The organism is Promicromonospora sp. NPDC050880, from assembly GCF_044456525.1.
Classification (GTDB): Bacteria; Actinomycetota; Actinomycetes; order Actinomycetales; family Cellulomonadaceae; genus Promicromonospora.
On the sequence record NZ_JBITFV010000019.1, the window covers coordinates 34,890 to 91,150 of the forward strand.

The following is a 56,261-nucleotide window of genomic DNA, read 5'->3' on the forward strand; positions in this document are numbered from 1 at the left end:
GGGGGGGGGGGGGGGGGGGGGGGGGGGCCCCCCCGGGGCGGGGGGGGGGGGCGGCGGCGGGGGGGGGGGCCGGGCGGCCGGGGGGGGGGGGGCCCCCCCCGCCCCCCCCGGCGCCGACGCGCGTCACGAACGGCCGGCGAGCGGCACGTCCGCCGCGAAGAGCTCCTGGAACCGCCGGGCGTCCCGCTCCAGGGTCCGACCCAGCACCCGGGACATCAGCGGGAACAGGAGCCACTGCCCGAAGCCGTGTGAGGAGTACCGCAGCGTGAGGCAGACCACCGACCGACCGCTGGCACCGGTGGTCAGGCGACGAGAGCCCTCCACGTCGAGCCCTTCGACGGCGACCCAGCGGAACATCCGTCCGCTCTCCGCCTCCGTGACGGCAGTGACGGTGGTGACGGTGCGCAGCGTCGAGCCCATGGCGCGCATCGTCTCGTAGGTGAGGACACCCTCGACCACCGTGCCGCGGTTCGACTGCCGCATCTCCATGACGCCGCCTCGCCACCGGGGGTCGTGGGTGCAGTCGGCGAGAACCGCCCAGACCTCCGCGGCCGGGGCGTCGACGGTGGCCTGTGCAGACAGGGTGACGGTGGGCATGGTGTACCTCGGTCTTTCGTCGGGATTGAGACGCCCGATCGTCGCCCACCCGGATCGACAGACCGTCGACGTCCGACGGACGCCCGGGTCGAATTTCGCCCTGTTCTTCCGTCGCTGCGCACCGACGAGCGCTCGTATGCTCGTGCCGGGTCTGCCTCCGGGGCAGCGGCTCGGAGGCAAGAAAGGTTCTCCCCCATGGCCGACGACATGACGTTCGCGCTGCTCGGCCCCGTTCGCATGTGGCGCGCCGGGACCGAGCTGCCGGCAGGCTCACCGCAGCAACGGGCTCTCGCGGCGATGCTCCTGCTGCACCAGGGCCGTGTCGTGAGCATCGACGAGATGGCCACCGCCCTGTGGCGCGACGAGCCACCGCGTGGCGCCTTCGGCACCCTGCGCACCTATGTCTCTCGTCTGCGCCGGCTGCTGGAGGGCACCACCGCCACGATCGACACGGTCGGCGGCGGCTACGCGCTGCGCACACCCGAGGACTCCGTGGACGTCACACGCTTCGAGGCCCTGCTGCGCCGCGGCCGGGAGCTCGGACGGACCACCGACCTCACCGGCGCCGCGACCGTCCTCACCCAGGCCCTCGACCTGTGGCAGGGCGACGGGCTCGACGGTGTTCCCGGCGCGTACGCGGCCCACCAGCGGGTCAGGCTCCAGGAGGAACGGCTGGCCGCCACGTCACTGCGCCTCGCCGCTCTGCTCGACAGCGGCGGCTCGGTGGTACCAGAGCTCGCCACGCTGGTCGAGGCGCACCCGTACCGCGAGGAGCTGCGCGCCCTGCTGATGCGCGCCCTGTACCGCGACGGCCGCCAGGCCGACGCCATCGACGCCTACCACACCGGGGCCCGCCTGCTCGGCGACGAGCTCGGCCTGGACCCCGGGCCGGCGCTGCGCGACATGCATCAGCGCATCCTCGTCTCGGACCCGACCCTCACCGTCACGCCGCGCACCGAGCCCGACACGGCCGTGCCGGACGGCTCGGTCCGGGTCGAGCAGACCCGCGTGCCCCAGCCCGCGCAGCTCCCCGCCGACCAGCGCGGTTTCGTCGGGAGGCTCCGCGAGCTCACGTGGGCCGACGCGCTCCTCGATGCGCGGACCGCACCGGCCACCGCCGTCATCTCCGGCATGGGCGGCGTGGGCAAGAGCACCCTGGCCGTCCACTGGGCACACCACAACGCGACCGCGTTCCCGGACGGCCAGCTCTACGTCGACCTGCGCGGCTTCGACCACGCCCAGCCACCCGTGAACCCGCACGACGCCTTGATCAGGCTCCTCGAGTCATTGGGCATCGCCGGCGAGCACGTCCCGGACAGCCTCGACGCCCGCTCCGCGCTCTACCGCTCCGTGCTCGCGGACCGCCGGATGCTGGTGCTCCTGGACAACGCGCGTGATGCCGACCAGGTGCGACCGTTGCTTCCCGGCACGGGAGACAGTCTCGCCCTGGTCACCAGCCGGCACCGGCTCTCGGCGCTGCGTGTCGCCGGCGCGGCGTCGATACACCTCGATGTCCTGCCCGACGACGACGCCGCGGCGCTGCTCACCCACCTCTCGGGCCCGGACCGGGCGGACGCCGACCCGGAGTCGCTCGAGCGGATCGTCCGCGCGACCGGCAGGCTGCCGCTGGCGCTGGCGGTCGTCGGAGCACGGCTCGCCGACTCCCCGGATACCCCGCTGCGCGTGATCGCCGACGAGCTGAGCAGCGCGCACACCGTCCTGGACTCGCTCGGCGATCCCGACCCGACCGTGGACGTCCGCGCGGTGCTCTCGTGGTCGTGCAGCGCCCTGGACGTGGGCGCCCGGCGTGCACTGCGTCAGCTGGCGGTGCTGCCAGAAGCGTCGTTCGACACACCGGCCGCCCGCTCGGCCGTCGCGGACCGGGACCTGGCATCGCTGGACACGCTGGTACGAGCAAGCCTGCTCGCGCGGACACGCCCCGGCTGGTATGCCTTCCACGACCTGGTGCGGACCTTCGCCGGGGAGCTCGCCGCCAACGAGCCCGAGGCGCGGCGGGAGACGGTCGCGCGGGTCATGGACCACTACCTCGGCTCGGCCCACCTGGCCACGATGGCCCTGGAACCCCGGCGGGTACCCCTCGACCTGCCCGTGCCCGCCACCGGGACGGAGATCGTCCGGCACGCCGACGCGACCGACGCGTTCGGCTGGCTCGCCGGACACCGACGCACGCTGCGCGCAGCCGTCGACGTCGCGATCGCGGAGCGGCTGGACGGTACGGCCTGGCAGCTCGCCTGGTGCCTGGCCGCGTACCTGCACCGCGCCGGGTACTGGTCGGACGCGGTCAGCCTGTGGCAGGTCGCGCTCGGCGCCGCGGAACGTGACGTGAGCGTGGTCGGTCGAGCGCGGACCCACCAGGGCCTGGGCGTTGCTATCGGCATGAGCCAGGGGATGAGCGCCGCGGGGCTCTACCCGTCCTTCACGGCTCCGGACGGGAAACAGGTTGCCGCCCGCGCCCACGTCACCGAGGCGGTCCGGCTGTTCCAGTCGCTCGGCATGCAGACCGCCGCCGCATGGGCGCTGCTGAGCCTGGCGTCCCAGCACGACCTGTCCACCGATCCGGACGCCGTCGCCGACGCCCTGGAACGAGCTCGCCAGCTCTCCGACGAACCGTCCCTGCAGACCGCCACTCTGAACAACCTAGCCGTGCTCCACGCACGACTCGGCGACGGGCCGCGCGCGGTCGCCATGGCGCGCGAGGTGCTCGACCTCGTCGAGGCGCTCGACGACACCTCGACCCGCGCCCACGCGACCGACACACTGGGCATGGCGCAGATGGCCGACGACGACCCCGGCGCCGCTGCCGCCTCGTTCCGCGAGGCCGCCCGCATCTTCGAGGAGACCGGCGACCCGATGAACCAGGGCGTCAGCCTCGCCAACCTGGGCGACGCGTACGCCGCCGCCGGTGACCCCGCCACGGCCCAGGCCGCGCGGGCCGAGGCCCTCACCGTCCTGGACGGCACCGGGCACCCGCTCGTGGACCGGCTGCAGGCACTGGTCGGCCCGAAGGCAGAGCTGGCCGAGCCACACCGCTGAGCCTGCCGACGGCCACGTCCGTCGGCCGCGCCCCGGGCCCGCATCCGCCAGTCACCGCGGAGGTGCCCGCCCGGCGATCAGCCGGACGGTCGCCGAACGACTTCTCATGCAAGGAGAACGCCACTCCACTCGCGGTAGTCGACCTAGATCGGGCAGAGCAGTACGTTTCCCCCATGAGCAGTGACAGCGACGCCCCGGCAACCGAGGGTGGCGAGAAGACCGAGCGGATGGACCGCCTGCGGGCTCTGTTGACCAAGCCCATCAAGATTCCCGAGTCGGCGTCCAACGACACCGACGACGCCGACTACGCCGCCGCCGTGGCAGCCGCCGCACCGCCCGAGAGGGAGCCCCAGGGGGAACGGACTCAGATGACATCGCAGACGCCGAAGGGCGGCAAGGGACCCAAGGCCCCCGTCGAGACCCCGCCGGCCGTCAAGGCCGCCGCCGAGGCGCTCGACCGCCTGACCGACGAGGAGAAGGAGGCCGTGGTCGACGGGGCCTCCGGCCGGCCGAACCGGTCGCGGCGCACGTGGGCGGACGCGTACCTCACCAAGCCGGACAAGCCCCTGACGCCCGAGGAGGTGCGCGCCGAGCTGACGGTCTCCCTCAAGGAGCAGGGCACGGAGCTGCGCGAGCTGATCGTCAAGGAGGTGACGGCCCGCCAGAAGGAGCAGGCGGAGACGCTCACCGCGGCGCAGACCAAGGCTCTGGACGAGACCGCCACGCGGACGCTCGAGCAGGCGCAGGAGCACGCGACGAGCGCCGCCGAGCGGGCTGCGGCCACTGCCGCCGAGGAGGCGACGCGCCTGCGTGAGCGGATCGACGCGCTGACGACGACCGCCGACACGCTGCGGACCGACCTCGACGCCGCGCGCGCCGCGGCGGCCACGGCCCAGAGCGCCGCGGACTCGGCCGCGTCCGCTGCGGCTGCGGCGGGTCAGACCGCGGACGCGGCGACGAAGAAGGCCGCGACAGCCACGACGTTCGCCTGGGTCGGTGTCGCGCTCGCCGTGGTGGCCGCCGTGCTTGCCGTGGTGCTCTGACCCGGTGCGCCCCTCAGCGCGGGTCGTCCAGGTCGGTGCCGGCGCGCAGCACGAAGCGCCGGTGCCGGCGTGCGGCGCGCCGGTGCCCCGAGTGGTACAGCGGCAACTCCCCGACCGGGGCGTAGGTGACGCGGGGGCCGGCGAACAGCTCGTCGAGAAGTGCGCCGAACGCCGCGTCGACGGGTGAGACGGTGCCTTGGCCGGGCTCGTGACCTGCCGATGATTCGCACATGTGTTCGAGTCTAGTCGCCGCCCTCCCTGGAGTCCACCTATGCGCTGGCCTTTCCCGGGCCGCCGTCGTTACCGTCGGCGCATGATCCTCAGCCATGACACCGCGGGCTCCGGGCCCGCGGTCCTGCTCCTGCACGCCGGCGTCGCCGACTCCCGGATGTGGGAGCCGCAGCGGGCCCCGCTCGCCCGGGAGCACCGGGTGATCCGGTGCGACCTGCGCGGTTACGGCGACACCCCGCTGACCAGCGAGCCGTTCGACAACGCGGGTGACGTCCGGGCCCTGCTCGACTCGCTCGGCGTCGACCGCCTGGCGGTCGTCGGCGCCTCCTCCGGCGGCAACGTCGCGCTCCAGGTGGCGTCGGCCTGGCCGGGGCTCGTGTCGGACCTCGTGCTCGTCAACTCCGCCTTCGCCCTGCCGGCCACGCGCTCGCTGCAGCGGTTCGCCCGCCGCGAGGACGCCCTCCTGGAGGCCGGCGACGTCGCCGGCGCCACCGAGCTCAACGTCGCCACCTGGCTGGGGCCCGAGGCGGACGACGACGCCCACGAGCTGCTGCGCACCATGCAGCGGCACGCGTTCGAGGTTCAGCTCGGCGCGGGCGACGACATCCACCAGGACCCCGGCCCCGAGATCGACCTGGGCGCCATCACGGCACGCACGCTGGTCGTGTCGGGCGGCCAGGACCTCGACCACTTCCGCACGGTGGCGAACCACCTGGCCGGGCACATCGAGGGTGCCCGGCACGTGCAGCTCGGCTGGGCCGGTCATCTGCCCAACCTGGAGCGCCCTGACGAGGTGACGACCCTCCTGGCGGACTTCCTGGCCGGCGGGCCGGGCGAGGACGGCGCACCGGAGCGCTAGGCCGTCACGTCGCGCGCGGCACGCAGGTAGCCGCGCGTGACCCGGTCCTGCACCCCGCGCGCGGCCCAGGGCAGGATCCTCGAACCCCAGAAGTCGTGCCGCGCCACCGCGTGGATCTCGAAGACGACGCCGTCGCCGTCGCGCCGCACGCGGAACCTCTCGACCCCCGTCTCGGGGTGGCGCGGCAGCGTCGCGTAGGTGAAGCCGGCCTCGTCAGGCCCGCGCACCACGTCGAGGACCCGGCACGGGGCCGCGAACCACAGCGGGCCCACCCGCACACCCTGCACCAGTGTGGCCCCCGGCTCCGCCCGGCCGGTAGGGGTGATGACGAGGCCCGCACCGCGGTGCACGCGCCAGGTGAACAGCGCGTCGGCGACGGCGGCGAGCTCGGTGCCGGGGCGCACCACCACCCGTTCCCGCAGCACCCGCGCCCGCGGCGGCGGGGCGTCCAGCCAGCCGGCCTCGGCCTTCGGGCGTTCGGTGACGGCGCGCGCGAGGACCCGCGCGAGGTCGGGCCGGGTGAGCTGCACACCGGTACCGTACCGGCCGGGGCCCGGCCGCCCGTAGTCCGGCCCCGTGCTCCAGCCTCGGGCACCGACCCGTGTGCCGACCCGTGTACGTTTCTCCCCCATGGCGACCGAACACGACCCGAGCGCGCCCGACGCCCCGAGCCCGTCCGGCGGAGTTCCCCGGCACGCCTCCGCCAGGGAGCGCAAGGCCCGCGGCATCAAGCCGTTCCTGTCGGACCTCAGGGCCGAGGTGCGCAGCCAGCTCACCCGTGCCGAGACTCCCGCCCCGGACCACCCGCAGGACCGCGCGGCCGACGCCGCCCCGGCCGCGCCGTTCCCCGCCTCGTCCCGGCAGCCCGCTCCCCCGGCCGACGCCGCCGCCCTCGCCGCTGCCGCGCTCGCGACCGCGGACCACGCGGGAGCCACGGCGGCGGCCGCCGGTGCGGAGGCCGCCGCCGCCCGGGACGAGGCCGCCACGGCGCGGGCGGCCGCGGACCGTGCCGAGTCGCACCTGGGGGTGGTGCAGGACGAGGTCGCGGCGGCCCACCGGGAGCTCGCCGCAGAGCTCGGCGCGCTGCGCGCGGGGCACGCGGCGCTGGGTGCGGAGCTCGGGGCGCTGCGGGCCGAGCTCGGCACGGTGCGGGAGCGCGCACGGCGGCACGTCCTGTTCGCCTGGGCGGGCGCGGGGGTCGCGGTCGTCGTCGCGGTGGTCGCGCTGGTCGTCAGGCTCTGACGGCTCCCGAGATCCTCGCGATCACCGCTGACGGGCGGGGCGGTGCTCCTCGAAACGCACCGGGAGCTCCCGGGGCACCGAGGACCACAGCGTCCCCGTCGCGGCCAGCGTCCGGGCCGGCACGGTGAGCGCCACGCCACCCAGGCGGCGCAGCGCCTCTGAGACGGCCACCTGCGCGATCACGGTCGCGGGCCGGCGCGCCGGGCAGGCGTGCGGTCCGGCGCCCCACGTGAGGTAGGAGAGGTTCCCGGTCTCGAGCCAGATGTCGTCACCCGCGGCCCGCGACTCGGCGCTCGCGGCCAGGATGCCCGGCACGACCGCGTCCCCGGCGGCGATCCTGCGTCCGCCGAGCGTCGTGTCCGCCAGCGCGAACCGGGGTCCGGCGTTGGGCGCCGGTGGCGTCGAGCCGAGCACCTGGGTCAGGGTGTCGGACGCCGAGAGCAGCCCGCCCGAGCGTCCGTCGAACCGCCGGTCGGTGAGCCGCAGCCGCAGCGCGTGCGTGATCCACGCGACCTCGTACTGGCTGCCCAGGATGAGCGTCGCCGACACGGCGCTCTGCACGTCCACGTCGGTGGGCGCGCTCGGGTGCCGCAGCATGGCCGAGACCAGGTCGTCCGACGGCGCCGCACGACGGCTCTCGATCAGCTCCACGATGAGCGCCCGCTGCGCGTCCAGAGCCTCGCGGCCGGCCGCGCCCTGCGCCTGGAACACGCGCTGCGCGTGCCCGAGCATCGCGCGCGCCTGGTCGGCGTCCAGCCCGAACATCGTCGACATGACCAGCAGCGGCACGGCCCGCGCGTACTCGCTCACGAGGTCGGCCTCACCCTTGGCGAGCACGCGGTCCAGCGCGCGCCGGCACCACTGCTCGGTGATGCCGGCCAGGTGGTGCTCGTCCACGCTCTCGAACGCGTCGTCCACGAGGCGGCGCAGGTGGCGGTGGCGCACGCCGTCCACGTAGTAGATGCCGTCGCGGGGCGCGAGCACCCCGCCCACGCCGCTGCCCGGGGTGACCGTGCCGTCCTGCAGGAGGCCCCAGTTGCGCGAGTCGCGCGAGAACAGGCCCTCGTTGCGCAGCACCGTCACGAGCTCCCGGTGGCCCAGCACGAGCCACGCCGGCACGCCGGGCTCCAGCAGCACCGGCGCGACGTTGCCCCACCGGGCCCGCAGCCGCTCGTAGACCTGCGCGGGATCAGCGCTCGTGGTGGTCTCGATGAGCGGGGTCAGGTCCGTCAGGTCGACCAGGCGCTCCGACCGGGTGGTCGTCGTGACTGTCATGGCTCCCCGGGTTCCGGGCGCACCACAGGCGCGCACTGCGTTGTTTAGCCGGAATGTACCTCATGTCCGATGCAACGTCATACATCCCCCGGGCGGATGGTCACCCGTTCGCCATGCCACGGTCAATCCACGGCAACGCGCCGGGTGGAGTGTTCGGTCCGGCACGTCGCACGCAGCCATCTCGCACGCAGCCATCTCGCACATCCGGCATCGACATCCGGCATCGACATCCGGCACATCGACGGGACGAGGGACGACATGAACAGACCCGCACGAACAGCAGCACGCACCGCCGCGGCGGGCGTGACGGGCGTGGCGCTCGCGCTCGGCGCGGCGGCGGCGGGCACGGCCGCCGCCGCGACGCCGGGCACGAGTACCGCACCGGCCACGGTGACGGCGAGCGCAGCCGACGTCGCGCAGCGCTGGGCGCCGATCCACTACCAGGACGTGGACCAGACCGGGACCAACGCCCTGGGTGGCCGCTCGGACTACATCGCGGCCTACGACTTCGACGGCGACGTGGACGCGCGCAACAACTGGGAGAACACCGGCAGCCACCCGCTGGCGGCCACCGCGTACTACTCGGTGCTGGAGACGGGCACGCACTGGTTCGTCACCTACATGTTCTTCCACCCGCGGGACTGGTCCGACTCGATCTTCGACACGGAGCACGAGAACGACGCCGAGGGCGTGATGGTCGCGGTCCAGAAGGACGGCTCGGCGTACGGGGTGCTGCGCGGCGCCGTCACCGTGGCACACAGCGACTTCTACTCGTACACGCCGTCAGGCAGCACGTGGGGCGCCGGGGCAGAGACCGTCGACGGCACCCTCCAGATGGCGACCAGCCCGCACGACGGGCTGGCCCACCCGGTCACCGCGCAGGAGGCCAAGGGGCACGGCCTCAAGGCCCGGCCGGGCTACGACATCCGGGGCGACGGGGTCGTCTACTACCCGGCGGGTCGCGCCGAGGTGCCCGAGCACCCGGACGACCGGGACGTGTCCTACCGCCTGGTGGACGTGCACGCGGCGGGCGGGCTGTGGGCTCTGCGCGCCGACAGCCGGCTCTTCGCGAGCCACGGCACGTTCGCGGGCGACGCCTCGGGCAGCTGCGGCGACGGCGGGATCTCGTGCACGCAGAACTCCGCGAACGCGCCCTGGGGCTGGGACGACGGGAACGACGGCCCCGGCCGGGGCGCCCTGGCGACCGATCCGGCCAGCCTGGCGGCGAACTACTTCCGCGTGCCGGAGCCGCTGGACCGTACGTACGTGAGCTACCCGTTCTGACCATCCTCACCTTCATGTTGAGGTTGAAGGTTGGCCGAGGTTCACGCTGAGGTCGAGGGTGAGGGCGCCGCATGCCTACCGGGTGGTAGTTTCTGAACAGCTACCACCCGGTAGGTTTACGCCCGCACCAGCCCGGGCCCGTCCCGGCAGAGGGAGCGCCATGACCGACACACCCACCGTCCCTCCGACCGGCCGCGCGTTCGACGTCGAGCACGTGCTCGCCGAGCTCACGCTCGAGGAGAAGGCGTCGCTCCTGTCGGGCCTGGACTTCTGGACGACGCAGCCCGTCGACCGCCCGGAGGTGGCCGTACCCGGCGTCATGGTCACCGACGGCCCGCACGGGCTGCGCAAGCAGGCGGACTCCCCCGACCACCTCGGGCTCGGCACCTCGGTGCCCGCCACCTGCTTCCCCACCGCCGCGACGCTCGGCTCCACCTGGGACCCGGACCTGCTGCGCCGGATCGGCGTCGCGCTGGGCCGCGAGACGCGCGCGAACGACGTCGCCGTGCTGCTCGGCCCGGGGATCAACATCAAGCGCTCGCCCCTGAACGGGCGCAACTTCGAGTACCTCTCGGAGGACCCGGTGATCTCGGGCGAGCTGGGCGCCGCCCTGGTCGAGGGCGTCCAGTCCCAGGGGGTCGGCACGTCGCTGAAGCACTTCGCCGCCAACAACCAGGAGGCCGACCGCATGCGCGTCTCGGCCGACGTCGACGAGCGCACCCTGCGCGAGATCTACCTGCCCGGGTTCGAGCGCGTCGTCAAGCGGGCGCAGCCGTGGACCGTCATGTGCTCGTACAACAGGATCAACGGCGTCTACGCCTCGCAGAACCACTGGCTGCTGACCGAGGTGCTGCGCGACGAGTGGGGCTTCGAGGGGCTCGTGGTGTCCGACTGGGGTGCGGTGCGCGACCGGGTCGCGGCCGTCGCCGCCGGGCTCGACCTGGAGATGCCCGCCAGCGGCGGGCGCCGGGACGCCGAGGTGGTCGCCGCGGTGCGTGAGGGCCGCCTGGCGCAGGACGTGGTCGACGTCGCCGCACGGCGCGTGCTGCGGATGGTCGCCCAGGCCCTGCCCGCGCTGGACGCCCCGGGCACCTACGACGCGGACGCCCACCACGCCCTGGCCCGCGAGGCCGCCGCGGCAGGGACCGTGCTGCTGAAGAACGACGTCGTGCGCGGCCCGGGCGGCGCCCACGGCGCACCGCTGCTGCCGCTGGCCACGCCCGCCGACGTCGCCGTCGTGGGCGAGCTGGCCCGGACGCCGCGCTACCAGGGCGCCGGTTCCTCGCAGGTCAACCCGACCCGGCTGGACGACGCCCTGTCCGCGCTGCGGGCGGCGACCGGCACGGACGTGCCCTTCGCCGCCGGCTACACGGTCGACGGCGCCGACCTCGGCTCGGGGACCGACGAGGCCGCGCTGCGCGCGCAGGCCGTGGAGGTCGCGCGGGACGCCGGCACGGTGCTGGTGTTCCTCGGCCTGCCCGCGTCGTACGAGTCGGAGGGCTTCGACCGCACGCACCTCGACCTGCCCGCGGGGCAGGTCGCGCTGCTGGAGGCCGTGGCCGCCGTCAACCCGCGGGTCGTGGTGGTGCTCGCGAACGGCTCGGCCGTCGCGATGGCGCCCTGGCAGCACCTCGCGCCGGGGCTGGTCGAGGGCTGGCTCGGCGGCCAGGCGGGCGGCTCCGGCGTCGTCGACGTGCTGCTCGGCGCCGTGAACCCGGCCGGGCGCCTGGCCGAGACGCTGCCGCTGCGTCTGGCGGACACCCCGTCGTACGGCAACTTCCCGGGCGAGCTCGGGCACGTCCGCTACGGCGAGGGCGTCCTGGTGGGCTACCGCTGGTACGACACGCGGCAGGCCGACGTCGCCTACCCGTTCGGGCACGGGCTGTCCTACACGACGTTCGCGTACGACGGCGTGGCGGCCGAGGTGCTGCGGCCCGCCACGGCCGACGCCGACGCCGTCGTCCGCGTGCGGGCGCGGGTCACCAACACCGGCGGGCGCGCAGGGGCCGAGGTCGTGCAGGTGTACGTCGGCGACCCGGCCGCCCAGGTGCTGCGCCCGGAGCGCGAGCTCAAGGCGTTCGCCAAGGTCGACCTCGCCCCGGGCGAGTCCCGCGAGCTGGTCTTCGACCTCTCGGGGCGGGACCTGGCGTACTGGCACCCGGTGCTGCGCCGCTGGGTGGTCGAGGGCGGCGAGTTCGTGGTGTCGGTCGGCGCGTCCTCGCGCGACCTGCGCGGGGCGGTCACGGTGCAGGTCGACGGCGAGGACGTGCGCCTGCCCCTCGGGCCGCTGTCCACGGTGGCCGAGGCGATGACGCACCCCGTCGTCGGGCCGCGCGTCGAGGCGATGGTGCACGGCGGCGGCGTGGCCGAGGACATGCTCGGGATGATCGGCGACATGCCGCTGACCGTCGTGGCCGACTTCGGCATGGGCGGGTTCGACCAGCACGCGCTCGCTGCGCTCCTGGCGGAGGCCGACGGCTGAGCCGTGCTCGGGGCAGGATCCCGGAGCGGCCTCGGGCGCAGGGTCTCAGCGCAGGATCTCAGCGCAGGATCAGGTCCAGGTAGCCGCGCAGGTCGGCGGCCATGTCGACCCGCTCGGCGCCGGGCCGCTCCAGGGACAGCAGCCACTGGACCTGCAGCCCGTCCATGAGCGCCACCACGGTGCGCGCCGCCCGGTCCGGGTCCACCCCGGGAGCGAGGCCGCCGCGCGCGGCCCGCTCCCGCAGGTGCCGCGACTGCTCCTGGAGGACGCGGGCGTACCGCCGCTGGATGTACTCGTGGGCGGGGTGGTCGGGCGAGGTCGCCTCGGTGGCCAGGCCCGCGAACAGCTCGACGAGCGGGCGCCGCAACCGGTTGCGCTCGACCACGTGCAGCAGCGCCTCGAAGTAGTCGGTGCCGCGCTCGACGTCCTGGGCGAACAGCTCCTCGTCGACGGCGTCGCGGTACTCCAGCACCGCCTCCAGCAGCGCGACCTTGGTCGGGAAGTGGTGCAGCAGCCCGGGGTGGGAGATGCCCACGCGGGCCGCGATGTCCCGCAGGGACGCGCCGTGGAACCCGACGTCGGCGAACACGAGGATCGCGGTGCGGATGATCTCCTGCTGCGTGGCCCGGCCGCGGGCGTACCGGCCGCGGGCGGCGCCCGGCCCGCCCCCGGCGGCGTCGGCACTGGTCTGGGCGCTGACGGACATGCCACCAAACTACCCCGGCCGGTGCCGGCCGGGACGTCAGGCCAGGCGGGCCGACAGCGTCAGCTCCTGGCCGACGTCGAGCCGGACGTCCGCGAGGCGGACGCCCTCGGGCAGCTGCGCGCCCAGGTCGATGTCCTTGCTGGTGGCGGCCTCCACCCGGCCCCTCACGGTGCCCAGCAGGGCCGCCACCAGCGGGTTGCCGCTCGCCAGCTGCACGTCCCGTACCGCGAGCACCATGTCGGCGCTCACGCTGACGGACGCCGTCGCCTGCACCCGCGCGGAGAGGAACACGCCCTTCTTGACCGCCGCGTCGATGCGCACCGTCGCCGCGCGCGGCCCGGCCGAGACCAGGTCGACGTCGAGCGCGGTGAGGGTGACGCCCTGCTGCAGGAGCACGACCGCCAGGATGCCCCGGGCCGTGGCGACCAGGCCGTCCTTGTCGACCGAGACGCGGGCGTGCCCGGAGACGGGGTGCGCGCCCGAGGGTTCGACCGGCTGGGCACCGATGCGGCCGTCGGCACCCTCGACCCAGTCGAAGCGCAGCCCCTCGAGCTCCGCGGTGACGTCGACCGGCAGGTCGACCACGACGAGCCGGTGGGCATCCACCCGCACGCGGCGCAGGGTCGCCGGCTCGCGCCGGACCACGTCGGGCTGCCAGCGCGGGGCCCCTGGTCCGGCGGCGCCACCGGCCGCCTGCGGCGCGTCGAGCCGCACGACCACGCCCGTGAGGTCGATGTCCGCCGACGCGACGTCCGCACCGTCGAGCTCCGCCGTGATCGCCGCCCGCTCCAGCCCCACGACACGGCCGCCCAGCTCGGCCGCGAGCGCGGCACGGATGCGGGCAGCCAGGTCGGCACCGTCGGCCGGACGGGGTGCCGGGCCGAGCGGCACCAGGTCCGGCACGGGGACCGGCACAGGGGCTGACGCGGGGTCCGGCACCGGGTCGGGCGTCGTCGGCAGGGCAGAGGAGGGACGGGCGGCGTCGGTCATGGACGCGACACTATCCGCCGCCACCGACAGGCGCCGAGCCGCGCCGCCCGCCGCCCGGGCCCCGGCCTTCGCTCAGACCCTGTCTCCGCTCAGACCCGCCCGGCGTTGAGACGCCGCTGGAGGGCCATGACCGCCCGGGAGTCGCGGGAGATGACGCCGTCGGCCGGGGTGCCCAGGTAGGTCTGCAGAGCGCGGATGGTCTGCGGTCCGATCTTGCCGTCCCGCTGGCCCTCGGGCATGCCGACCCGGGCCTGGAGGGCGGCGATCACGCGGGAGCCCTGCGCGTCGGACACCCACCGCCAGCCGGTGGTCAGGCCCGGGTTCCGGTCCCGCCAGACGATGCTCTGGGAGGAGACGACGCCGTCCGCGGTGGTACCGAGCTCCTGCTGCAGGCGCCGGGTCGTGGCCGAGCCCCAGGCGCCGTCGACGACGAGACCGCCGGGCTCGCCCGGGCTGGGCGGGGTGGAGCCCTCGCCCGCGCGGATGTCGTCGAGGCGGGCGTAGACGTACCGGCCGGGGCAGGCCGTGGCCTTGACGTCGCGGTGCCCGTACAGCGGCGCACCCTGGGTCCACCAGCGGCCCTTGCCCTCGCCGTAGATGGCGGCCGCGGTGGAGATCTGCGCCGCCGTCGGGCGGCTGGTCTCGTAGTTGCCCGCGAGGCAGATGGAGCGTGCGGTGCTGTTCCGCCCGCCGGTGTGGGTGCCGCGGCGGTTCCAGCTCACCCCCTGGTAGGCCCGGCCGGACGGGAAGACGATCACGTTGTACGAGATGCCGGTGCCGAACCGCGACTGGCCCACGCTCTCCAGCGCGCGCATCTGCTCCGCCTCCGCGGCGACGCTCGCGTCCGGGGAGAGCTGGGCCGTGACGGAGTGGTGCACGAACACCTCGACGGCGGGGCCGGTCAGCGTCAGGTCGCCGTCGGGGTACCGGGCGCCCCACGAGGCGCGCGACGCGATGCTCACGGCGGCCAGGGGCGTCGCCGCCGGTTCCGGCCCGGGCGCGGCCTGCGGCGTCGCGGTCGGCTCGACGTCGTCGTCCGTCACGAGAATCTCCCCCGCGGGCTCGTCGTCCGTGCCGAGCACCTCCAGCACGGTCCCGTTGTCGTCCCTGATCTCGTAGAACTCAGACATGGCGCCCCCAAACTCCATATATGTCCTAGATGTCTGCCATCGGCCCATGTCTACCACCGGGTGAAGTGCAAGGCGACCCCCCACTTGTAGGGTTGCGGGCGTGATCCGCATCGACGCAGACTCCCCCGTCCCGCCGTTCGAGCAGGTGCGCACCGCGCTCGCCCAGCAGATGGCGGACCGGACGCTGCCCGTCGGCACCCGCCTGCCCACGGTCCGGGCGCTCGCGGCCGACCTCGGCATCGCGGTCAACACCGTGGCCCGTGCCTACCGGGAGCTGGAGGCGGCCGGGCTCGTCGAGACCCGGGGCCGGGCGGGCACCTTCGTCAGCGCCGCCGGGGACCAGCGGCTCGCCCTCGCCCAGGAGGCGGCCGGCCGGTACGCCGCCACGGTGCGGGCCCTCGGCATCGGCCGGGCGGAGGCGCTGGAGATCGCGTCGGCGGCGCTGGGGCAGCCGGGCTAGGCGAGCACGCGCACCGGGCTGCCCGCCGCCCACGCCGCGACGTCCTCGACGGCCTGCCGGTAGAACGTGGTGTAGGTGTCCTCGGTGACGTAGCCCAGGTGTGGTGTCAGCACCGTGCGCGGCGCGGACCGCAGCGGGTGGTCCGCGGGCAGCGGCTCCGTGTCGTACACGTCCAGGCCGGCGCCGCCGATCCGGCCGGCGTGCAACGCCTCCAGCAGCGCCTCGGTGTCGACCAGGGGGCCGCGCGAGGTGTTCACCAGGATCGCCGTCGGGCGCATGCGCGCGATCTGGGCGCGGCCCACGATCCCCGCGCTGCGCTCGCTGAGCTTGTAGTGCACCGTGACGACGTCGGCGGTGGCGAACAGCTCGTCCTTCGGCACCGCCCGCGCGCCCGCCGCGGCCGCGGCAGCCGGGTCCAGGTGGGCGCTCCAGGCGATCACGTCCATGCCGAACGCCACCCCGATGCGCGCGACCTGTGCCCCGAGCCGCCCCAGGCCGACGACGCCGAGCGTGCGCCCCGCCAGGTCCGTGCCGATCGTGTGCTGCCAGCCGCCCGCACGCAGGCGCGCATCCTCCTGTGGCACGTGGCGCGCGACGGCCAGGATCAGCGCCCAGGTCAGCTCCGGCGTGGCCGACGACGGCGACTCCGTACCGCACACCACCACGCCGCGGTCGCGGGCGGCGGCCAGGTCGATCGACGCGTTCGCCGGGCCCGTCGTGACCAGCAGCCGGAGATCGGGCAGCAGGTCCAGGACCGCGGCCGGGAACGGCGTCCGCTCGCGCATCGCGACGACGACGTCGCACCCGGCCAGGGCCGCCGCGAGCGCCTCCGGGCCGGCCAGGTGCTCGGTGAGGAACCGGACCTCGGCGTCGAGGGAGCCCCAGTCGGCGAGACGGTGTGCGACGTTCTGGTAGTCGTCGAGGACGGCGATGCGCATGCGACTCACCCTACGGCGACGTGTCGATCCGGCCGGGGTCCGCACGTCGTGGTCATGAAGGGCCGATGACTTCCGCGAGCGCGGGCCGTCGGTACCCCAGGAATGCTGTCGAGGCGAAGGAGAGCATCATGAGCACCACCCACGAGGACCACACCCACCACACCGGCGCCGCCCCCGAGTCCGCGGCCGCCGTCCCGCCGGTCGTCGACCGGGCCGCCTGGCAGGCCGCGCGCGACGAGCTGCTGGTCCGCGAGAAGGCGCACACCCGCGAGGGCGACGCGATCGCCGCCGCGCGACGCCGCCTGCCGATGACCGAGGTGGACGGGGGCGCCGTCGTCGTGGGACCGGACGGACCCACGACGCTGCTCGACCTGTTCGCGGGCCGCGAGGAGCTGGTCCTCTACAAGCACATGTGGCACCCGGGCGAGCCGTTCGAGAACCAGTGCGAGGGATGCACGCTCACGTACTGGGCGGTCCAGGACCCGGCCTACCTGACGGCCCGCGGGGTGTCGTTCGCGGTGCTCGCGAAGGCGCCCTGGCCCGAGCTCGCGCCGTTCGTCGAGTTCATGGGCTACCCGAGGCACTGGTACTCGGTGCTCGACACGGACGACGACGTGCTGTCCGGTGGTGATTTCGGCACGTGGCTGTGCTTCCTGCGGCGGGGCGGGCGGACGTTCCTCACCAACAGCGTCACCGGGCGCGGGGCCGAGGCGACGATGCCCGCGCTGGCGCTGCTCGACATGACGGTCCGCGGGCGCAAGGAGGCCTGGCAGGACTACCCCGAGGGGTGGCCGGCCGGGGGTCTGCCGGGCTGGTTCTGGCGCGCCGACGAGAACGGCGCGGGGAACAGCTGGTCCGGGGGGCGCCCGACGATCCAGTGGGGCCGTCCGGGCGCGACGCCGGTCGCGGCGGGCGGGGGGCATGTGCACTGAAGGGGTGCGGGGGGTGTGGGGGTTCGATGCCGGGGGGGCGCCATGGGCCCTTGCCCGGGCTGGTGCGTCGGATTTGGGCCGGTGGTGGGCCGGTGGGCTCGGTCCGGTTCAGCGCTGGGCCGGCGTGCTCGGTCCGGTGGTGGGCCGGCGGCACCGTGTTCGGTCTGCTGCTCAAACGGCACACCCCGGCCGGTCCGTTGCTGGGTCCGCGTGCCCCGGACTCGGTCCTCCGCTGAACCGGCATCCCCGAACTCGGTCCAGAGCTCGACCAGCACACCCCCACTCGGTCCATTGCTGAGCCCACCTACCCCGGATTCGGTCCAGTGCTCGACCGGCACACCCCGGTTCGGTCCCTTGCTTCGAGATCGGTCGATCGTTGGACCGATCTCGAGGCAAGCGACCGAACTTCGGATGCGGGGTACAGCGAACGACCGACCTCGGGACGGTCCGGGTCGGATCCCGCGCCCGAGCCGGTGCCCGCTCCTGCTCCTGCTCCTCCACCTGCACCTGCACCTGTGCCTGTGCCTGTGCCTGTGCCTGTGCCTGTGCCCGCACCTACGCCTGCGCCCGCGCCCGTGCCTGCACGCTGCCAGTCCCCAGCAGAGCGACCCGGCGCCGTATGCGGTCAGCGGATTCTCGCCGCGTGTCGCACCACGACGGTGCCGGTGCGGTCGCCCGCTCGGCATACTTGCGCCGATGACCATCGCGCCGCAGCACCCGGTCCACCACGTGGAGATCCGGCACACCACCGTTCCGCACACGCAGGCACCGCACACGCCGACTCGGCACACACCAGCCCCGCACACACCAGCCCCGCACCCGACCAGCGCCGCACCCGACCAGCGCCGACCCGGGCACCGTCCTGCGCCTGGCCTACCGCGAGGCCGGTGATCCGGCCGCGCCGCCGCTGCTCCTGCTGCATGCCCTCGGCGAGAGCTCGCTGTCGTGGGACCCCCTGCTGGACGACCTTGCGGCACTCGGCCACCGGGTGCTCGCGCCCGACGCACGCGGCCACGGGGACAGCGGCCGGCCCGGGCAGTACTCGTACGAGCTGATGACGGCGGACACGCTCGCGTTCTGCGCCGCACTCGGACTGAACCCCGCGCCCGGTCCGAACCCCGCGCCCAGGCCTGACCTCGCGCGCGGGCCGGACCCCCGCCCGGACTCCGCACCGGGCGGGCTCGCCGTGGTCGGGCACTCGATGGGTGCGGTGACGGCCAGCCTGGTCACCGCCGCCCTGGAACGCGCCACCGGCCCCGCGGCCGGCACGATCCCGGCTCCTTCCGCACCCGCCCGGGTGACGCGTCTCGTGCTGGAGGACGCCACCGTGCCCCGCCCGGGCGGTGCCCGGTTCGAGCCGTTCGACGAGCCCGGTCACCCGGTGCCGTTCGACTGGCCCCTCGTCAACGCGCTGCGTGCCCAGCGCAGCGACCCGGACCCGGCCTGGTGGGCGGACGCGCTGCGGATCCAGGCGCCGGTGCTCGTGGTCGCGGGCGGGCCGGACAGCAGTGTCGACCAGACGGACCTGGTCCGGTTCGCCGAGGAGGTCACCGACGGCCGGCTGGCAGAGATCCGCGTGGGACACATGGTGCACGACGAGGCCCCGGAGGAGTTCCTCGCGGTGGTGGGCGAGTTCCTGCGGCCCTGAGCGGCACCACCGTCGTCACCCCTGGATGCGCCCCAGGCTCGCGCGCACCCCGGGGTGCAGCATGACGGTCACGCCCACCAGCACGGACAGGATGTGCAGGGCGCGCACGGCCGGGAACAGCGGTGACGTGCCGGCGTCGAACACCGTGGACCAGGAGGCGCCGTCGGCCAGGGCGGCGGCCATCGGGACCAGCATCGAGGCCAGGCCCGCCCCACCGAGGCCGAGCAGGAGGGCCCACCACGCCCACCGGCGGCCCCGGGCGAGGTACCAGGCGCAGGTCAGCGCGGTGGCGAAGACGGCGCCGCGCACCGCGACCTGGACGAGGACGCCGCCGCCCAGGCCGGTGGTGCCGGCGATCGAGGTGACGGCCAGGATCGCCTCCGCGATCCCCGCCAGCACGGCGAGCACGAACGCGCCCGCCGCGACCGTGCGGAGCGAGCGGCCTGTGACCACAGCGTGCGACATGGTGGATTCCATGTGTCCATGCTGGTCAGAAGGCCGCCCGCCGACCAGGTGGCTGTCCTCCGTCCCGGCGGTGGGGTTCTCCCGACCCCGTCACGTGGGAGGATGCGAAGGACATGAGTTCCCGCCCCCTGCTCCCCCACCTGCGCCGGATGCTGCACGTGGGACCGTACGGCGGCGAGCTCCCCGTGGCCCTGCGGGCCGCAGCCTCCGTGGCGCTGCCGATGCTGGTGCTGTGGGCCACGGGGCATCTCGACTGGTCGCTGTACGCGACGTTCGGCGCGTTCACCAGCCTGTTCGGCCGCACGGTCCCTCTCCGTCGCCGCCTGGTCATGCAGGTTCAGGCGGCTGCCGTGCTGGTCGCGTCGGTGCTGGCCGGCACCCTGCTCGCGGTGCTCGGCGCGGCCGTGCCGAGCGCTGCCTGGCTGGTGGTGCCGGTCGCCGCGCTCTGGACGGTCGTGGTGGCGGTCCTGTCCCACCGGCTGCGCTGGCACCCACCCGGGCCGCTCTTCCCGATCTTCGCGCTCGGGGCCTGCTCCTCCGTGCCGGCCGAGCCCGGCACGCTGGTCGTGGCCCTGGCGGTCGCGGCCGCCGCCGCGGCCTTCGCGCTCGGGCTGACCGCCGTCTGCGCGCCGTTCGAGCGCGGCGGCGCGACCGCCGCCGCACCGGCGCCCGCAGCACCCTCCGCGCCCGCAGCACCCTCCGCGCCCACAGCGCCCACGGCCCCGCCCGGGTCGACGACGCCGCCTCCCGGACCGGCGTGGACCCTGCCGCACTACGTGGTGCGGTACGGCGTCGGTGTGGCCGTCGCCGGCGGGATCGCGACCGCCGTCGGGCACCCGTACTGGGCCATGGTGGCCGCCGTGGTGCCGATGGCCGCGCCCGACGCCGCCGGACGGCTGGTGCGCGCGGCCCAGCGGCTGGCGGGAACGCTGGTCGGGGTGCTGATCGCCTGGGCGTTGCTGGCGGCCGGACCGCCGCCGCTCGTGGTCATCGCCGTGGCCGCGCTGCTCCAGGCGGGCGCCGAGCTCTGGGTGGGCCGCAACTACGCCGTCGCGATGCTGTTCATCACGCCGCTGGCGCTGTCCATGACGCACCTGGCCCACCCCGTGCCGGTGGGTGGTCTCGTCGGCGAGCGCGCGCTGGACACGCTGATCGGCGTGGTGGTGGCCGTGGCGATCACCCTGCTCACCCACGAGCGCCGGCAGGACGCGGCGGACTGAGCGGGTCGGCGGCCGCCGGGTGCGAGACTTGCCCGCATGCGTGACGACGAGTGGGCCGGGCGCCGGGCCGAGGCGGTCCGGGTGCAGGCCGAGCGCCTCCAGGCCCGGCAGGACGCGGAGCACGAGCGGGCCGAGGCCATGCTGCGGCAGTTCACGGCCGCGGCACGGACCGCCGGGCTGCCGGCCGAGGCGCTGCTGGTGCGGGGGTACGGCGGCCGCGGCACGGCGCGCACGCCGCTGCGCGGCTGGTACCTGCGCGTGGACCGCAGCGCCGGCGTGAGCACCGACGGGGACTTCTATGTGCTCACCGCGCCCCTCGGCCTGCTCGACCGGGTGCGCGGCATGCGCCCCGCGCCGAGCCGTCCGCCGCTGACGCTCGGCGCGGGCGGCAAGGACGGCGAGTCCGTGCCGCTGGCCGACGCCCTGGAGCGGCTGCTGCCGGGGTGGCAGACGGCCTGAGCCCCCCCCCGGCCTCGGCCCGCCCAGTCTCGCCCAGGACGGACGCCGGTCGGCTGTTGGTCAGCATCTCTTCCCGTCGCCTGCCGAGCTCGGCCAGCCGCGCGCGCAGGCCGGCCGTTTGCCGACCGATGCTCAGGTCCGCACGCTCGACGGCGTCCAGCGCCTGGTGCACCCGTTCGGTCGCCCCGTCGATCCGGTCCATGAAGACCGCGCTGCTGTGATTCGTGTCGAACAGGAAGTCGAACGTCCCGACGAGCTCCTCGGCCAGCAGACCGTCGGCATCGAGCCCTCGGTCGTCGACCACCCGCGTGAGCACGCGGAGCGCCGCAGCCGCTCTCCGCATCAACCCGACGGCCTGGGCGAGCAGGTCGGCCTTGGGTCCCTCGGACAGGATGAGCGGTCTCCTCGTCGGCCACGACCGGGCCCTGCGTTCGTCCAGAGCCAGCTCCCTCGCCTCGTCGAGGTGCCGGAGCGCGGCCGACAGCGCCGCGCGGGCATGATGAGCGGCGTCGGCCGGCTCCCGCAGCCCGGCCAGCTCGCGGCGCAGCACCTCCGACTGCTTCGACAACCCCCGTAGGTCACCGGCGACGACCGCACCCACCTGGATCAACCAGGTCTCCTTCGCTGCCAGTGCGGCGGCGTACCAGGCGTCGACGTCGCCGAGACCATCGAGGCTCGCCTGCACCGCCGCGAGCTCGCGTTCGGCGCTGTCGACCGCGGCGTGCGCTGCCGTCACCCGATCTCCGGCGGCACGTTGCGCCGCCCGTCCGGCCGCGAGCCGCTCGGCGCGCTCGCCTTTCAGGATCGCCACGGCCAGCGCCGGTCCCGGGCGCACCAGGTTCTGGACCTCGACGGTCTGGTCGGCGAGCGATTCCGTCGCGCGTGCCAGCTCCGCCCGAGCCGCCGCGGCAACCGACCCCACGACGCCGAGCCGTTCATCGAGTCGCCGATGCTCGACGACCGCCGCCTGGGCAGCCGCCAGCTCGACGTGGAACTGCCGACCGTCGTCCGTCACGGGGACCAGCGTACGACCCGGCACCGGGCGGTCAGTCCCCGGACCGCCCCAGCCCTTCCCACCGCCGCCACCCGGCCAGACGCTCCTCGGTGAGCGGCAGCACGGCGTCGGCCGCGAGGTCGCCCACCAGGATCCGCAGCGGTGGCTCGTCGGCGTCCACGACGGCGAGCACCACGCGCGCGACCTCCTCCGGCGTCGACGAACCGGGCGGGTGCCAGGCCGCGGCGCGCAGCGCGTCGTAGGCGGGCAGGGGCGTGGCACGCACCGCGGACTCGTCGCGCCACGCGGTGTCCACGGGGCCCGGCTCGACGAGCGTCACGTGCACCCCGAACCCCTCGACCTCCTGGGCCAGCGACTCGGACAGCCCCTCCAGCGCCCACTTGGAGGCGCTGTATCCGCCGAGCCCGGGCCAGGCGGCCACGCCGCTGGAGCTCGACACCTGCACCACGTGGCCCGAGGCCTGCGCCCGCAGCACCGGCAGCGCGGCCTGGGTCACGTGCAGCACGCCGAGCAGGTTCACCTCGAGCTGGTCGCGCAGCTGCGCGGGCGTGATCTCCTCGACGTACCCGAACAGCCCGTAGCCGGCATTGTTCACCACCACGTCGAGGCGCCCGAACCGGTCCGTCGCGGCGCCCACCGCCGCGGCGGCCTGGTCGGCGTCGGTCACGTCCAGCCGCAGCGGCGCGACGGCGTCGCCGTGCTCCGCCACCAGGTCGTCCAGCACGCGCGGGTCCCGCGCCGCGGCCGCGACCCGGTCACCCCGGGCGAGGGCCGCCCTCGTGATCGCGCGGCCGAGCCCCCGTCCGGCTCCCGTCACGAACCAGACCCGCCGCGTCATGGGACGAGGACCACCTTGCCGCCCGCATGACCGTCGTCGACCAGCTCCTGCCCGCGGGCCGCCTCGGCCAGCGGCAGGACGGCGGCCACCGGGACGGACACCTGGCCGCGGGCCACGAGCCCCACCAGCTCCGCCAGGTCGGCGGACGACGGCTCGGACCGTTCGGAGAACTCGACGCCCAGCCCGTGCGCCGCGGGGTCCGTCAGCGTGAGCACCCGGTCGGTGCCGCCGCGCAGCTCGATGCTGTCCGGGAGCACGCCGGCGCCGGAGGTGTCCAGCACCGCGTCCACGACCGGCACGAGGGCCCGCACCCGGTCCACCAGGCCCGGCCCGTAGGTCGTGGGCGTCGCGCCGTAGGCCGCGACGCGCTCCTGGTTCGCCGCCGACGCCGTGCCCACCACCCGCACGCCCGCCGCCACGGCGAGCTGCGTCGCGAGCCCGCCGACGCCGCCGCTCGCGCCGTGCACCAGCAGCGTCTCGCCGGACCTCACACCGAGGATGCGCAGCGCGCGCCGGGCCGTCTCGCCGACCACCGGCAGGGCCGAGGCCTGGACCGGGTCGACGCCGTCGGGCACGGCCGCCCACCGGTCCAGGACGGCGAGCTCCGCGGCACCCCGGCTGGTCCACCCCGTGACCCGGTCGCCGACGGCGATCCCGGCGGCGCCGTCGCCCACCTGGTCGACCACCCCGGCCACCTCCAGGCCCGGCACGCCCGGGAGCGCCGTGGTGAACACGGACTCCATGGCGCCCGAGCGGACCTTGCCGTCGAACGCGTTCAGGGGCACGGCTTCGACCCGCACCCGCACCTGGCCCGGTCCGGCCGCAGGCTCCGGGACCTCGCCGACGTGCAGCATCTCGGGGCCGCCGAACCGGTCGAAGACCACTGCTCGCATGGGGTGTTCCTCTCGTCGCGCTCGTGCTGTCCGAGGCAGGCAACCTGCGGGTGCCCGCCCGTGTCCCCGTCCGGCGCCGCTACGTGGTCCGCGGTGCCCCGGTCGCCCACGCCTCGGACACCGGTGCCATGAGGTCCGGGTCGGACGGCTCGGCCGGCGGCGGCCCGTCGGGCGCGGGCCCGGGCACGGTGAGCGTCGCGATCGCCGTCGTGACCGGGATGGCCAGCACGAGGCCGATCGAGCCGACCAGGGTGCGCACCACCTCCTCGGCGATCTCGCCCGAGCTCAGCGCGGTGGCGGGTGACTGGTCCACCAGCCAGACCATCATGAGCAGCGGCAGCGCGGCGCCCACGTAGGCGAACGCGATCGTGTAGACGGTCGAGGCGATGTGGTCGCGCCCGATCCGCATGGCGCTGGCGAACAGCTCGGCCCGCGACGCGCCGGGCGCGACGGCCCGCAGCTCCCACACGGCGGAGGCCTGTGTGATGGTGACGTCGTTGAGCACGCCCATCCCGGCCAGCACGATGCCGCACAGCGCGATGCCGCGCAGGTCCGCGGCCGGCGCGCTGGACGGCAGGAACGAGGACGCCTCGTCGGTGGTGCCCGTGATCTGCGCGGCGCCAGACGCCCACGCCGCGATCCCCGCGGTCAGCGCGAGGCCCACCAGCGTGCCGAGCAGCGCGGTCGAGGTGCGCGCCGACAGCCCGTGGGCCAGGTACAGGGTGACGAACATGACCAGCGCGGAGGTCACCAGCGCCACGCCGAACGCGTTCTGCCCGGCCAGCAGCGCGGGCATCGTGAAGCCCAGCAGCACCACGAACGCGAGCCCGAGGCCCGCCATCGCGGCGAGCCCGCGCCAGCGGGCGACGAGCAGCACCACCAGCGCGTAGGCGATCGCGAGCAGCGCGATCGGCAGCTCCCGCTGGAAGTCGAGGAACACCAGGGGGTCGACGCCGGGCTGGGCCACCCCGGAGATGTCGACGGCGGTGATCCGGTCGCCCTCGGCGAGGGGAACGGACGGGCCCGGCGACTGGAGGTGCGAGTCCGAGCCGTCCGCCAGCTCGACGGGGATGCTCCCGGTGACCGGGTCCGCCGGACCGGACACCGTCACGTCCACGAACGAGGTGCCCTCGGCCTTGGCCGGCACCCGGTCGGGCACGTCGGCCGCGTCGGGCCAGAGCAGCCACAGGCCCGCCAGCGTCGCGAGCAGGGCTGAGACCAGGATCATGACCAGGAAGAACGTGGTCCGGGGCGTGGCAGGACCGGGCGTACCGTGCGAGGGAGCGTGCGCCATGCGGACATCCTGACCCAGGTCCGCGCCGGGGGCGCGGCGAGCCGCCGGGCGCCGTGCCCGGCGTCACGCCCCGGGACCGTCAGCGAACGTCACCTCCACCAGACGACAGCGGCGCACCCAGTCCTCCAGGTCCACGGGCTGGTCCAGATGGCCCGGGTTGGCGGGCTGGTTGAGGTCGGCGACGATGTGGGCCAGCACCCTCCGGCGCTCCGCCTCCTCGGTGACCGGCCGGGCCGTGGCGGGCAGGTCCGCCCGCACGCCGTGCTTGAGGTGGAACGTGAGGGCCGGTTCGGCGACCAGGTTCACGTACCAGCTCGGCCGGTCGACCGTGCCGCTGCACAGGTAGGTGCGCCCGGCCACGTGGTAGAAGAAGATCTCGATCCGCCGGGGCAGGCCGGTACGGCGCCCGGTGGTCGTGACGTCGACGATCCGCTGCCGGGTCGTGGCCGCGGGCGTGATCTCGATGGCGCGCCGCACCGCCTCGTCCATCAGGCCGCCTCCTCGTCGGGCGCGGGCGCGTACTTCAGGGCCGGGCCGAGCAGCAGGCCGCCGTCGACCACGAACTCCGAGCCGGTGGCGTACGCCGCGTCGTCCGACGCCACGAACAGCGTCAGCCGCGTGACGTCGCCGGGCTCGCCCACGCGCGGCACGGCGAACGGCTCGGGCGTGTAGGCGTCGGCGATCGGCGCCGCCCCGGGCGCAGCGGGCTCCGTGATGAACGCCGTGGCCACGGCGCCGGGGTGCACGGAGTTGACCCGGATGCCGTCGCGGCCCAGCTCCAGGGCCGCGGTGCGGGTCAGGCCGCGCAGCGCCCACTTGCTCGCCGTGTAGGCGGCGAAGTACGGCGTGGCGGTGTTGCCCATCGTCGAGGCGATGTTCACGATGGCGCCTCCGCCGCCCCGCCGCATCGACGGCGTCACGGCGCGGATGCCGAGGTACTGCCCCGTCAGGTTGACGTCCAGCAGGCGCCGCCAGTCGGCCGGCTCCGTGTGCTCGACCGTGGCGGCGGCCTGCGCCACGCCGGCGTTGTTGACGAGCACCGACACCGGGCCGAAGCGCTCCTCGGCGGCCGCCACGGCCGCGGCCCACTGCTCCTCGTCGCGCACGTCCAGCGTGACCGACAGGGCCCGCTCCCCCAGCTCCGCGGCCAGCCGCGCGCCCCGCTCGGGGTTCCGGTCGCCGATGACGACGGCGGCCCCCTCCCCGTGGAAGGCGCGCACGTGACTCACGCCCATGCCGCCACCCGCACCGGTGACCAGCACCGTCCTGTTCTCGAACCGCCGCACGGCACGTCCTCTCGTCAGGTTCCGAGTCGTTCGACTCGTAACTCGCTCGACGCTACGCCGGCGGGCGGTTGTGAGTCAAGCGACTCACCTCACCGCTTCGGGCATGATGGGTGCATGGCGACAGGGACGGGCGCGTACCACCAGCAGCTCGCGGAGCAGAAGCACGCCGCGATCATCGACGCCGCGACCCGCCTGTTCATGGCCCACGGCTACGCGGGGGCATCGCTGGCGCGGGTGGCGCAGGACGCGGACGTGTCCCGGGCCACCCTGTTCAAGCAGTTCCCCACCAAGGCCAGCCTGTTCGAGGCGGTCGTGACCCGGCAGTGGGGCGTGGCGGACCAGGACCGCGCCGCACCCGGGACCGGCGACCTCGCCCGCGGCCTGCGCGTGTACGGCCTGCGGTACGCCGCACTCATGTCGCAGCCCGAGATGGTGGGCCTCTACCGCATGGTGATCGCGGAGATGCCGCGCTTCCCGCAGATCGCGGACACCCAGTTCGAGACCGGCAAGATGCCGTTCTTCCGCCAGGTGCAGGACTACCTCCGGGCCGAGCACGACGCGGGCACCGCCCACGTGGACGACACGCTCCTGGCCGCGGCGAACTTCCTGGGCATGATCGGCAACTACGTGTTCTGGCCGCGCCTCCTGGTGACCGGCTGGAACCCGAGCCGGGCCCAGGTCGAGCACGCGGTGGAGGAGGCCGTGACGACGACGGCCGCCCGCTACGGCGTCCCCGCGGCGGGTCGCTAGGCGCTCAGCGCCGCAGGAGCACCTCGTGCAGCGCGGCCACCGCGCCGTCCTCCTCGACCGTGCCCACCACCCGGTCGGCCGCGGCCCGCACGGTCTCGGGCGCCTGCCCCATGGCGATGGACGTGCCCGCCCATGCGAGCATCTCCAGGTCGTTCTCGCCGTCGCCGACCGCGAAGGTCCGGCCCGGGGCCACCCCGAGCGCCTCGCGCACCTGCTCCAGCGCGGTGGCCTTGCTCACGTCCGGCGCCGTGACGTCCACCCAGTCGACACGGACGGGATGGGCCGTGACCCCGGCCGCCCGCAGCGCGGGCACCAGCCGCTGCGCCCACTGCCCGTGCACGACCAGCCGGGGCGTGGGCCGCGCCCACAGCCCCACGGGGTCGTCGACGACCTCCTCGTACCCGGCGAGCTGCCGGGCCGGGAACCGGTCGGTGACCCGGTACCCGGTGCCTACCACCTCGGCGGCGATCCGCAGGTCCGGGCGGGTCCGGGCCACCAGCCGGCACACGGCCTCCGCGTCCAGCGTCACGACCTCCGCCACGGTGAAGCCGTCCGGGTGCAGCCGGGCCCGGACCGCGCCGTTCGCCGCGACCACCCACCCGTCGCGGACGCCGAGCTGCCGGGCCACCTGTACCGCCCCGACCAGCGAGCGGCCCGTCGCGACCACCACGTGATGACCCGCCGCGCGCACCGCGGCGACCGCGTCGAGCACGGCCGCCCGGGGCGGCCGGCCCGGTCTGGCCAGCGTCCCGGTGACGTCGCAGGCGACGAGCGCGGGCATGGAGCCCGGCTCGCGGGACACTGCTGCAGTGGCCCCGGAGGCGGTCGCGGTCACGATATTCCCCTGGTGATAGGCGATATGCCCTATCTTTACCGATACTGGGACATTTTGGAACTTGCGTCCCAGGGCGCGGACCGGTGGCTACAGGTTGAACCCGCCCGACACCTCGATGTCCTGCGCAGTGACCCAGCGCGCGGCGTCGGAGAGGAGGAACGCGATGACGGCACCGACGTCGTCCGGCTCGCCCAGACGACCCAGCGCCGTGCGCTCCACGAGCGGCGGGATCACCTCCGGGTACTTCTCGAACGCGTCCCCGCCGAGCCGGGTGCGTGTCGGCCCGGGTGACACGGAGTTCACCCGGATGCCGCGACCGCTGAGCTCCTTGGCGAGGTACCGGCTCAGGACCACCACGGCGCCCTTCATCGACCCGTAGGCCGAGTACCCCTCCGAGAGCCCCGCCGTGCCCGCGGAGCTGCTCGCGGTGTTCACGATCGCGCCGCCGTCGGCGATCAACGGCAGCAAGGTCTGCGTCAGCAGGTAGGGCCCCTTGAACAGCACGCGGTAGGTGCGGTCGAGCAGTTCCTCGGACAGCTGCGCGAACGGGGTGCCGCCGCCGAATCCGGCATTGTTCACGAGGCCCGTGACCTGCCGCTCGCCCCAGGTGGCGGCCACGGCCTCCACGACGGCGGTGCGGAACGCGCCGAACGTCGCACTGTCCCCCACGTCCAGCGGGAGCGCCACGGCGGTACCGCCGGCCTCCTCGACGAGCCGCACGGTCTCCCGGGCGCCCTCCGCGTTCGAGTTGTAGGTGACGACGACGCCCGCACCGCCCTGCGCGGCACGGACCGCGGTCGCTCGCCCGATGCCGGAGCTGGCCCCGACGACGATGGTGATCTGCATGTGCTGCCCTCTCACGAGTTGTCCGATGCTGCCGGCCGAGGCCGGCTCCGAGCCCTCGGGGCGTCGCCCCGGCTCGTCCACCAGTCAAGGCGATCCCGGGGCCCGACGGCGACGGCGTTCCTCGCGCATCCTTGCCTGATCCTGCTCGACCCTCGGCTGCCCTCGGTTGGCCCTCGACTGGCTAGGATCCCGGTGTGCTCCACCCCGCGACCCCGGACGACATCGACGACCTCGCCGCTTTCCTGCGCGCCGCCGACCTCACCGTCGCGGCCCTCGCCGAGCCGGCCGTGCGGCTCTGGCTCGACCGCGACGACGCCGGGGCGGTGTGCGCCAGCACGGGCTTCGAGCTGGGCACGGACGGCGAGCACGCACTGGTACGCAGCGTCGCCGTCCGCCCCGACCTGCGCGGCACCGGCAGCGGGCTGCGCCTGGCCCGCTTCGCCCTGGACCGGGCCGCCGACGCCGGCGCCCGCCAGGCCTGGTTGTTCTCCCGCCGCTCGGGCGGCTTCTGGCAGCGGCTCGGCTTCGAGCGCACCACCACGGACGCCCTCGCGGCCGCCCTGCCCGACGCCCACCAGGTGCTCCTGTTCCGCAGCACGGGACAGCTCGACCGCGAGACCGCCTGGCACCGCCCGTTGCCCGTGCGTGCTAGGTTCGCCGCATGAGGTCTCCCGAAGCGTCCAGGTCAGGGCTGCCGGTACTCCGGTAGCCCGAGACGCCCCAGCAGAGACCGGCGAGGCCAGCCCTCGCCGCACCGCTCCTTCTTCCCGAGCGGACTCGCGCGCGCCCGAAGGGCCCGTAGTGCCGACCAGGCCTACCCGTTTCCTCATCCTTCGGAGTCTTCGTGCCATCACTGCTGTACGTGCTCGCTGTCGCGGTCTTCGCGCAGGGCACCTCGGAGTTCGTCCTCGCCGGGCTGGTCCCCGGCATCAGCGCCGACCTCGGCGTCCCCGTCGCCCAGGCCGGATACCTCACCTCGGGGTTCGCCGTCGGCATGGTCGTCGGCGCCCCGCTCACGGCCGCCGTCGGGCGCCGCCTGCCGCCCCGGTGGACCCTGACCGCCTGCCTGCTCGTCTTCGTCGGCGCCCACGTCGCGGGCGCCCTGACCGAGAGCTTCGGCGTGCTGCTCGCCACCCGGTGCGTCGCCGCCGTGGCCAACGCCGGGTTCCTCGCCGTGGCGCTGTCGACCGTGCCCCGCGTCGTCCCGGCCGAGCGGCAGGCCAGGGCCCTGTCGGTGATCCTCGGCGGCACGACGCTCGCCCTGGTCGCCGGCGTCCCCGCGGGCGCGCTGCTCGGCGAGGTGTGGGGCTGGCGCTCGGCGCTGTGGGCCATCGCGGGGGTGTCGGCGGCGGCCCTGGTACCCGTCGCCGCCCGGACGCCGGGCCGGAGCGACCGCACGCCGCACGCCCGGCCGGACCTGCGGGCCGAGCTCCGTGCGCTGCGCTCCCCCGGTCTGCTCCGGGTCCTCGCGCTCGGCGTGCTGGTCAACGGCGCGACCTTCTGCGCCTTCACCTACCTCGCGGTGGTCGTCACGGACGGCGCCGGACTCGCCTCCGCGCTGGTACCCGCCGTGCTCGCCCTCTTCGGCCTCGGCGCCTTCGCCGGGATCGGGGTCGCCGGCCGGTTCGCCGGCACGCACGGCAGGCTGCTGCTCGGCGTGGCCGGACCCGCCCTGCTCGCGGGGTGGGTCACGTGGACGGCGCTCGCCGCGTCCCCGGTCGCGGCGTGGGTGCTCGCGCCGGTCCAGGGGGCGCTGTCCTTCGCCGTCGGCGGCACGCTCATCGCCCGCGGCATGGCGGCGGCCCACGACGCCCCCACGATGGGCGGCGCGTACTCGACGGTCGCGCTGAACCTCGGGGCGCTCGTCGGCCCCGTGCTGGGCGGCGCCGCCATCGCACCGCTGGGCCTCGTGGGACCCCTGGCGGTGAGCGCGGCCCTGGCCGCCTGTGCGGTCGCGCTCGGCTCGGCGAAGCTCGGCTCCGCAACGCCCAGGGCCGCAGCCCAGCCCTCCGCCACCCCGGGACCCACCACCCTGAGCCCCGCCAGAGACCGCAACCACCCGCAGCCCTGACCACGACGCCCTCGCGGACCGACCATGCGTCTGCTGCCAGGATTCGCCCCGTCCTGGCAGCAGACGCATGGTCGGTCCGCTCTACAGGGAGGTCCACCGTCCCGCCGCCTCGCCCAGCCGGTCCACGACCGCGGCGCGGGCCGGGTCGGGCGGCGCGTCCCGCGCCACGGCCAGGTACAGCGTGTTCAGCGGCGCCGCCTGGGGTTCGTGCAGCAGCACCACGCGTCCCGCCTCCAGGGCCGGCGCGGCCAGGTAGCGCGGCAGCACCGAGACCCCCGCCCCGGCGGCCACCGCGGCGAGCACGGCCCGCAGGTCGGGCACGACGAGCGACGTCGCGTTCGGTGGCCGGCGACCGAACTCGCTGCGCCAGTACCGCCGCACGATCGGGAGGTCCTCCGCATAGACGACCAGCGGCAGGTGAGCCAGGGCCGGCACCGGGTCCGCGGCGAGCCGCACCTGGTCCACGGTGTGGGCGAGCGACGCCGGCCCGACGAGCAGGAACTCCTCGTCCACCAGCGGCGTCGCCCGGACCGCCGCGCCCCGGGGCCGCACCGATGAGACGACCACGTCCAGACGCCCCTCGGCCAGAGCGGCCAGCAGGTCGTCGCCCAGGCCGAGCGTCGCCCGGACCTGGAGCCCCCGGGCCACGAGCGGCGCGAGGGCAGGGAGCACCCGCTCGGACATCAGCTCGGCCGCCCCGCCGATCCGGACGAGACCGCCGACGCCCGGCCCCTGGTCGCCGGTACCGAGCGCGGACCGCAGCCCGTCCACGTGCACGCCCACCCGGGCGGCGAGCGCCACGGCCCGCTCGGTGGGCCGGGCACCGCGGCCGGAGCGCACGAAGAGGGGGCCGCCGAGCCGTTCCTCCAGCCGGGCGACCTGGCCGGAGACGGCGGGCTGGCTCACGCCCAGCCGCTCGGCCGCCGCCGACAGCGAGCCGGTGCGGTAGACCTCCAGGAAGGTGGCCAGCAGGTCGAGTCCCGGCATCCGCACCACCTCCGCCGCTGACGTCGTCCGGCGTACGCCGGACGGGACCGGTCCCGTCTCGACCACAGGCTAGCCGCGGGTCAGCGTTCCGCGAGGGCGGCGAGGACCGCCTCGGCCGTGGCGGCGCTGGACTGTGGGTTCTGGCCGGTCACAAGGTTGCCGTCGCGCACGACGGTGCTCGACCAGGGCGCCCCGGTCCGCACCAGCGCGCCACGCTCGCGCAGGCGGGACTGCACGAGGTAGGGCGCACCGTCGCCGAGGCCGCCCTGCCGCTCCTCCTCGTCGGTGAACGCGGTGAGCTCCCGCCCGGCCCACGCGAAGGTGCCGTCCGGGGTCTGCGCGCTGAGCAGCGCGGCGACGCCGTGGCACAGCGCGGCGACGACCGCGCCGCGCTGGTCCGCGGTGCGCAGCAGGTGCCCGAGGCCGGCGTCGTAGGCCAGGTCGGCCATGGGGGCGTGGCCGCCGGGGACGTAGATCGCGTCGTAGTCGGCGGCGTGCACGTCCGCGAGCACGAGCGGGTGCGCGAGCCGGTCGGCGACGGCGTCGAGGTAGGCGCGGTGCCGGGCGGCGTCGGACGGGCCGACGCCGCCGCGCTCGTCGAGGCTGATCGCGTCGACGGTGGGCCGGACGCCACCGGGCGTGGCGATGTCGACGTGTGCGCCGGCGGCCGTCAGCACGCGGTGCGACGCCGCGACCTCCTCGGCCCAGTAGCCCGTGGGGTGGGTGGTGCCGTCGGCCAGACGCAGGGTGCTCGCGGCGGACAGGACCATCAGGATCTTCGGCATGGGTGGGTGACCTTCTGTGCGGGTGCGCCGGTGGTGGTGCCGGCGTACGGACGAGAACGTCAGCGTCCGCCGCGGGCTGCCCGTCCGGCACATCGTCGCCATCAGGTTCCTGATGGCGGCCGGCTTGCCGGGATCGCCGCCGTGCGCTAGACGGCCGCGACGCGATGACCAGCGCGAACGCCGCCGTCTTGAAGCGTGGACGGTTTTCCGACCACATCCCGGTCATGCTTACGATCCAGGTCAATCATCCAGAGCGGTCGAGAGTCCTGGCTCCACGACACCGCAGCAACCTACCTCCGAGGCGCCCATCTCGGGGCAAGGTGCTAACGCCAGGTCCGATGGAGCTGATACGCATGGCAGTCAAGAACCCGCACTTCCCGAACGCCACCGTCCTGGGCTACCCGCGCATCGGCCGACGCCGCGAGCTCAAGCGCGCGGTCGAGTCCTTCTGGGCCGGCCGCACCACCGCGGACGACCTGGAGGCCACCACGCACGACCTGCGGCTGGCCACCGTGCGGCACCTCGCCGACCTGGGCCTGGGCGCCGACGGCGCCGCCGTCCCCGGCTCGTTCTCGTCCTACGACCAGGTGCTCGACGCCGTCGCCCTGCTGGGCGCGGTACCCGAGCGGTTCGCGGGGCTCACCACGCCCGAGGGCCGCCTCCCGCTGGACGCCTACTTCACGGTGGCCCGCGGCGCGGGTGACGCGGCGCCGCTCGAGATGACCAAGTGGTTCGACACGAACTACCACTACCTGGTGCCCGAGATCGGCCCGGACACCCCGATCGGGTTCGTCGACGACCGCGTGGTGCGCGAGTTCACCGAGGCGGCGCACCCGGCAGACGGCGGTCCCGCGGTCGTCACCCGGCCCGTGCTCGTAGGGCCGGTGACGTTCCTCCTGCTCAGCAAGCCGGCTGACGGCGCCCCCGAGGGCTTCCGCCCGCTGGACCGGCTGGACGACGTCGTGGCCGCCTACGCCGGTGTGCTGCGCGCGCTGGCCGCGGCGGGGGCGCCCTGGGTGCAGCTCGACGAGCCGGCCCTGGTCACCGACCTGCTGGGCGTGCCCTTCGACGAGGTGGCCGACGCCGTGCGCCGCGCCTACACCCGCCTGGCCACGGACCTCTCCCCCGCGCCGGCGGCGGACGGCGCCACCGAGCGGCCCGCGATCCTGGTCACGGCGCCGTACGGCGACCTGCGTTCCGAGGCGGGCGACGGTCTGGCGCTGCTGGCCGGCACCGACGTCGAGGCCGTCGCGATCGACCTGGTCCGCGGCGCGGTGCCCACGGGCCCGGTGCCCGGGCTGGAGACGAAGACCCTGGTCGCGGGCGTGATCGACGGGCACAACATCTGGCGTGCCGACCTCGGCGCCCGCCTGGCCGTCCTGGAGGGCCTGAGGGCGCCGGGTACGGGTCCGGGCGCGGGTGCCCTGGCCGTGGGCACCTCCACGTCGCTGCTGCACGTGCCGCACGACGTCGCGGACGAGCCCCGCCTGGACGCCGGGCTGGCGTCGTGGCTCGCGTTCGCCGACCAGAAGGTCGCCGAGGTCGCGACCCTGGCGACGGCACTGACCGACGGACGCGCGGCCGTGGCCGACCAGTTCGCCGCCTCCACCGCCGCGGTGCGCACCCGCGCGGCGGCGCCCGGCGTCGTCGTCCCCGCGGTGCGGGCGCGGGCCGCCGCGCTGAGCGCGGCCGACGTCGAGCGCGCACCGTACGCGGAGCGCGCAGAGGCCCAGCAGGCCGCCCTCGGCCTGCCGCCGCTGCCGACCACCACCATCGGCTCGTTCCCGCAGACGGCCGAGATCCGCACCACGCGCGCCGCGTGGGTGCGCGGCGAGCTGTCCGACGCCGACTACACGGCCGCGATGCGCGCCGAGATCGCGAGCACGGTCGCGCTCCAGGAGGAGCTGGGACTGGACGTGCTGGTGCACGGTGAGCCCGAGCGCAACGACATGGTGCAGTACTTCGCCGAGCAGCTCGACGGCTTCGCGACCACGGTGCACGGCTGGGTGCAGTCCTACGGTTCGCGCTGCGTGCGGCCGCCGATCCTGTGGGGCGACGTGTCCCGGCCCGCGCCGCTGACGGTCGAGTGGACGGCGTACGCGGCCTCGCTCACCGACAAGCCGGTCAAGGGCATGCTCACGGGACCGGTCACGATCCTCGCCTGGTCCTTCGTGCGCGACGACCTGCCGCTGGGCGACACCGCCGACCAGGTCGCCCTCGCCCTGCGCGACGAGGTGACCGACCTGGAGGCGGCGGGCATCGGCGTCGTGCAGGTGGACGAGCCCGCGCTGCGCGAGCTGCTGCCGCTGCGCACGGCCGCACATCCTGCGTATCTCGACTGGTCGGTGCGCTCGTTCCGGCTGGCGACCGCCGGGGCCGCGCCCGCCACGCAGGTGCACACGCACCTGTGCTACTCGGAGTTCGGGCAGGTGATCGGGGCGATCGACGGCCTCGACGCCGACGTCACGTCCGTGGAGGCCGCCCGGTCCCGCATGGAGATCGTGCCGGAGCTGGCGGACGCCGGCTACGCGCGCGGCATCGGCCCGGGCGTGTACGACATCCACAGCCCGCGCGTGCCGTCGGTGCAGGAGGTGACCGACCTGGTGGAGCTCGCCGCCAAGTCGATCGACCCGCGCCTGGTGTGGGTCAACCCGGACTGCGGCCTCAAGACCCGCGCCTGGCCGGAGACGAAGCAGTCCCTCGCGAACCTGGTCACGGCCGCGAACACGGTCCGCGCCACCCTCTGAGGCCCGAGGTAGACCCCTGGCGAGACAGGACGGCCGCCACCTTCGCGCTGCTGCCGTTCTGTCTCGCCCGGGGTCTCCACCGCTACCGTTCTGTCTCGGCGACGTGGGGTCAGCCCACGCGCCACTTCTGGGCCGCCGTGCCGTTGCAGGTCCAGATCTGGAGCGGGGTACCGTCCGCACTGTTGCTGTTCGGTACGTCCACGCACTTGTTCGCCAGGATCGAGACCAGGTCCCCGGCACCGCTCAGCGTGAACTGCTGGGCCGGGTTGCCGCTGCAGTTGGCGAGCTGAACGGCCGTGCCGTCGGCCGTGTTGCCCCAGGCCACGTCCATGCACAGCCCGCCGGCGCGCAGCGTGCCGTCCGCGTGGAACGTCCACCGCTGCGCCGCCGTGCCGTTGCAGGTCCACAGCTGGAGCCGCTTGCCATCGGTGAACTCGGAGTTCGGCACGTCGATGCACTTGCCCGCCAGCCCCACCAGCGGCCGGCCCCCGCCACCGCCCGTGGTGGTGAGCTGCAGGCCGTAGTTGCTCAGGATCGGGTTGAGCGGCTGGTAGATGAACCGGCCGTTCGTGGAGCAGTCCCCGATGCGGCCCGAGGTGACGCCCTGCGCCTGGTTGCCCGAGATCACCGAGCCGCCGGAGTCCCCGCCCTCGGCGCACGCGGAACCCGTGGCCATGCCCGGGATGTCGCCGTCACCGTAGTTGATGGTGACGTTCTTCTCCTGGATGACGCCGCAGCGCCAGCCCGTCGTCCGGCCGGACCGGCACACCGACGCGCCGATCCCCTGCTCGGCCGAGCCCGCCACGGCGACCGTGCCGCCCGCGTAGTTGTTCACCGCGGCCGTCGGCGTCCAGCCGCTGGTGGTGCCCACCCACGCCCAGTCGTGCCCCGGGAAGGTCGAGCCACGGTAGGTGCCGAGCGCCGTGCCGTCGGGGGCGGTGACGGCGTTGCCGGTCTGCCCGCAGTGCCCCGCGGTCACGAACCCGCCCGACACCGCGAACCCGATCGAGCACAGCGTGACCCAGCCGTCCCCCGTCGGCCGGTGGAACTCGTCGCCGCCCCGGATGTCGCGGGCCGTGCGCGGCGCCACCGTGGACTTCTCGACCCGCACCACCTCGGCCGGGACGCCCGCCTGGTCGATCATCTCCCGCGCGGCCGCGGCGTCGGCCGCCTCGACCACCACCTCGTTGGTCGTGGGGTCGGCGTACCAGGAGTGCACGGAGATGGGCGCACCCACCTCGTCCAGGGCCTCCTTCCACGCGGTGAGCGCGTCCAGGCCGTGCTCGACGACGACGGCGTCCGCGCCGGCGCGCTCGGCCACCCTCGCCGCCGCCGCGCTCGTGACGGCGACCCGCGGCGCGTCGGCGCCCCGGGGCAGCCAGGTGCCCGCGTAGTCCTCGCCGAGCGTCGCCGCCAGGTGCGCCTCGACGATCGCCGCCTCGGCATCCAGCGCCAGGCGGGCCGGGATCTCGGCCCTGGTCAGACCCAGGTCGCGCTCCATCGCGCGGACCTGGGCGTCGGGGAGATCGGCGACGTCGAGGCCGGCAACGTCTCGGACGGCGGTGCCGGGGGCGGTGCTGCGGGTGCTGGTGGTGCCAGGAACGGTGCTGCGGGCACCGGTGGCGCTGGTGCTGGCGGTGCTGATGTCGGCGGTGCTGGTGCTGGCGGTGCTGATGTCGGCGGTGCTGGTGCTGGCGGTGCTGACGTCGGTGGTGCTGGCGGTGCTGGTGGTGCTGGTGGTGCTGGTGGTGCTGGTCGTGCTGGTGCTGGTGGTGCTGCTGGTGCCGGCGCCGGTCGCGGTGGGCGACGCCGCCCCCGCCGTGGACGCGCCGGTGAGTGCCGTGCCGACCACGAGCGCGACGGCCGACAGCGCTATCAGGGACCGGGACGTTCTCAGGGTTCGTGACATGGTGTGCTCCTCGTCAGGCCTGGGAAACCTCGTGTGCCTGGGAGCGTATTGACGCGGCACCACGGCCAGAACTGCTGGACCACCACCGTGTGGAAAACACCTAAACCTGCGCGTACTACCCCTTATCTCACAGACGCCCGTCCACGCTTTTCACCCGGTCCCCGGGGGCGGGGGGCGGGGGCGGGGGGGCGGGGGGCGCTGGTCCCGCGGGCTCGGTCCCTTGCACACCGCCACGAGACGAGTTCGGTCCCTTGCCTCGAGATCGGCCCGATGATGGACCGATCTCGAGGCAAGGGACCGAACTCGCCGAGGCGGGGCAGGCAAGAGACCGAACTCATGGCAGCAGGAGACCGAACCCACGGCAGCACGAGACCCAACCCCACAGCAGCCCGGCACACAACGGACCGAACCCACGGCAGCACGAGACCCAACCCCACAGCAGCCCGGCACACAACGGACCGAACTCACGGCAGCACGAGACCCAACCCCACAGCAGCCCGGCACACAACGGACCGAACTCACGGCAGCACGAGACCCAACCCACAGCAGCCCAGCACACAACGGACCGAACTCACGGCAGCACGAGACCCAACCCACAGCAGCCCAGCACACAACGGACCGAACTCACGGCAACGGACCGAACTTGCCAGGGCAGAGCACGCAAAGGACCGACTCAAGACAGCACGAAACCGGACCTGTGACCGCCGCACACGTCGGGGACCAAACCCGCGGCAGCCCGGCACGCAAAAGAACCGATCTCAAGGCAACGGACCGAACTCGCCGGGGCAGAGCACGGACCGAACTCCCCCACCACCCCGACCCGCCCGGCAGCCCCGGTCAGCGCGCCCGGCGCTCCCCGCTCCCCCGCGCGACCACCCGCGTGGGCAGCACCACCAGCTCGACCGGCCGCCCAGGATCCGCGGAGCGTGCCACCGCGAGCTCGGCGGCGCGCCGGCCCATCTCGACGGCGTCGTACGCCACGACGGTGATGCCCAGCAGGTCGGCCAGCTCGAAGTCGTCGAAGCCCACCACCGCGATCTCGTCGCCGCCCGCGCGCCCGCCCACCTCGTGCAGGGCCTGGAGCGTGCCCACCGTCGCGCGGTTGTTCGCCGCGAGGATGGCGGTGGGCGGCTCGGGGTCGGCCAGCAGCTCCGCCGCGAGGTCCCGGGCGGCCGACGCCGAGTGCGCGCCCGACCGCAGCCAGCGCTCGGCGTCGGGCACCCCGGCGTCCGCCATGACGGCGAGGAACTCGGCGCTGCGCTCCTGGTAGGTCCACAGGTGGGGCTCGTCGCCCACGAAACCGATACGGCGGTGGCCGTGGTCCAGCAGGTGCCGGGTGGCCGCGCGCACGCCGCCCCGGTTGTCGATCACCACGGTGTCCACGTCCATCCCGGCGGCCGGCCGGTCCACCACGACCACCGTGAGCCCGGCGGCGATCTCGCCGCGCAGGGCCGAGTGGTCGGCGCCTGCGGGCGTGACGATGAGGGCACCGACGCGCCGCTCCAGCAGCTCACCGGTCAGCGAGCTCTCGCGGGACGGGTCCTCGTCGGACGACGCCGTCAGGAGCTGCAGCCCGTGCTCGCGCAGCTCGCGCTCGATGCCGCTGGCCAGCGCGGAGTAGAACTCGTTGGCCAGGTCGCCGGTGATGAAGCCGACCAGCCGGGAGAAGCCGCCGCGGGCGAGGTCGGCGGCCACGGCGTTGCGCCGGAAGCCGAGCGACGTGGCGGCGTCACGCACCCGTTCGCGGGTCGCCGCGGCCACGTTGGGCTCCCCGTTGAGCACGCGCGAGGCGGTCTTCAGGCTCACCCCGGCGGCCTCGGCCACCATCGCCAGCGTCGGACGACGGATCATGTCAGGCCTCCCGGCGCTTGCGCACCAGCATGTCGATGATGATGGCCAGCAGCAGCACCGCGCCGGTCACCATGTACCGGGCCGCCTGGTCCACGTTCATCAGGGTGAGGCCGTTGGCGATGGACTGGATGACGAGCACGCCCAGCACCGCGGACCACGCGCTGCCCCGGCCGCCGAACAGGCTCGTGCCGCCGATCACCGCGGCGGCGATGGCCACCAGGTAGGTGTCCGCCCCGCCGGTGCCCTGGTTGGCGGCGCCGAGCCGCCCCGCCGCGAGCACGCCGCCGAGCGCGGCGAGCGTGGAGCAGGCCACGAAGCACAGCACCACGGTGCGCTGCACGGGCACCCCGGCCAGCGTGGCGGCCCGCCGGTCGCCACCGACCGCGCGCACCGACCGGCCCCAGCGGGTGCGGCGCAGCAGCACGTCCGTCACCACGACCAGGGCCGCGAACAGCACCACCGAGAAGCCGACGCCGCGCGCCGCGCCCAGGTAGGCCACGATCGCCGACAGCACCACGGCGAGCACCCCGGTGCGCACCGCGACCTGTCCGACGCTCGCCGCCGGCAGCTCCGCGCGCCGTCGCCGCGCCCGCGCGGCCACCTGCACGGCCGCGTACGCGACGACGACCACGACCACGAGTGCCCAGGCCACGCCCGTGGGCAGGAAGCCCTGCTGCACCGACCGCACGAACCAGGACTCGAAGGGCAGGTTGATCGAGCCCAGCGGGCCGAGCACCCGCAGCTGCACCCCGGCCAGGAACAGCAGCCCGGCCAGCGTGAACACGAAGCTCGGCAGCCCGAGCCGCGCCGAGAGCATGCCGTAGCCGAGGCCGACCACCACGCCGCAGGCCAGCGCGGCCAGGATCGCGAGCGCGACCGGCCAGCCCAGGGTCACGGAGCCGACGGCGACCACGGCCGCGGCGAGCCCGCTGAGCGACCCGACGGACAGGTCGATCTGGCCCACCAGGAGCACCAGGACCACGCCGAGCGCGATGACCCCGACCGGGGCGCTCTGCAGGGTCAGGTTGACGACGTTCTCGGGGGCGAGGAACGCGGGGTTGACGGCGCCGAGCACGAGCCAGATGGCAGCCAGCGCCACCACGATCGGGAGCAGGCTGGTGCCACCACGGACCCGCTGCCAGACCGCGCCCGGCAGGCCCGCGCCCGGCGCGTCGGCGCTCATCGGCGCACCGCCCGTCCGGCGTCGGTGCGACCCGCGCCGCCCGCGTGCTTGGTGCCGGGCCGGACCGCCCCGGTCATCGCGGCGAGCAGGTCCTCGTAGGAGGCGTCGCCGTCGAACACGTCGTGCACGCGGCCCAGGCGCAGCACCACGATGCGGTCGGCGACGGCCTGCAGGTCCCCCGCCTGGTGACTCACCAGGACGACGGCGTGCCCGCGCTCGCGCAGCCGCACGATGAGGTTGAGCACCTCGGCAGTCTGACGGACGCCGAGCGACGCCGTCGGCTCGTCGAGCACGACCACCCGGGGCGAGCCGAGCAGGGCGCGGGCCACGGCCACGACCTGGCGCTGACCGCCCGACAGGGTGCGCACCGGGTCGCGCACCGACGGCACGCTGGCGGCGAGCTGGTCGAGCAGCCGCCAGGCCTCGCGCTCCATGGCGACCTCGTCCAGGAGCGGGCCGCGCACGGTCTCGTGCCCCAGGAACAGGTTCTCGACCACGTCGAGGTCGTCCACGAGCGCGAGCTCCTGGAACACCGCGGCGATCCCGAGGGTGCGGGCGACGGCCGGCGTGTCCAGCACCACCGGGCGGCCGTCCAGCAGCACGTCGCCGGCGTCCGGCCGGTGCGCGCCCGCGAGCACGCCCGCAAGGGTGGACTTGCCGGCCCCGTTGTCGCCGACGACGGCGAGCACCTCGTGCTCGCGCACGTCGACGTCGACGTCGACCAGGGCGCGCACGCCGCCGAACCGCTTGGAGACGCCGCGCAGGGACAGCACCGGATCGCTCATCGGGCACCCACCCCCGCGAGGGCCCCGGCGGCGTCGCCGGACCCGAGCAGGCCCGCGCGCTCGCACGCGGCCTCGTAGGCCGGGACGCAGATCTGGTCGACCGTGTAGACGTGCCCGTCCACGATGACGTGCTCGACGTCGGCCGCGCCCACCGCGCGGGGCGCGAGGAGCACGGTGGGCACGTCGTCGGTCACGGCCGTGGTGCGCGGGTCCTGGCCGCGCAGCACGCGCACGGCGAGCTCGGCGGCCGTGGCGGCCTGCTGGTCGGTGGCCTTGTAGACGGTCATGAACTGGTCCCCGGCGACGATCCGCTGCACCGCGGCGAGCTCGCCGTCCTGCCCGGTGGTGACGGGGACCGGGTCGAGGCCGGCCGCCTTGGCGGCGGCGATGGCGCCACCGGCGATGGCGTCGTTGGCGGCGAGGATGCCGTCGACCCGGCCGGGGTACTGGGTCAGCATCGCCTCGGTCCACTCCGTGGCCTTGTCGGGGCTCCAGTCGGGCGTGTAGTGCTCAGCGAGCACGTCGATGTCCTCTCCCTCGAGGGCGCGGCGGGCACCCGCGGCGAGCGCGAGCGCGTTGGGGTCGGTGGCCGAGCCGTGCGCGAGCAGCACCCCGGGCCGTCCGTCGTCGTCCTGACCGCCCTCCTGCCCGGCGTCCTGGTCGTCGTCGGCCCGGGCGGCGCGCTCGGTGACCGTGCCGGCCAGTGCCGAGCCCAGCAGGAAGCCGATGAACTCGTAGTCGTACGACACGTAGTAGTCCGCGCCGTCCACGAACCGATCGTAGGCGATCACCTGGGCACCCAGCCGCTTGGCCTGGGTGACGATCCCGACCGCGGCGACGGTGTCGACCGCGTCGAGCACGAGCACGTCGGCGCCCTGGGCGAGCATGGACTCGGCCTGCTCGAGCTGCGCGGCGGCGTCCTGCGCGGCGTTCGCGTACAGCACGGTGCAGCCCGGGCAGCGCCGGCCGGTGACGGAGACGAAGGTGGGGCGGTCGGACGCCTCGTACCGGGCGGTCTGGGCCTCGGGCAGCAGCAGCCCGATGGTCCCCTCGTGCTCGACGCCGGGCGCGGTGCCGGTGTCGCCCACCGCGCACCCGGCGCCGCCGGCTGCCACGACGAGCCCGACGGCGCCGGCCAGGACACGCCTGGCCCAGCCTCTCCGCCTGCCGGGGGTGGGTCGGGTCATGTCGTCACTCCTAGGGAGCCCTGGGCCCGGGCTCGGTCGAGGGCCGCGGCCAGCGCACCGCGGACGCCCGCGTCCGCGCCGAGGGCCGAGGGGATCACCTCGGCCGGGCCGCGCGAGGTGGCGACCACGCGCTGGCCGAGCGCGGTGCGCAGCGGTTCGAGCAGCACCTCGCCCGCCTCGGCGAGCTGGCCGCCGATGACCACGACGTCGGGGTCCACGAGGTTGCACAGGTTCGCCAGGGCGACGCCGAGGTGGCGCCCGGCGTCGAAGACCACGCGGTGGCAGCCGGGGTCGCCGGCGCGGGCGCGGGCCACGAGGTCCGCCAGCGTGAGGTGGCCCGCCTCGGGCGGCAGCAGGGACAGCAGGCGGGTGGCGCCCACCAGCATCTCGAGGCAGCCGCGGTTGCCGCACCGGCACACGGGGCCGTTCTCGTCGACGGACACGTGCCCGATCTCGCCGGCCACGCCCGACCGGCCGTGCACGGCCCGGCCGCCCAGCACCAGGCCGCCGCCCACGCCGTGCGACGCGCGGACGTAGGCGACGGAGTCGTAGCCGGCGCCCGCGCCGAACCGCGCCTCCGCGATGGCGGCCAGCGTCGAGTCGTTGTCGGTCGTGACCGGCACGCCGAGCTCGGCGCCGAGCATCTCGTCCACGCGGACGCCGTCCCAGCCGCGCATCATGCCGACGGTCACGACCTCGCCGGTGCGGATGTCGACCGGCGCGGGCACCCCCACGCCCACGGCGAGCAGCTCGGACGGGTCGGCGTCCACCGCCTGGAGCATCTCGCGGACGAGCATCGCCGTGCGCTGGATCCCGGCGTCGGCCCGGTGGTCGGGGGCGAGCGGCATGCGCTGCTCGGCCAGGACGCGCATCGAGGCGTCGGCCAGCGCGACGCTGAGGGACCGCTGCCCGAACCGGATGCCCACCACGAGGCCGAGGTTGCGGGCGAGCGTGACCTGGAGCGCGCGCCGTCCGTTGCGCACGGACTGCGCGGTGTGCAGCACGCCCGCGGCGGACAGCTCCTTGACGATGTTCGAGATGGTGGCCGGGGACAGCCCTGTGACGCCGGCCAGCTCGATCTGCGTGAGGGAGCCACGCTGCTGGACGGCGCTCACGATACGGGCTCGGTTGGCCTCACGCAGTGAGGTCTGCGAACCCGGGGTCACCCGATCCGCGCGCACAGCGCCCAGGGTAACCGCCTTCCGGTGAGAAATGACGGGTTTGGATACACGAACTGAACGTTCAGGTCACGATCGAGCGACGCTTGCGTTCATTTCTTGACACCAACGGCGCCCGGTCGTTCGATAGACGCGGGTTCACGGGCGTACAGGCGCGCCCGGCCGGCCCCAGGTACGACGTCGTCCCCCAGCGCACCGAGCCCACCGCGGCACATCGCGCCGGTGCCGCGGCGACGGGTCCCGGGTCGGTGCTCCAGCGACCGAGGAAGGTTGAGGGACCCCAGATGCGAGTGAACCGGAGGATGACCGCGACGGTGGCGACAGCCGCTGTCCTCGGTCTCACGCTGGCCGCGTGCGGCGGCGGCGACAGCTCGGGTGACGGCGGCGGCGGCGAAGGCGGCGGCGACCAGGTCGAGGTGTTCACCTGGTGGGCGGCCGGCTCGGAGAAGGCCGGCCTCGACGCCCTGGTCGGCGTCTTCGAGGAGCAGCACCCCGACATCGAGTTCGTCAACGGCGCGGTCGCCGGCGGCGCGGGCTCGGCGGCGAAGGACCTGCTGCAGACCCGCCTGCAGGCGCAGGACCCGCCGGACACGTTCCAGGCGCACGCCGGTGCCGAGCTGCAGGACTACATCGATGCCGCGCAGATCGAGGACGTCTCCGACCTGTACGACGAGTTCGGCCTGACCGACGCGTTCCCGGCCGACCTGGTCGACCGGCTCTCCTCGGAGGACGGCGCGATCTACTCGATCCCGTCGAACATCCACCGGGCGAACGTGCTCTGGGCCAACCCGACGGTGCTCGAGGAGAACGGCATCGACCCCGAGGCCACCTACGACGACCTCGACGCGTGGATCGCCGACCTCGACAAGCTCGACAAGGCAGGCGTCACGGCGCTGTCGGTCGGCACCACGTGGACGCAGGTCAACCTGCTGGAGACCGTGCTGCTCGCCGACCTGGGCCCCGAGGGCTACAGCGGCCTGTGGGACGGCACGACCGACTGGGCGGGCTCCGACGTCACCGCGGCACTCGAGGACTTCGAGACGCTCATGAGCTACACCAACGACGACCGGGACGGCCTCGACTGGCCCGAGGCGACCCAGATGGTGATCGACGGCAGCGCCGCGTTCAACGTCATGGGCGACTGGGCGGTCGCCGCGTTCGAGGAGCAGGACAAGGCCCTCGGCACGGACTTCACCGCGGCCCCGGTGCCGGGCACCGACGGCGTGTTCGACTTCCTCGCCGACTCGTTCACCCTGCCCGTGGGCGCCCCGCACCCCGACGGCGCCAAGGCGTGGCTGGAGACGGTGGGCTCCCTGGACGGCCAGGTCGCGTTCAACAAGGCCAAGGGGTCCATCCCGGCCCGGACCGACGCCGACCCGGCCGACTTCTCCGAGTACCAGCAGACCGCCATCGAGTCGTTCGCCAACGACACGATCGTCTCCTCGCTGGCGCACGGCGCCGCGGCCCCGGTCGCGACGCTCAACGCGATCTCGGACGCCACCAGCAAGTTCACCACGGGCGCGTCCGACCTCGCCGGCTACCAGTCCGAGCTGGCCGGCGCAGTCCAGGGCTGACCCGCCCGGGGAGCATGCTCCCGGCCGGACCACCCACCGCGCGCCGTCGGGTCCGTCCCGACGGCGCGCGGCCGCGCCCGCCCACCACAGCCACCCACCAGCCGCCGGCCACCAGCCATGGCACCCGAGGTACCCACATGCTCAAGAAACTGCGGCGAGTCGGACCACCGCTCCTCCTGCTCGCCCCGTCCCTGATCCTCGTCGGCGTGTTCGTCTACGGGCTGATCGTCGCCAACTTCTCCACGTCCTTCACGGACAGCCACACGGCCGCGCAGGCCACCGGGCAGGAGCCCGCCGCCTTCGTCTGGTTCACGAACTACCTCGACCTGCTCGCCAGCGAGGACTTCCAGCACTCGCTGATGAACCTCCTGCTGTACACGGCGGTGTTCCTCGCGGGGACCATGGTCATGGGCTTCCTGTGGGCCTGGATGCTCGAGAAGCCGGTCAAGGGCGAGGGTTTGTTCCGCTCGGTGTACCTCTTCCCGATGGCGGTCTCGTTCGTCGCCTCCGGTGTGGTGTGGCGCTGGCTGCTCAACTCCAACCAGGACGAGCAGGCCTCCGGCCTGAACCGCCTGTTCCAGATGGTCGGCCTCGACCTCCTGCAGAACAACTGGTGGAACAACGTCACGTTCGGCATCGTCGCCATCGCCATCCCGGCGATCTGGCAGCTCTCGGGCTACGTGATGGCCCTGTTCCTGGCCGGGTTCCGCGGCATCCCGGACGAGCTGCGCGAGGCCGCCCGCGTGGACGGCGCCAGCGAGTGGAAGCTGTACCGCTACGTGCTGTTCCCGCAGCTCTCGCCGGTGGCGCTGTCCGCGCTGATCATCATCGGCCACATGTCGCTCAAGGCCTTCGACCTCATCATGTCGATCTCCAAGCCGGCCAACTACCAGACCAAGGTCCCGGCCGTGGACATGTTCGTGTTCAAGTCGAGCTTCGACTACGCGAACGCGGCCGCCGTGGGCTCGATCCTGCTGATCATCGTGGCGCTCGTCATCGTGCCGTACCTGATCCGCACGAACCGCGAGGAGAAGCGATGACCGCCGCCGCCGAACAGCTCACGGCGCACCCGCGGGCCGTGGGCGGCCCCGGCCCCCGCACGAGCCGGAGCCGGTACTCGCTCGCCCGCACGCTGCGCTACGCCGCGCTGATCTTCTTCCTGGTCGTCGTGCTCATCCCGGTGTACGTGCTGCTGGTGACCAGCTTCAAGGGCACCGGCGACGCCGACCCGAGCCGCGCCTGGGCCCTGCCGCAGGCCTGGACGCTCGACAACTGGGCCACGGCCTGGACCACGCTGTCCCCCGCGATCGTGCGGACGGTGAGCATGGTGGTGCCCAGCGCCATCATCTCGGCGTTCCTCGGGTCGCTGAACGGGTTCGTGCTGGCGCGGTGGACCTTCCGCGGCGCCGACATCGTCTTCACCGTGATCCTGTTCGGGATGTTCATCCCGTACCAGGCCGTGATGATCCCGCTGAACCAGCTCGTCCTGGACCTCGGCCTGCCGAGCGGCGTGCCCACGCTGATCCTGCTGCACGTGATCTACGGCATCCCGATCACCACGCTGATCTTCCGCAACTACTACGCCACGGTGCCGCACGAGCTCATCGAGGCCGGCCGGGTCGACGGCGCGGGCATGCTGCGCACCTACTGGTCCATCGTGCTGCCCCTCTCGATCCCCAGCTTCGTGGTGGTGCTGATCTGGCAGTTCACCTCGGCGTGGAACGACTTCCTGTTCGCGGTGTTCTTCTCGTCCTCGCAGAACGGCCCCGTGACCGTGGCGCTGAACAACCTCGCCAACGGCGCCCTGCTGCAGAACTACGGCGTCTCCATGGCGGGTGCCCTGTTCGCGTCGCTGCCGACCCTGCTGGTCTACATCGTGCTGGGCAAGTACTTCGTGGGCGGCCTGATGTCGGGTTCGGTCAAGGGCTGACGCGCCGACGCCGACCGCGCCCGGACAGGTGGTGCCCACCCGTCCGGGCGCGGTCGGCTACGCCCCGGAGGCCGGGTCCGTCAGCTGGCGGCCGAGCCAGGCCGTGCGCGTCGCGCGCGCCGTACGGGACACCCGGGCGTCCGGCACGAGGGAGTCGAAGCCGTGGAAGCCGCCCGCCCACACGTGCAGCTCCGCCTCGCCGCCCGCGGCCCAGATGCGTGCCGCGTAGGCCACGTCCTCGTCCCGGAAGACCTCCGCGGAGCCGACGTCGACGTACGTGGGCGGCAGACCCGACAGGTCCGCGGCCAGCGCCGGAGAGATGTACGGCGACACCCCCGCCGGGTGCTCGCCCAGCACCGCGGACCAGCCGAACGCGTTCTGCGCCCCCGTCCAGGTGGCAGGCCCCTCGGCGAACTGCCGGCCGGAGCCGGTGCCGCCCCGGTGGTCGAGCATGGGGCACACCAGCACCTGCGCCGCGACGGCCGGCGCGCCCCGGTCGCGGGCCAGCAGCGTGACGCCGGCCGCCAGTCCCCCGCCCGCGCTCGTCCCGGCGACCACCAGCTGCTCCGGGTCCACGCCGAGCTCGGCCGCGTGCTCGGCGACCCAGACCAGTCCCCGGTAGCAGTCCTCGACCGGCACCGTGCCGCCGTGCTCGGGAGCGAGCCGGTAGTCCACGGTCACCACCACGGCACCGAACCGGTCCAGCCAGTCCAGCGGGACGTCGATCTGGGAGAACCGGTCCCCCAGCACCATGCCGCCGCCGTGCATCCAGTACACGACGGGCGCCGGCACCGCCCGGTCCCGCTCGGCCGGGCTCAGGACGGTCAGCGGCACCGGGTCGCCGTGCGGCGAGGTGGCCACCACGTCGCGGCGCTCGACGCCTCGGCCCGCCAGGAGCGCAACGAGCGCCTCGGGCGGGGTCGCGGCGGCCGCCCGCACGGCGGGCAGCGTCGCGGCGGTCAGGGGGACGGCGGGCAGGACGTCGAGCAGCGGGCGCAGCTCCGGGTCGGCCTCCGGTCGGGGGGCGGGTTCGACGGTCATGGGGTTCCTCTCGGACAGTGCTCGGACAGTGCTCGGACAGTGCTGGGGCGGCGCCAGGACCGGTACGTCAGAACGCCGCCTTGCCGCCCACCGGCAGCTCGTCGGTGTACACCGACTCCCCCGCGAGCAGCGGCCCGAGCGCCGCGACCAGTGCCTGTGCCTCCGCGGTCGCGAAGAACGCGCTGTGCGCGCCCGCGCTGGTCCAGCCCTCGGTGACGTGCACCGTGTCGGCGTCGGTGGCGGACCGCCCGACCAGGAAGACGACGCAGTCCGGGTGGGTCAGCGACGGTGCGTGCAGCAGCAGGTCGACGACCGCGTCGCCCTGGCCGGGGTGGGCGGTCATGGTGGCGTGGAAGCCGTGTCCGACGTTCATACGATTCTCCTCGGTGTGCTGTCCCGGGTCGCTCGACGATCCCCGGGTCGACGGTGGGCCGGGTACGTTCCGGCCCAGCCATCACACCGCATGCGCCCGCTGGGACGACAGCAAGATCGTCGCCCGCTCTTGCCTGATCCTCCTGCTACCGGTCCGATCGTGAACGTGGCAGGATCGCCCCATGAGCCTTGGCGAGCTCCGCGAGCTGATCCTGCGCCACGCGCGCCCCGACACCACCGCGACGGCGCTGGAGGACGTGCAGCTCTCGGCCGTGCACCGCGCCGAGCCGCCCGCGCCGTCGATGTCGGGCGTCGTGCTGGCGCTGATCGCCCAGGGCGCCAAGCGCATCGCCGTCGGCGACCGGGTGCTGGAGTACCGGGCCGGGCAGTACCTCGTGGCCTCCGTGGACCTGCCGGTCACGGGCACGTTCACGAAGGCCGACCCGGACGAGCCCGCGCTCGGCTTCGGTCTGGTGCTGCGTCCGGCCCTCATCGCCGAGCTGCTCCTGCAGGCGCCGCCGGGCGTGCTCCCGCCCGTGGGCGGCGCCGCCCCCGGCATGGTCGTCAGCGACGCCCCTGACGAGCTGGTCGACGCCGCCGTCCGCCTGGTCCGTCTCCTCGACCGCCCGCGGGACGCCGCGGTGCTGGCCCCGCTCCTGAAGCGGGAGATCCTGTGGCGGCTGGTCACCGGGGAGCAGGGCGCCACCGTGCGCCAGCTCGGCCTCGCGGACAGCGGTCTGGCGCACGTGGCCCGGTCGGTGCGCTGGATCCGGGAGCACTACGCGGAGCCGTTCCGGGTCGAGGACGTGGCCGCGCTGTCCGGCATGAGCGTCTCGGCGTTCCACCGCAACTTCCAGGCGGTCACGGCGATGAGCCCCATCCAGTTCCAGAAGCAGATCCGGCTCCAGGAGGCGCGCCTGCTGCTGGCCACCCGCCCGCGCGACGTGACCGGCGTCGGGCAGCGGGTGGGCTACGAGAGCCCCTCGCAGTTCAGCCGCGAGTACCGGCGCCGGTTCGGCCTGCCGCCCAGCCAGGACGCCGTCCGCCTGCGCGAGGCCGCGGCCGAACGGTCCGGGAGGCCCGCCTGAGCCGGAGCCGTCAGCCGCCCAAGGCCGGGGAGCCGGCCGGCGCCGTGCTCTCCAGCGCCCGGATCAGGGACTGCGCGTCGTACGGCCCGGTGTGCCGGCGCCCGTTGACGAAGAACGTGGGTACGGCGGTGACCTCCATGGCCTCGGCGTCCAGCACGTCGTCGCGCACGCGGCCGGCCACCTCGGGCGAGACCAGGTCCCGCTCGAACCGGTCGACGTCGAGCCCCAGCTCCGCCGCGCGCCGCACGATGTCGGAGGGGAGCTGGTTCTCCTGGTCCAGGAGCAGGCTGCGCTCCATCTCGAAGAACTTGCCCTGCATCGCGGCCGCCTCCGCCGCCTCGGCGGCCGCGACGGCGTTGGGGTGGTACCGGTCCAGCGGCGCGTGCCGCCAGACGTACCGCAGGCGGTCGCCCAGCTCGCGGTGCACCTCCTGGATGGCGCCCGACGCCTTGGAGCAGAAGCCGCACTGGAAGTCCCCGTACTCGACCAGCGTGTAGGGCGCGTCGGCCGGGCCGTACACGTGGTCGCGGGCCGGGTCGACGGGCCGCAGCAGGACGGCACCGGCCTCCTTGGCGGGGTGCACCCGGTCGGCCACCTTGAAGATCACCGCGGCGATCAGGAAGGCCAGCACCGACGCCGAGAGCACGCCCACGCGGGCCTCGTTCTGCACGGCGGGGTCGTCGATGGCGAGGTCCACGATGAACAGCGAGATGGTGAACCCGATGCCGCACAGCGCCCCGCCCCCGGCGAGCCGGTCGAGCGCGAGGCCCGGCCCGAGGTCGCCGACCCGGAGCACCCGCATCACCGCGCCGGAGCCCAGCACGCCCACGAACTTGCCCACCACCAGGCCCACCACGATGCCCCAGGTCACGGCAGAGCCCGCGGCGGCGGCCAGGATCTCGCCGTCGATCCGCACGCCCGCGTTCGCCAGCGCGAACAGGGGCAGGATCACGTACGCCACGTACGGCGCGTAGGCGGACTGGAGCCGCTCGTTGATCGAGATCGACTCCCGCAGGCTGTTCGCCGCCGCCCGCGCGTAGTCGCTGTTCGGCGACTGCCGGAAGGTGCGCGCCAGGGTCAGGGCGTGCTCCACGTCGCGCCGGCTGGGCCGGTACACCGGCACCAGGAGCGCGATGGCGACGCCGGCCAGCGTCGGGTGCACGCCCGAGGCGAGGAACGCGCCCCAGACGATGATCGACAGCGTGGCGTAGATGGGCCCGCGGCCGCTCGGCACGTACCGCGTGAGGTAGACGCCGACCAGGCCCACCGCGGCGATCACCAGCGGGAGCGGGTCGAAGCTCTCGGTGTAGACCAGCGCGATGATGCTCAGGGCGCCGATGTCGTCGACCACCGCGAGCGCCAGCAGGAACACCCGCAGGCGGCCGGGCGCCCGGGGGCCGATGAGTGCCAGGGCGCCCACGACGAACGCGGTGTCCGTGGAGATGACGACGCCCCAGGCACCCTCCCAGCCGCTCCCGCGGCTGATCAGCACGTAGAGGACGGCGGGCACGACCAGGCCGGCGACGGCGGCGACCACGGGCACCACGGCCCGGGACCAGCTCGTGAGCTCGCCGATCGCGAACTCGCGCCGCACCTCCAGCCCGACGGTGAAGAAGAACAGCGCCATGAGGGCGTCGTTGACCAGGGCGTGCAGCGTGAACTCGAGCTGGAGGTCGCCGACGCCGACGTTGAGGTGCGTGTCCCAGAACTCGCTGTAGGACCCGTGGGAGACGTTGGCCCACAGGATCGCGGCGAGCGTGCCGACCAGGAGGAGGAGGGCACCCAGGCGGCTCTGGCCCAGCGCCCGGACCCACGTGGCGATCGACGGCCAGTGCGGGCCCGGCTCGTGCGTCTCGGGGTCGGGGGACCGTTCGATGATGGTCAGGTTCGCCATGGCCTCTCCTGTCGCTCCCGGTCGGCGTGACCGGCCGGCATGAGACGTAGTGTGGACCACGCCGGCGCGCGCATCACGACGGTCCGGCAGACTTCACCCGCACTACGCTGGCGCGCATGGTGGCGGAGGCTGAGCTCGACCCGTACGGCGACTTCGGGGCCGTCGGGATCGACGAGGACACCCGGCTGGTGTACCGGTACGTGCTCGCCCAGGGCACGGTCCGGGAGACGGACGTGGCCCGGGACGTGCCGTTGCAGGGCGCCGACCCCGCGGAGCTGCTGGCGCGGCTGCGGGCCGCGGGCCTGATCAACCGCACGAGCGGCACGGAGGGCTCGTACACGGCGGTCGACCCGCGGGTGGCGCTGCGCGCGCTCACCGACCGGACCGCGGCGCAGCTCGACCGGGTCCGGTCGACCATCCCGGACCTGGCCGGCCTCTTCGAGCAGACGGCGGACGCCGCGGGTGCGGGTGCGGGGGTGCACGTGATCGACGACCCGGCGCTGATCGGTGCCTGGTACACGCGCCTGCAGCACGAGGTCACCGGCGAGTTCATGGCGTTCGACCGTCCGCCGTACCTGCTGGCGGACGAGAACCCGGTGGAGCCACTCGCCCTGGCGCGGGGCGTGTCGTGGCGGGCCGTCTATGCCGCCGAGGTGCTGGACCTGCCCGGCGCGTGGGCGCAGCTGCGGTTCGCGGCGGCGGCGGGCGAGCAGGCCCGGATCGCGCGGACCCTGCCCACCAAGCTGGCTATCGCCGACCGGCGCACGGCGCTGGTCAGCTCGAACCTGGACGCGTTGCGGCCGGCGGCGGTCGTCGTCGAGGGCGGGCCGCTGGTGGACCTGCTGTGCGCCGCGTTCGAGGCGGCGTGGGCCGACGCGGTGGAGATCCCGGCGTCGGACAGCCTCGAGGGTACCGCTCCCCCGGAGCGCGGGCCGGGCCGGGACGACCGGGCGCTGCTGGCGCTGCTGGCCTCGGGCGCGAAGGACGAGGCGATCGCGCGCGAGCTGGGGCTGTCGGAGCGTACGCTGCGGCGACGCAGCGCGGACCTGCTGCGCCGGCTGGGTGCGGCGAACCGGTTCCAGGCGGGGGTGCAGGCGGTCCGTCGCGGGTGGCTGTGAGGCTCGCGCACCGCGGTCCGGCACGGCGGGTGGAGCGGGTGAAAGTGGCCTCCTGCGTGACGGCTGTGTAAAACATGGGCGGCCGGTACCGGCCAGTGGCCGATTCCGGTCACCGAGGCCATTGCCCACGGAGCGCGGCGCGGGCTAGACAGCCCTCATGCAACCTCTGTCCTCCGGCCGCCGCCGGGGTGCTCTCCTTACGGGCACTCTCGTCTCGGCCTCCCTGGTCCTGTCCCCCGGAGCCGCCGTCGCGGCCCCGGACCCCGCACCGGACACCGAGCCGGTCCGGGTCATCATCGAGCTCGAGACCCCGACGGCGGCCGACGTCGTCGGCCAGGACGAGGTCGCCGCCGCGCGGACCGCCGGTGGCCCGGCCTCGGCGCGGGCGCGCAGCGCCTTCGCCGCCGACTACCGCGCTGCGGTCGACGAGGTCACGCAGGCGCAGGAGGGCGTCACCGCCTGGATCGAGCGGCAGGGCGTCGACTTGGGCGACGCCGAGTCGGTCACCGGGCTGCTGTCCGCCGTCGTGGCCACCGTGGACCCCGCCGACCTGGCCGAGCTGCGCTCCGCCCCCGGCGTTGCACGGGTCACCCAGGACGCGCCCGTGCGGATCCTGGGCCAGGAGGCCAACATCCCCGCCACCGGCGCCCCGCAGGTCTGGGACCGCGAGGACGCCGACGGCGTGCCCGTCACCGGCGAGGGCCGCACCGTGGCGATCATCGACACCGGCATCGACTACACGCTGCCCGACCTCGGGGCCGGGTTCGGCCCCGGCCACCGCGTGGCCGACGGGTACGACTTCGTCAACGACGACGCCGACCCCATGGACGACCACATGCACGGCACCCACGTGGCCGGCATCGTCGGCGCCGGCGGGGACAACCTGACCGGCATGGCACCCGACGTCACGCTCACGGCCTGGAAGGCCATGGACGCAGGCGGCGGCGGCACCACCGAGGACCTGCTGCTCGCCCTGGAGGCCGCGACCGACCCGCTGGGCGACTACCCGGCCGACGTCGTGAACATGAGCCTGGGCACCCCCGGCGACGGCACCGACCCGCTCGGCCGCGCCTCCACCGCCGCCGTGCGGCAGGGCGTCGTGGTCGTGGCCGCGGCCGGCAACGCCGGACCCGGCGACCAGACGGTCAGCTCGCCGGCGGCCGCCGAGGGCGTCATCGCCGTCGGCGCGAGCGTCACCGGCGTCGCCGACCCCACGCTCACGCTGGCCGGCGCCCGGCGGGGTGACCCGCCCCGTCCGCTGGACGTCACGCGCTTCCCGATGTCGGCCAACCCGCCCGCGGGCGGCATCACGGCCCGCCTGGTCGACGTCGGCGACGGCTTCGAGGAGGAGGACTACGAGCAGGCCGGCGACGTGCGCGGCGCGATCGTCGTCATGCAGAGCGCCACCACCTCCCTCGGCCAGGTCCTGGGCCCGCACCTGCTGCAGGCCCAGCTCGCCGAGGAGCACGGCGCCGTGGGCGCCCTGCTGTACACGCCGAGCCCGACCGACCCGGCCGGGGACGACGGCGGCGCGGGCCCGCAGGGCTCCGCGAACATCCTGGCGGGCGGCGGCTTCGACCTGCGCCGCGAGTCGCTGGTGATGATGAACATCGCCTCGGCCCAGTACCAGACCTTCAAGGCGGAGGTCGCGGCCGGCACCGCGCGCGCCACCATCGGCTCCGTGGACCGGACCGGCACGATGGCGAGCTTCAGCTCCCGCGGCCCGAGCGACGCCATGACGCTCAAGCCCGAGATCGTGGCCCCCGGCTACGAGATCATGTCCGACATCCCGGCCGAGTTCGGCGTGGACGGCAACCAGTACCGGATGTCCGGCACCTCGATGGCCGCACCGCACGTCGCCGGCGCCGCCGCCCTCCTGGCCCAGGCCCGCCCCGAGCAGACCGCGCAGCAGCTGCGCGCGACCCTCATCGGCAGCGCGCAGGCCATGGACCCCGTCACGGAGCCCGCCGACGCCGACGCGTCACCGTCCGCCCAGGGCGCCGGCACGCTCGACGTCGCCGCCGCCGTCGACCAGCGGGTCACCGCGTCCCCCGACGCCATCTCTTTGGGGCTGGCCGACATGGGGCCGAACCCGACCCGGACCAGCACCGTGGTGCTGCGCAACTCCGGCGCCAAGGCCGTGACCGTCAGGCTCTCCGCCGAGCCGTCGAAGAGCAGCACGGGCGAGGCGAAGCTCTCCGCGCGCCAGGTGCGCATCCCGGCCGGGCGCAGCGCGTCGGTCGACCTCACCGTCACCCCGGACACCACGAGCCCCGCCGCGGGGTCGGTCGAGGGCGAGACCTCCGGCGTGGTGGTGGGCACCGTCTCGGACGGCAGCACCGTGCGCGTCCCGTACGCCGCGTACGTGCGGCCCCTGCAGGTCCAGTCCTCGCCGTCGCTGGCGACAGGGTCCACCGACGTCTTCGTCCACACGCCGACGGCACCCGAGACGGCGCCGACCGTGCGGGCCACGGCCCCGTCCGGCGAGCAGTACACCGCGGCGCTGACCGCCGTCGGCAACAGCCCGGGCTGGTACCGCGGCACCGTGCCGCTCGACGAGCCCGGTACGTACACGCTCGACGCCCGGGCGACCGTCACCGGACGCACCCTGACCGGTACGGGCGGCGTGCAGTCCGAGGGTGCCGACCAGCCCGGCGCGTGGGAGCAGGTCGGCCTGTCGGGTGCGGCCCGTGAGCTCGCCACGTCCCCCACCGCCCCGGGCACCGGCCTGGCGATGGCCGGCACCGGTGTGCACCCGTTCGTCACCACCGACCACGGCCAGACCTGGCAGCGGGTGCGCAGCATGCCCGTGGCCGACGGCTGGGGCATCCCCGTGGCCGACACGGCCACGCCCGGGGGGTTCTACGTGGCCCTGAACGGCGCCGCCGGCAAGGTCACGCTCGACCCGAGCTACAACGGCCGCATCGTGCACACGGCCGACGCGGGCCGGACCTGGACCGTGCTGCCGTTCCCGGACGTCGCGGTCAACGAGCTCGTCGCCCACGGCGACGCGCTCGCCGCGGTCACCGGCGACGGTCTCTACCTGAGCAAGGACGGCGGCCAGCGCTGGCGGCGCGTCGCCCCGCAGTGGGACGACCTCGTCTCGGGCGCCGCGTTCGCGGGCGACGACCTGCTCGTCACCACCTACGACGGCGTCTACCGCATCGCGGACGTCCTCGACGGCGGCAGCGAGGTCACACAGCCGTACGTGACCACCGAGTACCGCGACCGCCCGCAGGGCGTCGTGGCCGACGGGTCCACGGCCGTGCTGATCCGCGGGGACGGCGTCGCACTCACCTCGACGGACTCCGGCGCGACCTGGACGGAGGGCGGCGACACCGAGCAGTCCTACGTCACCGTCACCACGCTGACCGACGGCACCGTGTACGCATCGGGCCTGTCGTCGTACAGCACGAGCACCGACCTCGGCAAGACGTGGCAGACCCACCCGCTGCCCGTGCACGGCCCGCTCGCCACCGACGTCGACCACTGGCCCGGCACCCCGGCCACCCAGATCGTCATGTCGATGGAGAACGCCGGGATCTTCACCACCGACGACGGCCAGGAGTGGACCAAGACCGGGGTCTCCGGCAGCGACGTCTCGGGCGTCCACGCGGGCGTCGACGGCGACGGCGAGCCCGTGCTGCGCGCCGTCGACTTCGAGGGCCTGCACCAGCGGTCCGTCGCCGACCTCGCCCCGGACGAGCAGAACTGGGGCTCGATCGGCCACGAGGGTGTCATCGGCCGCCAGGTCTCCGAGGTGACGCAGTCGCCGCTCGGCGACCGCAC

The 56,261-nt window shown here is 74.5% G+C and carries 49 protein-coding genes and 1 riboswitch (1 of these 50 only partly in view); of the genes, 22 read left to right on the forward strand and 27 right to left on the reverse strand.

Going from position 1 to position 56,261, the window contains the following annotated elements; genetic code table 11:
- Positions 1-123: 123 nt before the first annotated feature.
- Entirely contained in the window at positions 124-597 is a 474-nt protein-coding gene (locus ACIBBF_RS22375; protein WP_397417758.1) for an SRPBCC family protein, read from the reverse strand.
- 195 nt (positions 598-792) lie between these two features.
- Here ACIBBF_RS22375 and ACIBBF_RS22380 point away from each other — a divergent pair, with 195 nt between their 5' ends.
- Together ACIBBF_RS22380 and ACIBBF_RS22385 are read left to right on the forward strand one after the other, a co-directional pair.
- Positions 793-3,651 carry a BTAD domain-containing putative transcriptional regulator gene (locus ACIBBF_RS22380; RefSeq protein ID WP_397417761.1) on the forward strand — a complete coding sequence of 953 codons (2,859 nt, stop codon included), beginning with the start codon at positions 793-795 and terminating at the stop codon, positions 3,649-3,651.
- Between the two features lie 173 nt (positions 3,652-3,824).
- Complete coding sequence (locus ACIBBF_RS22385) at positions 3,825-4,694, forward strand: hypothetical protein (protein WP_397417763.1); 870 nt, start codon at positions 3,825-3,827, stop codon at positions 4,692-4,694.
- A gap of 13 nt (positions 4,695-4,707) precedes the next feature.
- Here ACIBBF_RS22385 and ACIBBF_RS22390 read toward each other — a convergent pair whose 3' ends face one another.
- Entirely contained in the window at positions 4,708-4,926 is a 219-nt protein-coding gene (locus ACIBBF_RS22390; RefSeq protein ID WP_397417766.1) for a hypothetical protein, read from the reverse strand.
- Positions 4,927-5,007: 81 nt separating this feature from the next.
- Here ACIBBF_RS22390 and ACIBBF_RS22395 point away from each other — a divergent pair, with 81 nt between their 5' ends.
- A complete protein-coding gene (locus ACIBBF_RS22395; RefSeq protein ID WP_397417768.1) occupies positions 5,008-5,784 on the forward strand; it encodes an alpha/beta fold hydrolase in 777 nt (258 codons plus the stop codon).
- Here the strand turns inward: ACIBBF_RS22395 and ACIBBF_RS22400 are convergent.
- The gene (locus ACIBBF_RS22400) at positions 5,781-6,314 is read right to left on the reverse strand and encodes a DUF1990 family protein (RefSeq protein ID WP_397417770.1); all 534 of its coding nucleotides are present in this window, start codon (positions 6,312-6,314) and stop codon (positions 5,781-5,783) included. The two genes, ACIBBF_RS22395 and ACIBBF_RS22400, sit on opposite strands and share 4 nt — an antisense overlap.
- Positions 6,315-6,414: 100 nt before the next feature.
- Here ACIBBF_RS22400 and ACIBBF_RS22405 point away from each other — a divergent pair, with 100 nt between their 5' ends.
- On the forward strand, positions 6,415-7,026 hold the full coding sequence (locus ACIBBF_RS22405; protein ID WP_397417772.1) for a hypothetical protein: 612 nt from the start codon (positions 6,415-6,417) through the stop codon (positions 7,024-7,026).
- 21 nt (positions 7,027-7,047) lie between these two features.
- On the opposite strand, the gene ACIBBF_RS22410 is transcribed toward ACIBBF_RS22405, so the two are convergent.
- A complete protein-coding gene (locus ACIBBF_RS22410) occupies positions 7,048-8,301 on the reverse strand; it encodes a hypothetical protein (protein ID WP_397417774.1) in 1,254 nt (417 codons plus the stop codon).
- A gap of 258 nt (positions 8,302-8,559) precedes the next feature.
- Between ACIBBF_RS22410 and ACIBBF_RS22415 the strand changes: the two genes are divergently transcribed.
- Positions 8,560-9,585: a hypothetical protein gene (locus ACIBBF_RS22415; protein WP_397417776.1), complete on the forward strand. Its 1,026-nt coding sequence runs from the start codon at positions 8,560-8,562 to the stop codon at positions 9,583-9,585.
- A gap of 160 nt (positions 9,586-9,745) precedes the next feature.
- Positions 9,746-12,067, forward strand: coding sequence for a glycoside hydrolase family 3 C-terminal domain-containing protein (locus ACIBBF_RS22420; protein WP_397417779.1), 2,322 nt, complete (start codon positions 9,746-9,748; stop codon positions 12,065-12,067).
- 58 nt (positions 12,068-12,125) lie between these two features.
- Here the strand turns inward: ACIBBF_RS22420 and ACIBBF_RS22425 are convergent, their stop codons facing one another.
- The 3 genes from ACIBBF_RS22425 to ACIBBF_RS22435 all read right to left on the reverse strand — a co-directional run bounded on the left by ACIBBF_RS22425 (position 12,126) and on the right by ACIBBF_RS22435 (position 14,893).
- Positions 12,126-12,773, reverse strand: a complete 648-nt coding sequence (locus ACIBBF_RS22425) for a TetR/AcrR family transcriptional regulator (RefSeq protein WP_397417781.1) — start codon at positions 12,771-12,773, stop codon at positions 12,126-12,128.
- A 36-nt stretch (positions 12,774-12,809) separates the two neighbouring features.
- A complete protein-coding gene (locus tag ACIBBF_RS22430) occupies positions 12,810-13,763 on the reverse strand; it encodes a hypothetical protein (protein WP_397417783.1) in 954 nt (317 codons plus the stop codon).
- Positions 13,764-13,852: 89 nt separating this feature from the next.
- Entirely contained in the window at positions 13,853-14,893 is a 1,041-nt protein-coding gene (locus ACIBBF_RS22435) for an N-acetylmuramoyl-L-alanine amidase (RefSeq protein ID WP_397417785.1), read from the reverse strand.
- 100 nt (positions 14,894-14,993) lie between these two features.
- Here ACIBBF_RS22435 and ACIBBF_RS22440 point away from each other — a divergent pair, with 100 nt between their 5' ends.
- The gene (locus ACIBBF_RS22440) at positions 14,994-15,353 is read left to right on the forward strand and encodes a GntR family transcriptional regulator (RefSeq protein WP_397417787.1); all 360 of its coding nucleotides are present in this window, start codon (positions 14,994-14,996) and stop codon (positions 15,351-15,353) included.
- Here ACIBBF_RS22440 and ACIBBF_RS22445 read toward each other — a convergent pair.
- Positions 15,350-16,291: a D-2-hydroxyacid dehydrogenase family protein gene (locus ACIBBF_RS22445; protein ID WP_397417789.1), complete on the reverse strand. Its 942-nt coding sequence runs from the start codon at positions 16,289-16,291 to the stop codon at positions 15,350-15,352. The two genes, ACIBBF_RS22440 and ACIBBF_RS22445, sit on opposite strands and share 4 nt — an antisense overlap.
- Before the next feature lie 128 nt (positions 16,292-16,419).
- On the opposite strand from ACIBBF_RS22445, the gene ACIBBF_RS22450 reads away from it, so the two are divergent.
- Entirely contained in the window at positions 16,420-17,223 is an 804-nt protein-coding gene (locus tag ACIBBF_RS22450; protein WP_397417791.1) for a DUF899 family protein, read from the forward strand.
- A gap of 913 nt (positions 17,224-18,136) precedes the next feature.
- Complete coding sequence (locus ACIBBF_RS22455; RefSeq protein ID WP_397417867.1) at positions 18,137-18,871, forward strand: alpha/beta fold hydrolase; 735 nt, start codon at positions 18,137-18,139, stop codon at positions 18,869-18,871.
- A 15-nt stretch (positions 18,872-18,886) separates the two neighbouring features.
- Here the strand turns inward: ACIBBF_RS22455 and ACIBBF_RS22460 are convergent, their stop codons facing one another.
- Complete coding sequence (locus ACIBBF_RS22460) at positions 18,887-19,348, reverse strand: hypothetical protein (protein ID WP_397417793.1); 462 nt, start codon at positions 19,346-19,348, stop codon at positions 18,887-18,889.
- A gap of 101 nt (positions 19,349-19,449) precedes the next feature.
- On the opposite strand from ACIBBF_RS22460, the gene ACIBBF_RS22465 reads away from it, so the two are divergent.
- Together ACIBBF_RS22465 and ACIBBF_RS22470 are read left to right on the forward strand one after the other, a co-directional pair.
- Positions 19,450-20,556 carry an FUSC family protein gene (locus tag ACIBBF_RS22465; protein WP_397417795.1) on the forward strand — a complete coding sequence of 369 codons (1,107 nt, stop codon included), beginning with the start codon at positions 19,450-19,452 and terminating at the stop codon, positions 20,554-20,556.
- Between the two features lie 36 nt (positions 20,557-20,592).
- Positions 20,593-21,015: a hypothetical protein gene (locus ACIBBF_RS22470; protein WP_397417797.1), complete on the forward strand. Its 423-nt coding sequence runs from the start codon at positions 20,593-20,595 to the stop codon at positions 21,013-21,015.
- A 1,046-nt stretch (positions 21,016-22,061) separates the two neighbouring features.
- Here the strand turns inward: ACIBBF_RS22470 and ACIBBF_RS22475 are convergent.
- The 5 genes from ACIBBF_RS22475 to ACIBBF_RS22495 all read right to left on the reverse strand — a co-directional run bounded on the left by ACIBBF_RS22475 (position 22,062) and on the right by ACIBBF_RS22495 (position 26,341).
- Positions 22,062-22,868, reverse strand: a complete 807-nt coding sequence (locus ACIBBF_RS22475) for an SDR family NAD(P)-dependent oxidoreductase (protein WP_397417799.1) — start codon at positions 22,866-22,868, stop codon at positions 22,062-22,064.
- Positions 22,865-23,761 (reverse strand): NADP-dependent oxidoreductase, encoded by an 897-nt coding sequence (locus tag ACIBBF_RS22480; RefSeq protein ID WP_397417802.1) that lies wholly within the window; start codon positions 23,759-23,761, stop codon positions 22,865-22,867. Before ACIBBF_RS22480 ends, ACIBBF_RS22475 begins: the two co-directional genes overlap by 4 nt.
- Positions 23,762-23,840: 79 nt before the next feature.
- Positions 23,841-25,055, reverse strand: a complete 1,215-nt coding sequence (locus tag ACIBBF_RS22485) for a YibE/F family protein (RefSeq protein ID WP_397417804.1) — start codon at positions 25,053-25,055, stop codon at positions 23,841-23,843.
- Positions 25,056-25,118: 63 nt separating this feature from the next.
- Complete coding sequence (locus ACIBBF_RS22490; RefSeq protein ID WP_397417806.1) at positions 25,119-25,544, reverse strand: nitroreductase/quinone reductase family protein; 426 nt, start codon at positions 25,542-25,544, stop codon at positions 25,119-25,121.
- Entirely contained in the window at positions 25,544-26,341 is a 798-nt protein-coding gene (locus ACIBBF_RS22495) for an SDR family NAD(P)-dependent oxidoreductase (RefSeq protein ID WP_397417808.1), read from the reverse strand. Before ACIBBF_RS22495 ends, ACIBBF_RS22490 begins: the two co-directional genes overlap by 1 nt.
- A 114-nt stretch (positions 26,342-26,455) precedes the next feature.
- Here ACIBBF_RS22495 and ACIBBF_RS22500 point away from each other — a divergent pair, with 114 nt between their 5' ends.
- Positions 26,456-27,091 (forward strand): TetR/AcrR family transcriptional regulator, encoded by a 636-nt coding sequence (locus ACIBBF_RS22500; protein ID WP_397417810.1) that lies wholly within the window; start codon positions 26,456-26,458, stop codon positions 27,089-27,091.
- A 4-nt stretch (positions 27,092-27,095) separates the two neighbouring features.
- Here the strand turns inward: ACIBBF_RS22500 and ACIBBF_RS22505 are convergent, their stop codons facing one another.
- Together ACIBBF_RS22505 and ACIBBF_RS22510 are read right to left on the reverse strand one after the other, a co-directional pair.
- Positions 27,096-27,926: an HAD family hydrolase gene (locus ACIBBF_RS22505; protein WP_397417812.1), complete on the reverse strand. Its 831-nt coding sequence runs from the start codon at positions 27,924-27,926 to the stop codon at positions 27,096-27,098.
- A gap of 87 nt (positions 27,927-28,013) precedes the next feature.
- Positions 28,014-28,772: an SDR family NAD(P)-dependent oxidoreductase gene (locus ACIBBF_RS22510; RefSeq protein ID WP_397417814.1), complete on the reverse strand. Its 759-nt coding sequence runs from the start codon at positions 28,770-28,772 to the stop codon at positions 28,014-28,016.
- Positions 28,773-28,966: 194 nt separating this feature from the next.
- Between ACIBBF_RS22510 and ACIBBF_RS22515 the strand changes: the two genes are divergently transcribed.
- Positions 28,967-29,437 (forward strand): GNAT family N-acetyltransferase, encoded by a 471-nt coding sequence (locus ACIBBF_RS22515; RefSeq protein ID WP_397417816.1) that lies wholly within the window; start codon positions 28,967-28,969, stop codon positions 29,435-29,437.
- A gap of 179 nt (positions 29,438-29,616) precedes the next feature.
- Positions 29,617-30,843 (forward strand): Cmx/CmrA family chloramphenicol efflux MFS transporter, encoded by a 1,227-nt coding sequence (locus ACIBBF_RS22520; protein WP_397417818.1) that lies wholly within the window; start codon positions 29,617-29,619, stop codon positions 30,841-30,843.
- Positions 30,844-30,924: 81 nt separating this feature from the next.
- On the opposite strand, the gene ACIBBF_RS22525 is transcribed toward ACIBBF_RS22520, so the two are convergent.
- Both ACIBBF_RS22525 and ACIBBF_RS22530 read right to left on the reverse strand, forming a co-directional pair.
- Positions 30,925-31,830 (reverse strand): LysR family transcriptional regulator, encoded by a 906-nt coding sequence (locus ACIBBF_RS22525; protein WP_397417820.1) that lies wholly within the window; start codon positions 31,828-31,830, stop codon positions 30,925-30,927.
- 80 nt (positions 31,831-31,910) lie between these two features.
- Positions 31,911-32,615 carry a type 1 glutamine amidotransferase domain-containing protein gene (locus ACIBBF_RS22530; protein ID WP_397417822.1) on the reverse strand — a complete coding sequence of 235 codons (705 nt, stop codon included), beginning with the start codon at positions 32,613-32,615 and terminating at the stop codon, positions 31,911-31,913.
- 241 nt (positions 32,616-32,856) lie between these two features.
- Positions 32,857-32,960: riboswitch (SAM riboswitch) on the forward strand.
- A gap of 8 nt (positions 32,961-32,968) precedes the next feature.
- Between ACIBBF_RS22530 and metE the strand changes: the two genes are divergently transcribed.
- Positions 32,969-35,362 (forward strand): 5-methyltetrahydropteroyltriglutamate--homocysteine S-methyltransferase, encoded by a 2,394-nt coding sequence (gene metE, locus ACIBBF_RS22535; RefSeq protein ID WP_397417824.1) that lies wholly within the window; start codon positions 32,969-32,971, stop codon positions 35,360-35,362.
- Positions 35,363-35,471: 109 nt separating this feature from the next.
- Here the strand turns inward: metE and ACIBBF_RS22540 are convergent, their stop codons facing one another.
- On the reverse strand, positions 35,472-36,863 hold the full coding sequence (locus ACIBBF_RS22540) for a ricin-type beta-trefoil lectin domain protein (RefSeq protein WP_397417827.1): 1,392 nt from the start codon (positions 36,861-36,863) through the stop codon (positions 35,472-35,474).
- A gap of 118 nt (positions 36,864-36,981) precedes the next feature.
- Here ACIBBF_RS22540 and ACIBBF_RS22545 point away from each other — a divergent pair, with 118 nt between their 5' ends.
- Complete coding sequence (locus ACIBBF_RS22545) at positions 36,982-37,323, forward strand: hypothetical protein (protein ID WP_397417829.1); 342 nt, start codon at positions 36,982-36,984, stop codon at positions 37,321-37,323.
- A 785-nt stretch (positions 37,324-38,108) separates the two neighbouring features.
- On the opposite strand, the gene ACIBBF_RS22550 is transcribed toward ACIBBF_RS22545, so the two are convergent.
- Genes ACIBBF_RS22550 through ACIBBF_RS22570 form a run of 5 tightly spaced genes read right to left on the reverse strand, consistent with a single transcriptional unit; the run spans position 38,109 to position 43,392 of the window.
- Positions 38,109-39,122: a LacI family DNA-binding transcriptional regulator gene (locus ACIBBF_RS22550; RefSeq protein ID WP_397417832.1), complete on the reverse strand. Its 1,014-nt coding sequence runs from the start codon at positions 39,120-39,122 to the stop codon at positions 38,109-38,111.
- A 1-nt stretch (position 39,123) separates the two neighbouring features.
- A complete protein-coding gene (locus tag ACIBBF_RS22555; RefSeq protein ID WP_397417834.1) occupies positions 39,124-40,305 on the reverse strand; it encodes a sugar ABC transporter permease in 1,182 nt (393 codons plus the stop codon).
- Positions 40,302-41,090: an ATP-binding cassette domain-containing protein gene (locus ACIBBF_RS22560; RefSeq protein ID WP_397417836.1), complete on the reverse strand. Its 789-nt coding sequence runs from the start codon at positions 41,088-41,090 to the stop codon at positions 40,302-40,304. The genes ACIBBF_RS22555 and ACIBBF_RS22560 overlap by 4 nt, the downstream gene beginning before the upstream one ends.
- Positions 41,087-42,277, reverse strand: coding sequence for a substrate-binding domain-containing protein (locus tag ACIBBF_RS22565; RefSeq protein WP_397417838.1), 1,191 nt, complete (start codon positions 42,275-42,277; stop codon positions 41,087-41,089). The genes ACIBBF_RS22560 and ACIBBF_RS22565 overlap by 4 nt, the downstream gene beginning before the upstream one ends.
- Positions 42,274-43,392 (reverse strand): ROK family transcriptional regulator, encoded by a 1,119-nt coding sequence (locus ACIBBF_RS22570; RefSeq protein WP_397417841.1) that lies wholly within the window; start codon positions 43,390-43,392, stop codon positions 42,274-42,276. The genes ACIBBF_RS22565 and ACIBBF_RS22570 overlap by 4 nt, the downstream gene beginning before the upstream one ends.
- Before the next feature lie 347 nt (positions 43,393-43,739).
- Here ACIBBF_RS22570 and ACIBBF_RS22575 point away from each other — a divergent pair, with 347 nt between their 5' ends.
- The 3 genes from ACIBBF_RS22575 to ACIBBF_RS22585 all read left to right on the forward strand — a co-directional run bounded on the left by ACIBBF_RS22575 (position 43,740) and on the right by ACIBBF_RS22585 (position 46,959).
- Positions 43,740-45,029 (forward strand): ABC transporter substrate-binding protein, encoded by a 1,290-nt coding sequence (locus ACIBBF_RS22575; protein WP_397417843.1) that lies wholly within the window; start codon positions 43,740-43,742, stop codon positions 45,027-45,029.
- A gap of 137 nt (positions 45,030-45,166) precedes the next feature.
- The gene (locus ACIBBF_RS22580) at positions 45,167-46,069 is read left to right on the forward strand and encodes a carbohydrate ABC transporter permease (RefSeq protein WP_397417845.1); all 903 of its coding nucleotides are present in this window, start codon (positions 45,167-45,169) and stop codon (positions 46,067-46,069) included.
- Positions 46,066-46,959 carry a carbohydrate ABC transporter permease gene (locus ACIBBF_RS22585; RefSeq protein ID WP_397417848.1) on the forward strand — a complete coding sequence of 298 codons (894 nt, stop codon included), beginning with the start codon at positions 46,066-46,068 and terminating at the stop codon, positions 46,957-46,959. The genes ACIBBF_RS22580 and ACIBBF_RS22585 overlap by 4 nt, the downstream gene beginning before the upstream one ends.
- Positions 46,960-47,016: 57 nt before the next feature.
- Here ACIBBF_RS22585 and ACIBBF_RS22590 read toward each other — a convergent pair whose 3' ends face one another.
- The gene (locus tag ACIBBF_RS22590) at positions 47,017-48,000 is read right to left on the reverse strand and encodes an alpha/beta hydrolase (protein ID WP_397417850.1); all 984 of its coding nucleotides are present in this window, start codon (positions 47,998-48,000) and stop codon (positions 47,017-47,019) included.
- Positions 48,001-48,067: 67 nt separating this feature from the next.
- Positions 48,068-48,373 (reverse strand): putative quinol monooxygenase, encoded by a 306-nt coding sequence (locus tag ACIBBF_RS22595; RefSeq protein ID WP_397417852.1) that lies wholly within the window; start codon positions 48,371-48,373, stop codon positions 48,068-48,070.
- A gap of 181 nt (positions 48,374-48,554) precedes the next feature.
- Here ACIBBF_RS22595 and ACIBBF_RS22600 point away from each other — a divergent pair, with 181 nt between their 5' ends.
- Entirely contained in the window at positions 48,555-49,460 is a 906-nt protein-coding gene (locus tag ACIBBF_RS22600; protein ID WP_397417854.1) for an AraC family transcriptional regulator N-terminal domain-containing protein, read from the forward strand.
- Between the two features lie 10 nt (positions 49,461-49,470).
- On the opposite strand, the gene nhaA is transcribed toward ACIBBF_RS22600, so the two are convergent.
- Entirely contained in the window at positions 49,471-51,354 is a 1,884-nt protein-coding gene (gene nhaA / locus ACIBBF_RS22605; RefSeq protein WP_397417856.1) for a Na+/H+ antiporter NhaA, read from the reverse strand.
- Between the two features lie 116 nt (positions 51,355-51,470).
- Here nhaA and ACIBBF_RS22610 point away from each other — a divergent pair, with 116 nt between their 5' ends.
- Both ACIBBF_RS22610 and ACIBBF_RS22615 read left to right on the forward strand, forming a co-directional pair.
- Positions 51,471-52,472 carry a LuxR C-terminal-related transcriptional regulator gene (locus ACIBBF_RS22610; protein WP_397417858.1) on the forward strand — a complete coding sequence of 334 codons (1,002 nt, stop codon included), beginning with the start codon at positions 51,471-51,473 and terminating at the stop codon, positions 52,470-52,472.
- A gap of 157 nt (positions 52,473-52,629) precedes the next feature.
- Positions 52,630-56,261: part of a S8 family serine peptidase coding region (locus ACIBBF_RS22615; RefSeq protein WP_397417860.1), annotated on the forward strand (this coding region is incomplete at its 3' end). The annotated region continues 372 nt past the right edge of the window; the window shows 3,632 of its 4,004 annotated nt.

Coding starts and splice junctions, on each gene's coding strand:
- ACIBBF_RS22375 (WP_397417758.1), bottom strand. CDS start 597: ATGCCCACCGTCACCCTGTCTGCACAGGCCACCGTCGACGCCCCGGCC.
- ACIBBF_RS22380 (WP_397417761.1), top strand. CDS start 793: ATGGCCGACGACATGACGTTCGCGCTGCTCGGCCCCGTTCGCATGTGG.
- ACIBBF_RS22385 (WP_397417763.1), top strand. CDS start 3,825: ATGAGCAGTGACAGCGACGCCCCGGCAACCGAGGGTGGCGAGAAGACC.
- ACIBBF_RS22390 (WP_397417766.1), bottom strand. CDS start 4,926: ATGTGCGAATCATCGGCAGGTCACGAGCCCGGCCAAGGCACCGTCTCA.
- ACIBBF_RS22395 (WP_397417768.1), top strand. CDS start 5,008: ATGATCCTCAGCCATGACACCGCGGGCTCCGGGCCCGCGGTCCTGCTC.
- ACIBBF_RS22405 (WP_397417772.1), top strand. CDS start 6,415: ATGGCGACCGAACACGACCCGAGCGCGCCCGACGCCCCGAGCCCGTCC.
- ACIBBF_RS22410 (WP_397417774.1), bottom strand. CDS start 8,301: ATGACAGTCACGACGACCACCCGGTCGGAGCGCCTGGTCGACCTGACG.
- ACIBBF_RS22415 (WP_397417776.1), top strand. CDS start 8,560: ATGAACAGACCCGCACGAACAGCAGCACGCACCGCCGCGGCGGGCGTG.
- ACIBBF_RS22420 (WP_397417779.1), top strand. CDS start 9,746: ATGACCGACACACCCACCGTCCCTCCGACCGGCCGCGCGTTCGACGTC.
- ACIBBF_RS22425 (WP_397417781.1), bottom strand. CDS start 12,773: ATGTCCGTCAGCGCCCAGACCAGTGCCGACGCCGCCGGGGGCGGGCCG.
- ACIBBF_RS22430 (WP_397417783.1), bottom strand. CDS start 13,763: ATGACCGACGCCGCCCGTCCCTCCTCTGCCCTGCCGACGACGCCCGAC.
- ACIBBF_RS22435 (WP_397417785.1), bottom strand. CDS start 14,893: ATGTCTGAGTTCTACGAGATCAGGGACGACAACGGGACCGTGCTGGAG.
- ACIBBF_RS22445 (WP_397417789.1), bottom strand. CDS start 16,291: ATGCGCATCGCCGTCCTCGACGACTACCAGAACGTCGCACACCGTCTC.
- ACIBBF_RS22450 (WP_397417791.1), top strand. CDS start 16,420: ATGAGCACCACCCACGAGGACCACACCCACCACACCGGCGCCGCCCCC.
- ACIBBF_RS22460 (WP_397417793.1), bottom strand. CDS start 19,348: ATGGAATCCACCATGTCGCACGCTGTGGTCACAGGCCGCTCGCTCCGC.
- ACIBBF_RS22465 (WP_397417795.1), top strand. CDS start 19,450: ATGAGTTCCCGCCCCCTGCTCCCCCACCTGCGCCGGATGCTGCACGTG.
- ACIBBF_RS22470 (WP_397417797.1), top strand. CDS start 20,593: ATGCGTGACGACGAGTGGGCCGGGCGCCGGGCCGAGGCGGTCCGGGTG.
- ACIBBF_RS22475 (WP_397417799.1), bottom strand. CDS start 22,868: ATGACGCGGCGGGTCTGGTTCGTGACGGGAGCCGGACGGGGGCTCGGC.
- ACIBBF_RS22480 (WP_397417802.1), bottom strand. CDS start 23,761: ATGCGAGCAGTGGTCTTCGACCGGTTCGGCGGCCCCGAGATGCTGCAC.
- ACIBBF_RS22485 (WP_397417804.1), bottom strand. CDS start 25,055: ATGGCGCACGCTCCCTCGCACGGTACGCCCGGTCCTGCCACGCCCCGG.
- ACIBBF_RS22490 (WP_397417806.1), bottom strand. CDS start 25,544: ATGGACGAGGCGGTGCGGCGCGCCATCGAGATCACGCCCGCGGCCACG.
- ACIBBF_RS22500 (WP_397417810.1), top strand. CDS start 26,456: ATGGCGACAGGGACGGGCGCGTACCACCAGCAGCTCGCGGAGCAGAAG.
- ACIBBF_RS22510 (WP_397417814.1), bottom strand. CDS start 28,772: ATGCAGATCACCATCGTCGTCGGGGCCAGCTCCGGCATCGGGCGAGCG.
- ACIBBF_RS22525 (WP_397417820.1), bottom strand. CDS start 31,830: ATGCCGGGACTCGACCTGCTGGCCACCTTCCTGGAGGTCTACCGCACC.
- ACIBBF_RS22530 (WP_397417822.1), bottom strand. CDS start 32,615: ATGCCGAAGATCCTGATGGTCCTGTCCGCCGCGAGCACCCTGCGTCTG.
- metE (WP_397417824.1), top strand. CDS start 32,969: ATGGCAGTCAAGAACCCGCACTTCCCGAACGCCACCGTCCTGGGCTAC.
- ACIBBF_RS22540 (WP_397417827.1), bottom strand. CDS start 36,863: ATGGAGCGCGACCTGGGTCTGACCAGGGCCGAGATCCCGGCCCGCCTG.
- ACIBBF_RS22550 (WP_397417832.1), bottom strand. CDS start 39,122: ATGATCCGTCGTCCGACGCTGGCGATGGTGGCCGAGGCCGCCGGGGTG.
- ACIBBF_RS22555 (WP_397417834.1), bottom strand. CDS start 40,305: ATGAGCGCCGACGCGCCGGGCGCGGGCCTGCCGGGCGCGGTCTGGCAG.
- ACIBBF_RS22560 (WP_397417836.1), bottom strand. CDS start 41,090: ATGAGCGATCCGGTGCTGTCCCTGCGCGGCGTCTCCAAGCGGTTCGGC.
- ACIBBF_RS22565 (WP_397417838.1), bottom strand. CDS start 42,277: ATGACCCGACCCACCCCCGGCAGGCGGAGAGGCTGGGCCAGGCGTGTC.
- ACIBBF_RS22575 (WP_397417843.1), top strand. CDS start 43,740: ATGCGAGTGAACCGGAGGATGACCGCGACGGTGGCGACAGCCGCTGTC.
- ACIBBF_RS22580 (WP_397417845.1), top strand. CDS start 45,167: ATGCTCAAGAAACTGCGGCGAGTCGGACCACCGCTCCTCCTGCTCGCC.
- ACIBBF_RS22585 (WP_397417848.1), top strand. CDS start 46,066: ATGACCGCCGCCGCCGAACAGCTCACGGCGCACCCGCGGGCCGTGGGC.
- ACIBBF_RS22590 (WP_397417850.1), bottom strand. CDS start 48,000: ATGACCGTCGAACCCGCCCCCCGACCGGAGGCCGACCCGGAGCTGCGC.
- ACIBBF_RS22595 (WP_397417852.1), bottom strand. CDS start 48,373: ATGAACGTCGGACACGGCTTCCACGCCACCATGACCGCCCACCCCGGC.
- ACIBBF_RS22600 (WP_397417854.1), top strand. CDS start 48,555: ATGAGCCTTGGCGAGCTCCGCGAGCTGATCCTGCGCCACGCGCGCCCC.
- nhaA (WP_397417856.1), bottom strand. CDS start 51,354: ATGGCGAACCTGACCATCATCGAACGGTCCCCCGACCCCGAGACGCAC.
- ACIBBF_RS22610 (WP_397417858.1), top strand. CDS start 51,471: ATGGTGGCGGAGGCTGAGCTCGACCCGTACGGCGACTTCGGGGCCGTC.